The organism is Clavibacter sp. VKM Ac-2873, assembly GCF_015351075.1.
Taxonomy (GTDB): Bacteria; Actinomycetota; Actinomycetes; order Actinomycetales; family Microbacteriaceae; genus Clavibacter.
The window spans coordinates 55193-109727 of record NZ_JADKRS010000003.1; the positions used below are offsets into that span (position 1 = coordinate 55193).

The window sequence follows — 54535 nt, forward strand, 5'->3', positions numbered from 1 at the left end:
CGACCCGCGTGATCGCCTTGAACCCGCACTGGGCGTCGGAGAAGGAGACGTTCATCGTGGTGCGCAGCAGCAGGTTGTAGGAGCGGGAGATGAACTCGCGCTTGCCGCCGCGGACCACCCGCGCGGATCCCGCCAGCCGGCTGCCGATCGCGATGTCGGAGTGGCCGGAGAGCAGCGACGCCACGAGCGGCTCGAGCGCGGCGAGGTCGGTGGAGAGGTCCTCGTCGACGTACACGAGCACGCGCGCGGGCGACGCCGACCACACCGCCTTGAGGGCGCGCCCCCGGCCCCGCCGCGGCAGGTGCACGGCGGTGACGCCGTCGAGCCGGCCGGCGAGCTCGTCGGCGATGCGCGCGGTGCCGTCGGTCGACGCGTTGTCGGCGATCGTGATCCGCCAGGTGCGCCGCAGCGACGCGCGGCAGAAGTCGTGCAGCCGCTCCACGTTCGCGGCGAGGGTGGCCTCCTCGTCGCAGCAGGGCACCACGATCTCGAGGTCGAGGTCGCGCGCCGGCTCGCGGCCGGCGGTTGCCCCGGTCACCGCGCGCCCCCGAGGTCGTACACGTCCTGGCCGCCGACGGTCCGGGCGGTGAAGTTCGCGACGACCCAGTCGTGGATCGCCGACGACTCGGGGGCCTTCGCCGCGAAGCGCCCGGACTCCTGCCCCGTGTCCGCGGCGATGTAGTAGCCGATGTCGCCCGCGGCCACGTGCGCCTGGAACTGGGCGAGGGTCGGCGCCGGGTCGTGCGACCACCCGCCGATGGCCATCACGGACGTCCCCGTGTCGAGCTCGAGCTGCGCGGCGGACTGCGATCCGTCCACCGCGGCCGCCCACCTGCGGGATCCGGCCGCCTGCAGCAGCGCGTCGAGCTCCGGCGACCCGGCCACGTGGCTGCCGCCGGTGGGGCCCGCTGCTGGCCGGTCGTCGGATCCCCCGCCCTCCTCCGGCCCGCTCCCCTCGCGACCCGCGCCGCCGCCGGGCCGGTGCCCCGCGGTGCCCGCCGACGCCTCCGCCCCCACGTTCGGCGTGGATCCGGAATGCCCGACCGTCGTCGTGGCGAACGCGAACGCGCTCGTCCCGGCGAGCCCGAACAGCGCGCCCGCGAGCGCCCCCGCGGTCACGAGCCGACGGCGCGACGGGGCGCCCCCGACCAGCACCGCGAGCGCGGAGAGGAGGCCGCCGCCGAGCACCACCCAGCGGAGCCCGGGGAACGCCGCGCCCTGCTCCGACAGGAGGATGCACGTCCAGACCGCCGTGCCGCCGACCATGGCCGCGAGGCCGACCCGGGCGAGGAGGCGATGCCGTTCCCCGACGAGGAGCACGCCGCCCGTCGCGACGAGCCCGCCGATCGCCGGCGCGAGGGCGACGGTGTAGTACGGGTGGATCGTGCCGGACATGAACGAGAACGTCACGCCGGTCACCAGCAGCCAGCCGCCCCAGAGCATCAGCCCGGCCCGCGCGGGATCCGCCAGGGGGCGGCGCCGCAGGACCAGCAGGCCGACCGCGAGCGCCACGAGGGCCGCGGGCAGGAGCCACGAGATCTGCAGGGCGTTCTCGTCGGTGAAGAGCCGCTGCACGCCGGTCGCGCCGCCGAAGGAGCTGAAGCCGGGGAAGTCGCCTCCCGGCTCGGCGTGCGCGGCGCCCACGCCTCCCCCGCCGACGATCCGGCTGAGCCCGTTGTAGCCGAACGCGAGGTCGAGCACCGAGTCGTCGGTGGATCCGCCCACGTACGGCCGCGCGTCCGCCGGCCAGAGCGCGACCACGAGGACCCACCAGCCCGCGGAGACGACGACGGATCCGGTGGCGATCGCGAGACCGACCACGCGCTTCCGCCACGTGGCCCGCGCGGCCAGGAGGTAGACGAGGCCGAGCGCCGGCAGCACGAGGAAGCCCTGCAGCATCTTGGTGAGGAACGCGAAGCCGATCGCGACGCCCGCCAGCGCGATCCACCGCCAGCTGCCCCGGGGCAGCGCCCGGACCGTGCAGTAGGCGCCGGCGGTCATCAGCAGCACGAGCAGCGCGTCCGGGTTGTCGAAGCGGAACATGAGCGCGGCGGCCGGGGTCGCCGCGACGACGGCCCCGGCGACGAGGCCGCCCGCGTCGGCCGCCGTGCGCCCGAGACCCGCGAGCGTGCGGCGCACCGTCGCCCAGGTGAGCGCCACCGTGCCGACGCCCATGAGCGCCTGCGGCACCAGGAGGCTCGTGCTGGAGAACCCGAGGATCCGGGCGGAGAGCCCCATCACCCACAGCGAGGCGGGCGGCTTGTCGACCGTGATGAAGCCCTGCGGGTCGAGGGATCCGAAGAAGAGGGCCGTCCACGACTTCGTGCCCGACTGCACCGCGGCCGCATAGAACGCGTTCGCGTACCCGGAGACGCTGAGGTCGCGCAGGTAGAGCACGGCGGTCACCGCGAGCAGCGCCCACAGCGCGGGGCGGAGCCAGCGCGCGTCCTCCCGGTCTCCGAGGAACGTGCGGGCGAGGAGGCCGCGGTGGCGGGCATCGGCGGGTGGGATGGGGGTCGGCGGGCGGTCGCCCACCGGGGCGGGGGAGGTCGTCATGGCGAGGAGTCTGGGGACGGGCGCCTCGCGTCCGCTGGTGGGGATCGAAGAGATCCGTATGACCCGGCTGACGATCCGCCCGCGCACCGCGGGACGATGGTGAGGCACGCGCCGGGTCACGGGACGCGCGGGACCCGAGAACTCGCTCGACCGACCCGATGCGCGTGGGACCCTCGCTCCGTGCCCGCCGCCGAACGTCCCGCGCCCCTCCCCGTCCCCGTCGTCCACGCCGAGCTGGAGGGTCCGCACGAGATCGAGCTGGTCGTCGGGGTCGGCTGCCGCGACGAGCCGCCCCACCTCGCGGGCATCACGCACCTCGCCGAGCACCTGCTCATGGTCCTCTCGGGCCCGGATGCGACGGCGCGCAACGGCAGCACCCTCGACCGGAGCGTGGTCTTCTCGAGCGCGTCGGCCCGCGACGAGTGCGAGGACTCCATCCGGCGCATCTGCGATGCCATCACCCACGTCGACCGGCTCACGGAGGAGCAGGTGGCGCGCGAGCTCGCGATCATCGAGATGGAGGACCCCCTGCGCTACGAGGGGCTCGCGCCCGGGCTCGCCACGATCCGCTTCGGCTACGCCGGACCCGGGCTCGTCGGCGCCGGGACGCCGGCCCTCGCCAGCGTCACCCGGGACGAGGTCGTCGCCTGGGTGCGCGAGAGGTTCACGGCCGACCGCGCCGTGGTCCTCGTCACCGGCCCGTGGGCGGTCGCGCCCGCGCTCGAGCTCCCCGCGCCGTCCGCCGGGCGCGTGCACCGCGCGTCGACGGCTCGCGGGACGACCACGCCGGTGGCGGTCCCGACGGAGCTCCCCGGCGTGGCGGCGTCCGTGGTCGTGCCCGCGACGGTGTCGCTCGCCCTCGACCACGCCCTCTCCGTCGACTGCCATCAGCGCCTCCGCATGGAGGAGGGCCTGACCTACACGGTCGACGTCCACGCATCGCGCATCGACGACGACGCCGTGCAGCTCGACATCGTGGTCGGCGCCCCTCCGCAGCACGTGCGCGCGGCGACGGTCCAGACGGTCGCGCTCCTGCATTCGATCGCCGTGGAGGGGTTCTCGCCGCTCGGCATCGCCCGCGGTCGCTCGGACGCCCAGCTCCTCCTCGAGGCGCCGCGGCGCCTCATCCAGGCGCGCGCCTCGGAATCGGCGTCCGCCCTGCTCTTCGGCGACGACACGGTCGACGTCGAGGACCGGCTGCGGGCCGGTGCCGCCATGGACGGGGAGACGCTGCGCCGGGCCTGGGCGGAGGCGCTGCCCTCCCTCATCGTGATGTTCTCCGAGGAGGCGGACACGGGCGATCCCGAGGTCCTCGCGCGGGAGATCGGGATCCGGATCGACGACATGGCGCCCTCGCGCTCCCTCTCCCCCGAGGAGTTCGCGAGCGCCGTCCGCGGCCTGCGCACGTGGCGCAGCGGGATCGCCCCGTTCCCGGCGCGGAGCACGTTCGCCGTGGACGCCACGCGGCTCCTGATCCTCATGGACGGCCGGTCCTGGTCCATCGACCTGGAGCGCGTCGTCGTCGCGCTCGTCTCCGACGAGTCGGTGGTGCTGGTGTCGGAGGACGCGCGCCTGTTCCAGATCGGCACCCGCTCGCTCCGGCGCGCATCGGAGCTGGTCGAGGCCGTCGTCGACGCCGTGCGCGCGATCGCCCCCGAGCGCGTGCGCCGCCTCCCCTCGCGCTGACCCGCACCGTCACGACGGACGGCCACCGGTCCCCTGCGGGATCCGGTGGCCGTCGTCATGCGAGGAGGCGGGTCAGCGCTTCTTCAGCGCCCCCGTCGACCAGAGCGCCAGCGCGATGAGCACCGGCTGGAAGAACAGGCGGCGGAAGCGCTTGGCGTCGGTGTCGAGGCCGAACGCGTCGCGCTTGTGGACGTACTGCGCGATGTTGCCCGGGAAGATCGCCGTGAAGAACGCGGCGGCCGCCCAGCCCGCGAGGCCGCGGCGCGAGCGCGCGAACAGCAGGGCCGAGCCGAGCGTGATCTCCGCCACGCCGGATCCGATGACGGTCACGTCCTCGGGCACCGGCAGCGACTTCGGGACCTGCGCGCGGAACTCCTCGCGCGCCACCGTGAGGTGCGAGACCCCGGCGAACGCGAGGAACGAGCCCAGCACCACGCGGGCGGCGGTGCGCGGCAAGGACGTGCGGGTGACGCCGGCCATCAGTCGTCCGAGACCGTGACGGTGACCTCGATGTTGCCGCGGGTCGCGTTCGAGTAGGGGCAGACCTGGTGGGCCTGGTCGGCGAGCTCCTGCGCGAGGTCGTGCTCGACCCCGGGGATGACGACCTCGAGGTGCACGGCGAGCTGGTAGCCGCCCTGCCCGTTGGATCCGATGCTCACGCGGCTGCCCACGCTGGAGTCGGCGATCTTCACCTTGCGCGCGCGGGCGACGCCCTGCAGCGCGGAGTGGAAGCACGCGGCGTAGCCGGCGGCGAACAGCTGCTCGGGGTTCGCGCCCTCGCCCGATCCGCCCATCTCCTTGGGGATGGAGAGGTCGAGCGCGAGGTCGCTGTCGCTGACGGCGACGCGGCCGTCGCGGCCGGCTCCCGTGGCGAGGGCCTCGGCGGTGTAGAGGGCGTCCATGTGGTTCCTTCCGTTCGTGGCCGCTCGTGGCGGCCGGTTCGCCGCGGCGGATGCGCGGCCGGTGGGTGGTGCGGATCAGGGGGTGCGGGTGCGCGCCGACGCCTCGGCCGGCCGGGTCGCGGGGTGCGCGAGCGCCTCGGCCGTGGCGTCCTGCATGCCGGCGGTCAGCAGGTGCAGGGTGGCGAGGAGCTGGCGCGCGCGGTCGAGGTCGAGTCCCATGCCGCGGATGATCGCCGCGGGCACGTGCGCGAGCTCGGCCCGCACCGTGCGTCCGCGCTCGGCGAGCGACACCGTGACCACGCGCTGGTCGGCGGAGATCCGGCGGCGGGCGATGAAGCCGGCCTCCTCCATGCGCGCGAGCAGCGGCGACAGCGTGCCCGAGTCGAGGTCGAGCTGCTGCCCGAGCTCGGTGACCGTGCGGTCGTCGCCCGACCACAGCAGCACCAGCACGAGGTACTGCGGGTAGGTGATGCCCCACGGCGCGAGGAGCGCGCGGTAGGCCTGCGTGGTCGACCGCGACGCCGTGTAGAGCGAGAAGCAGACCAGCTCGTCGGCGATGCGCGCGGGCGGCGCCGTCTCGTCGGCGGGGGCGCAGGGCTCGCGATCGGTCATGGGTCGACCCTGCCATGGAACAAGGTTGTGCGCAATTCATCTCGGGCGATGCTCAGGCGGCCGGCACCGCCGCGTACCCTGGAGCGACATGATCACGAGACGAGAGGCCGCGCTGCGGCTGGGCATCCCGCTGGAGATGGCCACGCGCCACGGCATCCCGGGGCGCGTCCCCGAGTCCGAGATCGCGGCGATGGATGCGGATCCGCCCGCCTGGCTCGCGCAGTCCCGCGCCAACGCGACCGGCAAGCGGCCCGTCTGGGTGCAGCTCACGTGCGAGATCTGCGGCTTCACCGAGGCCGTGCGCCCGAAGAAGTGGTGGCCGGAGTTCTCCCACCTCTCCTGCGAGCGACACTCCCCCGACGAGCTCCCCGAGCCCGCGCTCGGCCTCGCCCGCCGCGAGGTCGACGGGATCGGCAGCCGCTTCGTGGGCGTGGTGGACGAGCGGCCGTAGCCGCACGGACGCGGAACCGACCGGCCGGGGGACATCACGGGACCCCTCGCCCGGCCCGCTCAGACCTCGCGGGCGAGGGAGGCGAGCACCTCGCCGGCGGGACGGTCATCCGCGAGCCGCCAACCGGTGCCGGCCCAGAGATGCACCGCGCTCGCGTCGCCGAGCGCGGCGGCCGCGGAACGGATCGGCCGGGTGAGGTGGTGGACGGCGGGGTACGCCGCCGGAGCGTCGGAGTCGTGATCCTCGACGAAGCGGTTGACCAGTGCGCGCGCGAGACGGCCCGTGAAGGCCCGCGTCAGGGCCGTGCGATCGAACACCGGATCGATCAGCGCGTCCTTGTGCACGCGTGACGCTCCGCTCTCCGGCGAGCGCAGCAGCACGGTGCCCACCGCGACCGCCGCCGCGCCCGCTCGGAGGGCCGGCGGGACCGCGCCCGGCGACGCCATGCCGCCCGCGCCGATCACGGGCAGCCCCGAGGATCGACGGACCTGCTCCACGAGATCCGGCAGGGACAGCGCGGACGGGGCTCCCCGCGGGTCGATCACCCCGGAGTGCCCTCCCGCGTCGGCGGCCTGCACGACGAGCACGTCGACGCCGAGGTCCTCCGCTGCGCGCGCCTCCCCCGCGGATGTGACGGTCTGCACCGTGAGGGAGCCGCGAGCACGGAGGCTGCGGATGAGGTCCGCGGACGGGAGACCGAACGTGAAGCTGACGAGCGGGACAGGGTCCGAGAGGAGGAGCTGGACCTTCTCCTCCCAGCGGTCGTCGTCCTCGTGGAGGTCGGGGAGCTCGAGCACCCCCAGCCGCTCGGCCGTCGGCCGCAGCGCCGCACGGTACCGATCGTGCTCGCGCACCGAGGCCCGGGAGGCGTGGGGCACGAACAGGTTCACGCCGAACACGGCCGTCCGCTCCCGGACCGCCTCGATCTGCGTCCTCAGCGCCTCGGGCGTGAGGTAGCCCGCGGCGAGCTGCCCGAAGTGCCCGGCCGTCGCGGCCGCGATCACGAGCTCGGGGGTCGAGGCCCCGCCCGCCATGGGCGCGGCGAAGACCGGCGCGCGGTCCGCGAGGAGGCGAGGCAGGGGCACGGTCGCGGTCACGGCCTCCTCCGCCCGATGAGGCGCGCCCCCCGCGTGTCGTGGACGCGCGGATCGGATCCGGCCGCGCCCCCGGTAGCCGGGCCGGTCACGCAGCCACGGTCGCGGTGCCCGCGTACGCCGGCCCGCCCTCGCGCAGCGCCGGGCAGTGCTCCGGCGTCGGGTGCAGGCAGACGTCGATGACCCGCTCGAGCTCCTCGCGCGCCCGCTCGAGCTCGGCGATGGCCGCGGTTATCCGGTCGCGCTCGGAGCGCAGCAGCGCGAGCGACTCGGGCGCCGCGACGCCGGTGTCGACGCTCGGGAGCAGCTGGCGGATCGTGCGGCTCGGGAGGCCCGCCGCGAACAGCTGCTGGATCAGCTGCACGCGCTCGACCGCGGCCTCCGGGTAGACGCGCTGGCCGCTCATCGTGCGCTCGGCCGGCAGCAGGCCCTGCTCCTCGTAGTACCGGAGCGCCCGCGTGCTCACGCCCGCGCGCCCCGCCACGTCGCCGATCCGCAGCATGCCGTCCTCGTCCCTCGTGGTGATGGTGGTGATCCTGTCGATCCGCCGGGCGGACTTGCCCTTCACGTCGACGTCAACTCCTAGCGTAGGCCGCGCCGCACCGCGCGAACGACGCGGGCGGCAGGAGGAAGAGCACGCATGGACATCCAGGATCAGGTCGCCCTCGTCACCGGCGCCAACCGCGGCATCGGCCGCACCTTCGTCGAGGAGCTGCTCGCGCGCGGCGCCCGCAAGGTCTACGCGACCGCGCGCCGCCCCGAGGCGATCGACATCCCCGGCGTCGAGGTGCTGCGCCTCGACCTCGCCGACCCGGCGTCGGTGGCCGCCGCGGCCGAGGCCGCGCAGGACGTGACGCTCGTGGTCAACAACGCGGGCATCTCCACGGGCGCGACGCTCGTCACGGGCGACATGGCGGAGATCCGCCGCGAGATGGACACCCACTTCTACGGCACGCTCGGCGTGATCCGCGCCTTCGCGCCCGTGCTCGCGGCCAACGGCGGCGGCGCGATCGTCAACATCCTCTCGGCGCTGTCGTGGTTCTCGACCCCCGCCAACGGCGGCTACGCGGCGGCGAAGGCGGCCGAGTGGAACATGACGAACGCGGTGCGGCTGGAGCTCGCCGGGCAGGGCACGTTCGTGCAGGGCGTGCACCTCGGGGCGGCCGACACCGACATCATGGCCGGCTACGACGGCCCGATGATCGACCCTCGCGACGTGCCGCGGGCGTCGCTCGACGGGCTGGTCGCCGGATCCTTCGAGGTCGTCGTCGACGAATGGAGCCGCATGGTGAAGGACTCGCTGGCCGGCGACCCCTCGCCCTTCTACGAGAAGATGCGCGCGATCCTCGGCTGATCCCCGCGGCCGGGCGCCGCGGCCCTCAGCCCGCCGTGACGCGCACGGATCCGCCCTCGAGCACGAACTCGAGCGCCGTGCCCTCGGGGAACTCGTCGCGGAGCTCGGCCGGCATGTCGCCCGTGACCGTGAGGACGCCGCGGGCCGGGAACGAGCCCGCCGCGCACCCGCCGACGGGGTTCGCCCCGCGGGCGAAGCGCGGGGCGACGACCGTGACGCACGCCTCGTCGTCCGCGGGGTTCTCGAGGCCGATGACCGTGAGGCCGTGGAACTCGCCGACGCCCGTGGCGACGTCCTGGTACCAGTCGTCCCAGCGGTCGGGGACGGGGCGGTCGGGATCCAGCGCGACGGTCCCGACGTCGCGGCCCGTCATCGACGTGAGTCCCGAGGTGAGCGCGACGGTCGCGCCGACCGCGACGAGGACGGACGCCGCCCAGAGGATCGCGGTGCGGCGGCGCCGCGGGGACGCCGGGCGGGCGGCGGCGGCCTCGGCCGGGCCCTCCTCGGCGGCGTCGCGGTCGTCCTCGGCGGCGTCGCGCTGGTCGGCGGACGGATCCGCGGGGGCAGCCGGGGGCGCAGCGAGGGGCGCGCGCGCCGGCGCGGAGGCCGAGGACCCGGCGCCCGACCGGCCCTGCTGCGACTCCAGCTCCCGCAGGCGGTCGAGCTCGGCCTCGTCGAGGTCGGGCCGCGGTCCGTACGCGCGACGGCGCAGCTCCCGGAGCTCGCTGCGCTGCGCCTCGTCCATGCGCCGATCCTGTCACCGTGCGGCCCGCGCGTCCCGGGTCGCGGCCGACCCTGTCCGCCGGGCGACCGCGCGCCTACGCTCACCCCATGCTCACCGAGACGGACCTGCGGCTCCCCGACGGCCGCACGCTGCACTGCTACGACACGGGACCGGGCGACGCCGCCGACCTCGTGGTCGTCTACCACCACGGCACCCCGAACGTCGGGCCGCCGCCCGCGCCGCTCGTCGAGGCGCCCGCGGGCCGCGGGATCCGGTGGGTGTCGTACGACCGGCCGGGGTACGGCGGATCCACCCGGCGCCCGGGCCGGACCGTCGCCGACGCGGCCGCCGACGACGCGGCCGTCGCCGACGCCCTCGGGATAGACCGCTTCGCCGTGCTCGGGCACTCGAGCGGCGCGGTGCTCGCCCTGGCCGCCGCGGCCGCGCTCCCGGGGCGCGTCCTCGGCGCGCTGTGCGGGGCCGCCCTCGCGCCCGTCGATGCGGAGGGCCTCGACTGGTTCGCCGGCATGCACGCGGGCGGCGAGCGGGAGCTGCGCGCGGCCCTCATGGGCGCGGAGGCGCTCGAGGCGGAGCTCGCCGCGTCCGAGTTCGACCCGGCGATGTTCACCGACGGCGACCTGCGCGCGCTCGAGGGCGACTGGGCGTGGCTGGACCGGGTCGCGGCGCACGGGCTGGATGCCGGGCCCGGCGGCATGGTCGACGACGACCTCGCGCTCGTCGCCGCCTGGGGCGTCGACCTCGCGGCCATCCGCGCGCCGGTGGTCCTCCTGCACGGCGACGCCGACCGCATCGCGCCCGTCGCCCACGCGCGCTGGCTCGCCGACCGCGTGCCGGGCGTCGAGCTCGTGATCCGCCCGGGCGACGGCCACATCGCGGTGCTGCACGGCGCAGCCGACGCGCTCGGGCGGCTGCGGGACCGGATCCGCGCGGCCGGCTAGGCGTCCGCGCCCGGGTCCATCCAGAACGGCGAGTAGTGGTAGCCGTCGAGGTCGTCGAACTGGCGCTGGTACATCGCGGGGTGCTCGTCGGTGTCGCCGATGCGGCCGCCGGCCGCGCGGGCCCGCTCGACGAGCGCGTCCACCGCCGCGCGGCTGTCGAGGTCGAACGAGACGTTCACCTTCGAGGGCGAGTCGGGGCCGCCGACCAGCTCCTCGACGCCCCCGACGCTCGCGTACATCTCGCGGCTGGCGAGCATGACGAACTGGTCGGGCGCGATCGCGAAGCACGCGTTCCGCGGACCGGACATGGCGTCGATCCGTGTCCAGCCGAGAGCGGCGTAGAAGGCGGCCGCGCGTGCGACGTCCGCGACGGGGCAGGTGAGGAAGAGGCTCATGCGGACGACCCTCGCGCGTGGGGAACCCGTTGTCGAGACCCGTGCGCGCGCCGGCCTGCCTGGCCTCGAGACGGCTCTCGCCGACCCGGACGGATCCGGATCGGCGAGAGGGAGGTGGAGCGGCGCGGGTCAGTGCCCGCGCGACACCCGCCGCGGCAGGGCGAACACGAGCGCGAAGGCGGCGACCGCGAAGATCGCGCTGACGCCCATCGCCTGGGCGGACGCGTCGGTGAACGCCTGCGGCACCATCTGCGGTCCGCGGATCCCGGCGCCCGCCACGCCCGCGAAGAGCACGCTGCCGATCACCGCGATGCCGACCGCCGAGCCGACGCGCTGCACGGTGCCGATGACGCCGGATGCCGCGCCCGCCTCCGCGGGGTCGACCGTCGCGACGATGAACTGCGCGTTCGGGGCGATGAAGAGGCCGTTGCCGATGCCCGCGAGCAGCAGCGGGACGAGCAGCATCCAGCTGTTCAGGTCCGCGGCCGCCGTGTTCAGCAGCACGAGCCACAGCCAGATGAGGCCGACGCTGACGAGCGCCGTGCCGATCACGAGCACGGTGCGGCCGAGGCGGTTCGTCAGGCGGTTGCTCTGCGAGGAGCCGACGATGCTGCCGATCGCGAACGGGATCGAGACGAGGCCCGACGCGAGCGCCGAGTTGCCGAGGCCCGACTGCCACAGGATCGAGATGGTGAAGAAGATGCTCGTGAAGGCCGCGAAGTAGACCATCGCGAGGATCACGCCGCCCGTGAACGCGGCGTGCGAGAACAGGTGCGGCGGCACGAGGACGCCCTTGGAGCGCTTCGTCTGCATGACCTCCCACGCGCCGAAGAGCGCGAGGAGCACGACGCCGCCGGCGAGCGAGAGGTAGGTCCAGAGCGGCCAGCCCTGGTCCTGGCCGTCGATCAGCGGCACGAGCAGGGCCACGAGGCCGGCGCTCACGAGGAGGATGCCGACGAGGTCGACGCCCGATGCCGCGGGGGCGGCGGCCTTCGTCGGGGCGCCACCGCCCTGCGCACCCGGGCGCTGCCCGGACTGCGCGCGCACGTCGCCCGCGACCTCCTCGGCCACCTTCCGGCTCGGGAGCAGGAAGATCGCCGCGATGACGGTCGCGAGGCCGACGGGCAGGTTCACGAAGAAGACCAGGCGCCAGCCCGACTCCTCCCCCGCCGCCTGGATGATGAGGCCTCCCACGATCGGGCCGAGGGCGGAGGAGACGCCGATGACGGCGCCCATGATGGCGAACGCCTTGCCGCGCGCCTGCGGCGGGAACAGCAGCTGGATGAAGGCGGTCACCGCGGGCACGAACAGTCCGCCGGCGAGCCCCTGCACCACGCGCGCGATCACGAGCTGGAGGTCGTCCTGGGCCACGCCGCACGCGAGGCTGGCGAGCGTGAAGAGCGCGATGCCCGTCACGAACACCCACTTGTGCCCGTAGCGGTCGCCGAGTCGGCCCGCGGGGATCAGCGCGAGGCCGAACGCGAGCGCGTAGCCGGAGATGATCCAGCTCAGCGTCGACTCGGAGGCCTCGAGGCTCGTGCGGATGGTGGGCAGCGCCACGTTCACGATCGTGGTGTCGAGCAGCGCGATGAACATGCCGGCCAGCAGCACGATGAGCGCCTGCCAGGCGCGGCGCGAGACGACGGGGGCGGCGGGCCGGGCGGCGCCGGGCGTCCCGGACGCGCCGGTGCCCCCGGCCGCCGGGCGGGCGGATGCGGTGGTGTCGGACATGGGGTCCTTTCGTGCCGGCGCGGGCGTCGGCGGTGGTGGTGCGAGCGGATCCGGCCGGCGAGCGCGCGAGCGGGCGACGAGGGCGCGGGACGGGAGGTCGGGCGCCTCTCGTGCGGGCGGACGGCGTGCACGGAGGAGGATCCGCGGCGGTGCGGGAGAGACGGCCGGGCGGATGCGCCCGTCGCGCCAGTCTGGCACCGGTTGACCCATGCGGCCTATCTCGATGTCCGGCCACAGCCTCCCGTCATCGGAGGGCGCCGCATCGCGCGTGTCCGCACCCGCGCCGCCGCCGCCGCGCCGCCGCGGGGGAGGGTGTCCGCGCCGGCGGACGACCGGCCCCTACCGTGGGCCCGCCGCGCCGGATCGGGCTCGCGCATCCCCTCGTCATCCACCCGGAGGCTCCGTGCCCGTCCCTCGCCGCCGGCTCCGCCGCGCCCTCGTCGCCGCGCTCGTGGCGGGCGCCGTCGCGGTCGCCCAGCTCCCCGCATCCGCAGCCCCGGCGGAGGCAGCCGGCGACCCCGGGGCCACGGCCGCTCCCTCGTCCGCATCCGCCACCGCGGCGTCGGGCACCGGCGCCCGCCAGATGGAGCGCCTCGACCGCGCGCCGGAGGCCACTGCGGTCCCGGGCGGCGTGCACCTCTCCTGGCGCATGCTCGGCACCGACCCCGACGCGATCGCGTTCGTCGTCGACCGCGACGGCTCGCGCATCACGCCGTCACCGCTCACCGACGCCACCGACCTGCTCGACCCCGACGGCGGGCCCGACGCGCACTACGTCGTCTCGAGCGTGCTCGACGGCGTCGAGGCGCCGGTCACCGGCTCGTTCGGCGTGCGCACCGGCCCGTACACGTCGGTGCCCCTCGACCGGCCCGCCGACGGCGTCACACCCACGGGCGAGTCGTACGGCTACAGCGCCAACGACACGAGCGTGGGCGACGCCGACGGCGACGGGCAGTACGAGCTGTTCGTCAAGTGGGACCCGAGCGACTCCAAGGACAACAGCCAGGCCGGGTACACGGGTCCCGTCCTCCTCGACGCGTACCGGCTCGACGGCACCCGCCTGTGGCGCATCGACCTCGGCCCGAACATCCGCGCCGGGGCCCACTACACGCAGTTCCAGGTCTACGACTACGACGGCGACGGCCGGGCCGAGGTCGCGATGAAGACGGCCGACGGCACGGTCGACGGCCAGGGGAACGTGCTCGGCGACGCGTCCGCCGATCACCGGAACCCCGCCGGACGCGTGCTGGAGGGTCCCGAGTCGCTCACGGTGTTCGACGGGCTCACGGGCGCCGTCATCGACAGCGTGCCGTACGACCCGCCGCGCGGCGCCATCGCGTCGTGGGGCGACACCTACGGCAACCGGGTCGACCGCTTCCTCGCCGCCACCGCCTACCTCGACGGCGAGCGCCCCAGCCTCATCGTGAGCCGCGGCTACTACGCGCGCACGGCCATCGCCGCCTACGACCTGCGCGACGGGCATCTGGTGGAGCGGTGGATCCTCGACAGCGCCACCCCGGGCAACGCGGCGGCCGCCGGCGAAGGCGACCACGCCATGGAGGTCGCGGACGTCGACGGCGACGGGCGCGACGAGATCGTGTTCGGCTCGATGACGGTCGACGACGACGGGACGCTCCTCTACTCCACCGGCCTCGGGCACGGCGACGCCCTGCACGTGGCCGACCTCGTGCCGGACGACCCGGGCTACGAGGTGTTCGCGGTGCACGAGATCATGTCCCGCTCGGGCGATCGGGCGGCGACCATGCGCGACGCCCGCACCGGCCGCATCCTCTGGAGCATCCCCGGCGACCACGACACGGGGCGCGGATCCGCGGCCGACGTCGATCCCCGCCACCCCGGCGCGGAGGCGTGGGCGTCGGGGCTCGGGCCCGACGGGAAGGACCACCCGCAGCTCCGCTCGGCGGACGGCGACCTCATCGCGAACCGCATGCCGGGCACGGTCTTCACGGCGTGGTGGGACGGGGATCCGCTCCGCGAGATCGTGGACGACGACTACGACGCCTCGATCGGCGCCGGCACGCCCCTCATCGCGAAGTGGGACTGGGCCACCGCGACCCAGCGCACGGTCCTCCGGGCCGACGGCGCCCTGAGCGACAACGGCACCAAGGGCGACCCGATGCTCCAGGCCGACCTGATGGGCGACTGGCGCGAGGAGCTCGTGTGGCGCAGCGCCGACTCGAGCGAGCTGCGCATCTACTCCACCACCGACCAGTCGGACATGCGGCTGCGCACGCTCATGCAGGACCCCGTCTACCGGCTGGCGGTCGCGTGGCAGAACACGGGCTACGACCAGCCGCCCGAGGCGAGCTACTTCATCGGCGCGGGGATGGGCACGCCGCCCGTGCCGCGCATCCGACTCGCGGGGCCGGACGGTGGGCCTGCGGACGCGCCTGCCGACGCGGCCGGATAGCGTGCCCGTTCCGTCATCCGGCGGATGCGCCCGCGGCGGCCGCGTCGATACCGTGGGCGGATGAGCGCCGCACCCGCACCCGACAGCGTCGACCGGTTCTGGGTGCGCCCGCGGCCCGACCGCGCCGGGCTGCGCTTCGACGTGCTCCTCGCGCTGGTGATGCTCGTGCTCACCACCGGGAGCTGCATCATCTCCTACGCGGTGGGCATCTTCCCGTCGCGGCCGCCGATGTGGGTCATCGTCGCGTGGATCCTCGTGATGAGCCTGCCGCTCGCCCTCCGCCGCCTCCAGCCGGAGGCGCTCACGCTCCTGGTGAGCGCGGTGTACATCGTCGGCGTCTACCAGCGGGTGCCCGAGACGATGTTCGCCAACATCGCCATCTTCATCGCGTTCTACTCTCTCGGCGCGTGGGGCCGGAACCGGGTGCGCGCCCGCATCGTGCGCGGGGTCATAGTGCTGGGGATGTTCGCGTGGCTCTTCGCGACCCTGCTGCAGGCCTCCGGCTTCCTCGCCATCAGGGGATCGCGGTTCGACAACGCCCCCGCCGACGCCTGGGTGTCCGCCCCCGTCGCCGCTGGCCTCATCTCCATCATCACGAACCTCCTCTACTTCGGCGGCGCCTGGTACTTCGGCGACCGGGAATGGGCGTCGGCGCGCGACCGCTGCGCCCTCGAGACGCGCACGGCCGAGCTCGCGACCGAGCGCGAGCGGGTCGCGGAGCAGGCCGTCACGCTCGAGCGGGTGCGCATCGCCCGCGAGCTGCACGACGTCGTCGCGCATCACGTCTCCGTGATGGGCGTGCACGCGGGCGCGGCCAGGCGCGTCCTCGCGCGCGACGCCGAGAAGGCGGCGGCATCGCTCGGCATCGTGGAGGACAACGCGCGCAGCGCCATCGAGGAGCTACACCGCATGCTCATCGCGCTCCGGCAGGAGGACGACGGCGCGGGATCCGATGGCGCCGCCGACTCCGATCCGACCCGAACCGCATCCACCCGCGGCGTCGACCAGCTGCACGAGCTCGTGGCGGATGCGCGCGGAGCCGGCCTCGCCGTCGCCTTCGACGTCATCGGCACGCCGCGGCCGCTCACGCCCACGGTCGACCTCATCGTCTACCGGGTGGCGCAGGAGTCGCTCACGAACGTGCGGAAGCACGCGGGCACGGGCGCCCGCGTCGACCTCCGCCTCCGGTACCTGGCCGACCGCGTCGAGGTGGAGGTGAGCGACGGCGGTCCCGCGGGCGCGGCGGCGTCGGCGGCCGCGGGTGGCGTGCGGAACGGGCCCGGCGGCCTCGGCCAGCGCGGCATGCGGGAGCGCGTGGCGGCGGTGGGCGGATCCATCGAGATCGGCCCGAAGGCCCGCGGCGGCTACCTCGTGCGCGCCTCGGTGCCGACCGGGCCGACGCCGGTCGTGCCGCCCGTGCCGCTGCCCGTCCCGGTCGACGTGACCATCCCCGAGGAGACCCGCGCATGACCGCCGACCCGACCTCCCCCGCGCCCGGCTCCCCCGCGCCCGGCTCCCCCGCATCCATCCGCGTCCTGCTCGTCGACGACCAGGCGCTCGTGCGCGCCGGGATCCGGGTGATCCTCGAGAGCGAGGACGGCATCGAGGTGGTCGGCGAGGCCGCCGACGGCGAGGAGGGCGTGCGCCTGGCCGCCGCGCTCGCGCCCGACGTGATCTGCATGGACGTGCAGATGCCCCGCGTCGACGGCCTCGAGGCCACGCGGCGCATCGTCGCCGACCCCGCGATCCGCGCGGGCGTCCTCATGCTCACGACGTTCGACCGCGAGGACTACCTCTTCACCGCGCTGGATGCGGGCGCGAGCGGCTTCGTGCTGAAGAGCGCATCGCCCGAGTCGCTCGTGGAGGCCGTGCACGTGATCGCGCGCGGCGACGCGCTGCTCTCGCCCGACGTCACGCGCCGCGTCATCGAGCGCTTCGGCCGCGGATCCGCCGACGCCGCCTCCCCCGCGCCGATCCCGACGATCCCGACGGACCCGCGCGTGCAGACCCTCACCGACCGCGAGCTCGAGGTGCTGCGGCTCCTCGCCGAGGGGCTCGCGAACGCGGAGATCGCCGAGCGCCTCTACCTCGGCGAGGCCACCGTGAAGACGCACGTCTCGCGCCTGCTGCTGAAGCTCGGCGTGCGCGACCGCGTGCAGGCGGTCGTGTTCGCGTACGAGCGCGGGATCGTGGTGCCGGGGGCGAGCTGACGGCGGCGGATCCCCGCGGCCCTGTCCACGGGCGTCGGGCCGCACCTAGGGTGGCGCCATGGATTCCCCGCCGTTCCTCGTCGGCTACGCCGTGTTCCTCGTGCTGGTCCTCGTCGCCGGGCTGACGGGCTTCGGGACATCGCGGGATCGGCGCGGGCCGCGGACCCGCCGAGGGAGCACGCGGAACGACGGCGGCGGCATGTACGTCCCGACCGACGCGTGGAGCGGGCACATGGCCGACGGGCACGGCGGAGGCCACGGTGACGGCGGGCACGGCGGGCACGGCGGGCACGGCGGCGACGGCGGTGGCCATGGCGGCGGAGGCGACGGCGGAGGCGGAGACGGTGGAGGCGGCGGCGGCGACTGACGTCCACCGCCCCTGGCAGGTCGGGCCGGGCTAGAACCCGCCGCGCTGCGACATCGGGGACAGCACCAGCTCGTCGATCCGCACGTGCGGCGGCGAGGCGAGCACGAACATCGCGGCGCGCGCCACGTCCTCGGGCGCGAGCATCGCGGCGCGCTCGGCGGCGTCGGGCACGGTCGGCCGGAGCGCGAGGAAGTCGCTGTCGATGGTGCCCGGGCAGAGGTGCGTGGCGCGGATCCCGGCGCCCGCCTCCTGCGCGTTGAGGTCGCGCACGAGCGTCGAGAGCGCCGTCTTCGAGGCGCTGTAGGCGACACCGGCTCCGGGCGAATGGGTCCACGCCGCGTACGAGGAGACGAGCACGACCGTGCCGCCGGAGGCCCGCAGCAGCGGGAGCGCGGCGGCCACCTGGTGCGCGGGTCCGGTGAGGTTGGTCGCGACGATGCGGTCGAAGTCGGCGAGGTCCTGATCGGCCCAGGAGCGGCGCGGGGCGTTGAGGCCGGCCGCGACCACCACGCCGTCGAGCCGGTCGAGGCCCGCGACCACGGCGGCGAGCGCGGCGTCGTCGGTCACGTCGAGCGGGGCGACGACCGCGGTGGATCCGAGGTCGTCCACCAGCGCGCGCGTCTCCTCGAGCGCCTCCCGGCGGCGGCCCGAGAGCACGAGGTGCCAGCCGTCACGGGCCGCGGCGACGGCGGTCGCGCGGCCGACGCCGGATCCCGCGCCGCTGATCCACAGGGTCCGCAGGCTCGCCGCTCCCTCCCCCGGCGCGTCGCGTTCGTGGTCGTCGTGCTGGTCGTGCGTCCGTGCTCCGGACATGGCGGTCTCCCCTACGTTGAGGGAAACGCTATTAGGACTGTGGGGAACACGCATGCTCATCGACCTCAACGACAGGCTCGTCGTCGTCTCCGGTGCCGCGCAGGGCATCGGCCGCGCCATCGCCGAGCGCTTCCGGGAGGAGGGCTGCCGGGTCTTCGGGCTCGACCTCCGCTTCCGCGACGCGCTGCCGGACGGGATCACCGCGATCGTCGCCGACGTCACCGACCAGGCCTCCGTGCAGGCGGCGATCGCGCAGGTGGTCGAGGAGGCCGGCCGCGTCGACGTGCTGGTGAACAACGCGGGGATCAACGTCGAGGGGTCGGTCGAGACGCTCGAGCCCGCGCGCTTCCAGGCGGCGTTCGACGTGAACGTGGGCGGCGTGTTCCTGCTCTCGCAGGCCGTCATCCCCACGATGAAGGCGGCGGGAGGCGGGCGCATCATCAACGCGGCGTCGTTCGCGGCCGTCATCCCGAGCGTCGGCGCGGCCGCCTACGGGGCCTCGAAGGCCGCGGTCGTGCAGTTCACGCGCGTGCTCGCAAGCGAGCTCGGGCCGTGGGGCATCACCGTCAACGCCTACGCACCCGGCATGATCCCCACCGCCATGAACGGCTTCGCCGAGATGCCGGAGCCGGCGCAGGACCGCCTGCTGGACACCCTCAGCATCCGCCGCTGGGAGCGGCCCGACGACGTGGCCGACCTCCTCGTCTTCCTCGCGAGCGACCGCGCCGGCTACATCACGGGCACGCTCGTCGACGTGAGCGGCGGCAAGCTCGCGACGCAGATGCCGCAGCGCGCCTACGAGGGCGCGGGCGCGCCGGAGCGCGGGCCGCGGGACGGCATCTCGGCGGATCCTCGATGAGCGTCGCCGTCTGGGACGCCGTGCCGCTCGACGCCGTCCGCGCCGAGCACGCCGAGGCGCCGCTCTGGGACACCGAGCGCGGCACCCTCCTCTGGGCCGACCAGTACGTCGGCATCGTGCGCGAGGCCGCGTTCGATCCCGTGACGTTCGCGGTCGGGCCGGTCCGCGAGACGCACGTCGGCGGACCGGTCGGCGCGGTCGTCCGCCACGCGGAGGGCGGCCACGTGCTCGCCGCGCGCGACGGCTTCGTCCGCCTCACGGCCGAGGGCGAGCTGATCCCGATGGTCGACGTGCTGCCGGCCGACGGCATCCGGCGCCGCATGAACGACGGCGAGGTGGATCCGCAGGGCCGGCTCTGGGCGGGATCCATGGCCTTCGACAAGACGCCCGGCGCCGGCGCCCTCTACCTCCTCGACCGAGGACGCGCGACGACCGTGCTCGAGGGCGTCACCATCTCCAACGGCACCGCGTTCTCCGCCGACGGCGCCGAGATGCTCTACATCGACACGACCACGCAGCAGGTGCGCCGCTTCCGGGTCACCGACGACGACGGCAGCGGCCGGCCGGGGGTGGCGGATCCCGAGGTGGTGGTCGAGATCGACCCCGCAGACGGCCACCCCGACGGCATGTGCCTCGACGACGAGGGGTTCCTCTGGATCGCGCTGTGGGGCGGCAGCGAGGTGCGGCGCTACTCCCCGACCGGCGAGCACGTCGGCTCGGTGCGGGTGGATGCGCCCCAGGTGTCCAGCTGCGCGTTCGTCGGCCCGGATCGCGACGTGCTCGTGATCACGACCTCGCAGGAGGGCTACACGCCCGAGGACTCGGCCCGGCATCCGCGCGCGGGCATGCTGTTCGCGGTGCGGCCGGGCGTCGCGGGGCCAGGACCATCGGCCTACCGGGACTGAGAGGGACTGAGCCGCCCCCCCCCCCGTCCCCCACCGGGTTCCCCCTCACGGCGGACGCCCCCGCGCGCCCCCGCACCTAGCGTGAGCAGCACGGATCACCCATGCCCACCGAGGAGGCCATTCGTGCTCGAAGTCCAGAACGTCACGCGATCGTTCGGGGACCGCCGCGTCCTCGACGACGTGTCCTTCGCCGTGCGGCCGGGGAGGCTGACCGGATTCGTCGGCGGCAACGGCGCCGGCAAGACCACCACCATGCGGATCATGCTCGGCGTGCTCACCGCCGACTCCGGCACCGTGTCGCTCAACGGGAGCGACCTCGGCACCTCGAGCCGCCGCACCTTCGGCTACATGCCCGAGGAGCGCGGCCTCTACCCGAAGATGAAGCTGCAGGAGCAGATCGTCTACCTCGGTCGCCTGCACGGCATGAGCGCCGCCGACGCGACCACGAGCACCGAGCTCCTGCTCGAGCGACTCAGCCTCGGCGAGCGCCGTGACGACCCCATCGAGTCGCTGTCGCTCGGCAACCAGCAGCGGGCGCAGATCGCCGCGAGCCTCGTGCACGACCCCGAGGTGCTCGTGCTCGACGAGCCGTTCTCCGGGCTCGACCCGATCGCCGTCGAGACCGTGCTCGGCGTCCTCACCGAGCGGGCCGCGCAGGGCGTGCCCGTGCTCTTCTCCTCGCACCAGCTCGACATCGTGGAGCGCCTCTGCGACGACGTGGTCGTCATCGCCGAGGGCCGGATCCGCGCATCCGGCGACCGCGAGGAGCTGCGCGACCAGCACAGCCGCCCCCTCACGGAGCTGCAGATCGCGGGCGACGGCGGCTGGGTGCGCGACGTGCCCGGCGTCGAGGTCGTGGAGTTCGACGGCGGCTACGTGCTCTTCGAGGCCGACGAGGAGGCGCGGCAGCGCGTGCTCGCCGAGGCCGTCTCCCGCGGATCCGTCACGGGGTTCACCCGCCGCCGCCCCACCCTCAGCGAGATCTTCCAGGAGGTCGTCCAGTGAGCACCACCAGCGCCACCCGACGGGGCGCCGCCCCGACGTTCGCCCAGTCCACGATGCTCGTGACGGGCCGCGAGGTGCGCATGCGCCTGCGCAGCAAGTCGTTCCTCATCAGCACGGGGATCCTGCTCGTCGGGGTCCTCGCCTCCATCATCGTGAGCGGCTTCCTCACCGCGAACGGCGGCCCCGGCGGCGGCAGCGAGACCACGCGCGTGGCCGTCGTCGGCTCCGCCGCGCAGGCCGTGTCCGGCGCGCCGTCGCTCGAGGGCGTGCCCGCGAACAGCGTCGAGGACGCGCGGTCGATGGTGCGCGACGGCGACGTGGAGGCCGCGGTCGTGCCCGACACCCAGGCCGGCGCCGACGGCGCCGTGCTCGTGATCGGCGACACCTCCGCCCCCGACGGCGTCGTGAGCGCCCTCACCGACACCCCCCGCGTCGAGCTCCTCGACGAGCCGACCACGAATCCCGCCATCGCCTACATCGTGGCGCTCGCGTTCGGCATCGTGTTCTTCATCTCGGCGCTGACGTTCGGGCAGATCATCGCCCAGAGCGTCGTCGAGGAGAAGCAGACCCGCGTGGTCGAGCTGCTCATGTCGACCATCCCCGTGCGCGCGCTGCTCGCCGGCAAGGTGCTCGGCAACAGCATCCTGGCGTTCACGCAGATCGCGCTCATCGCCCTGATGTCCGGCGTCGGCCTCCTCGTGACCGGCCAGACCGCGCTGCTCGCGATCGTCGGCCCCGCGGTGATCTGGTTCGTCGTGTTCTTCCTGTTCGGGTTCGTGCTGCTCGCATCGCTCTTCGCGGCCGCGGCCTCGCTCGTGTCCCGCCAGGAGGACGTGGGCGCCGTCACGGCGCCGGTCACGTACCTCGTGATGATCCCGTACTTCGCGGTCATCTTCTTCAACGACAACCCCGTGGTGATGACGGTCATGTCGTACATCCCGTTCTCGGCCCCGGTCGGGATGCCGATGCGCCTGTTCCTCGGATCCGCGCAGTGGTGGGAGCCGCTCGTCTCGCTCGCCGTGCTCATCGCGACGACGGCGGTCGTCGTGGCCCTCGGGTCGCGGATCTACAGCAACTCGCTGCTCCGCACCGGATCCCGCGTGAAGCTGAAGGACGCGCTGAGGGGCTGACCCGCCCGCGCGACCGCCGCGCGCCCTCGACGGCCCGGCCGCATCCGCTCCCCCTGCGGGTGCGGCCGGGCGCCGCGCTCCCCCGGACGATCGTCCACGCGATCACGACCGCGGGCCGTGCCCGCCCGACGTCTTTCGTGTCGCCCGACGCCGGCCCGGCACGGCGCGTGAACTCGCGCGGCTCGCCCGCGCGCGACGCTACGGTGAGCCCGACCCGCTCCCCGAACCCGAGGACCCCCATGGCCGTCGCCGCCCGCCGCATCCTGCCCACCGCGTTCGCGGCCGTCCTCCTCACCGCGATGCTGAGCGGGTGCTCCCTGCAGCAGCTGGCCGACCTCGTGCCGCACGCCGAGACGCGCGACGACGACGGATCCATCACCGCCGGCGGCACCACCGACGTCTTCACGCTGCGCCAGGGCGACTGCCTCGACGACGCCGCATTGGCCGCCGTCAACGCGCAGGACCCGGACGATGCGCTTCCCGCGGGCGACACCGACGCGCGGGACCGCAGCGAGGTGAGCGACGTGAGCACGGTGCCGTGCTCCGCGCCGCACGACTTCGAGGTCTACGCGGCCCTCACGATCCCGGGCGGCGCGTTCCCGGGCGATGACGCGGTGTCCACGCAGGCCGACGACCTGTGCGGCGGGGCGTTCGGGCCCTTCGTCGGCTTCGACTACCAGGACTCGATCTACGACTACCAGGGCTACCAGCCCACGAGCGACAGCTGGAGCACCGGCGACCGCGCCGTGACCTGCGTCATCGGGGATCCCGCGGGGAAGACCGTGGGCTCGCTCGCCGGCATCGGGCGATAGCGACGCGGGCGGGCCGACGGCTCGCTAGACGCGGCCGGCCTCCTCGCCGCCGCGGGTAGCGCCGTCGACCTCCACGCGGTCGCCCTGCACCTCGACCGTCGCGGGGCCGTCCACCTCGACGCGCGTGGCGCCCTCGCCGTCCCCCTCGACGATCACGGTGACCTCGGGGCCGGATCCGGCGTGCTCCGCGTAGGTGTCGAACTCGGCGTCGGCGTCGTGGCGCTCCTGGGCCTTCTCCTGCGTCTCCTCGACGTCCGCCTTCGCGGAGTCGGCGAGGACGGCGCCGGCGGCCTTCGCGCGGTCGGCCACCTCGGAGCCGACCTCCCGGGCCGTGTCCGCGGCGCGCGCCCCCGCGGCCTGCGCGCGGGCGGCGGCGTCGGCGGACGCGTCCTGGATGCGGTCACCGGCCTCGCGGGCGCGATCCGCGACCTCGGATCCCGCCGCCTTCGCCTTCTCCAGCCCCTCGGACCCCGCCGCCTTCGCCTTCTCGAGCCCCTCGGACCCGGCCGCCTTCGCCTTCTCCACGGCGTCCGCCCCGGCGTCCTTCGCCTTCTCGAGCGCGGCGCCCGCGGGCGATTGCTCGTCGTCGAACGGACCGTGCACGTCGGTCACGCGGATGTTCACGCGCACGTCGCCGGCGGCAATCTGCCGGGCTGCGCGGGCGACCTGCTCCCGCGTCTCGTCGACGACGTCCTGCACGGGCGTCGGGTACTCGACCACGAGGTCGATGTCGATCACGGTGCCGCCGGCCTCCTCGGAGACCGTGACGCCGGGTCCCGTGCTCGTGCCGCGGATCGCCCGCGACGCGGCGTCGAGCGCGCGCGCGGCCGTGCCGCCGAGGTGGTGCACGCCCGAGACGCCCGCGGCGGTCTCGGCCGCGGCGACGCCCACGCGATGCGCGGCCGTCTCCCCCTCCGGGTGCGCGGCGTCGATGCCGGTCAGGTCGATGGGACGGATGGCGGGTGCGGCGTCGTTCACGGCGGTGCTCCTTCGGTGGTGCGGATGCGGATCGGTGGGTGCGCGGGTGGGTGCGGGGCGGCGGGAACGCGCGCGGCTCAGGCGGGGACGTCGGCGGCGCGGGTCAGCGCGCGGTGCGCGAGGCCCGCGATCGCGGCGCCGACCAGGGGCGCGACGATGAACGCCCACACCTGCCCGAGCGCGACGGGTCCGCCGTAGATCGCGGCCGCGATGGAGCGGGCCGGGTTCACGGACGTGTTGCTGACCGGGATGCTGATGAGGTGGATGAGGGTGAGCGTCAGCCCGATGACGATCGGCGCGACGGACGCGTACGCCTTCTGGCCGGTGACGGCGAGGATCACGGTCACGAACACGGCGGTGAGGATCACCTCGACGAGCAGCACGGCCCCGAGGCCGAAGCCGCCGGGCGATGCGGCGCCGTAGCCGTTCGACGCGAAGCCCGCGTCCTGCGCCGACGCGAGGTAGCCGGCGGGGCCGTCAGCGGCGATGAGCGCGAGGGCGCTGGACGCGAGGATCCCGCCGACGAGCTCGGCGATCACGTAGCCGGGCACCTCGCGCCAGCCGATGCGGCCCGCGAACGCGAGGCCGACGCTGACGGCCGGGTTGAAGTGGCCGCCGGAGATCCCGCCGACCGCGGCGACGCCCGCCATGACCGTGAGGCCGAACGCGAGCGCGACGCCGAGGAAGCCGACGCCGGTGGCGTTGCCGTCGTCCGGGAACGCGGACGCGTAGAGCGCGGTGCCGACGCCGCCGAAGACGAGGAGGAACGTGCCGAACGCCTCGGCGCCCCAGCGCGCGGCGGCGGACGGGCGGTTCCCGACGGATGCCGCCTTCTGCCCGCGGCCCTGGGCCGGGGTGTCGCGGGGGGCGTTCGTGGCGGTGGTCGACGTGCTCATCGGTTCGTGTCCTCAGTGGTGCGGATGCTGGTGATGCGGTTGCGGGTGGCTCGGGTCGCGCGGGACGGGATGCCCCGCGCACGGCGACGGGACCGGGCGCGCCCGGTCCCGTCCGCGCGGGCGGTGCTACTGGACGCGGCTCTTCTGGTCGTCGTCGTCCTTGTCGTCCGACGGGATGTGCACGTCGGAGACGGTGACGTTGACCTCGGTCACGTCCATGCCGACGACCTGCGAGATGGCGTCGGTGACGGACTCGCGGATCCGGTCGGCGAGGTCCTGCAGCGCGACGGGGTACTCGGCGACGACGACGATGTCCGCGGCGACCTGCTTCTCGCCGACCTCGACGGAGATGCCCTGGCCGCGGTCCTGCTGGCCGATGACGTTGCGGATCGCGCCGACGGCACGCGCGGCGCCGTTGCCCAGGTCGTGGACGCCGGGGACCTGGCGGGCCGCGATGCCGGCGACCTTCTCGACGACGCCGTCGGCGATGGTGTTCTTGCCGGCGGCGGAGTCGGCGGGCGTGTGCTTCGCGGCGGCGCGGCTGGAGGCGGTGGCGGGGGTGACGTCGGTCATGTGGTGCTCCTGATGCTCGGTGGCGCGATCCCGGATGCGGGTCGCGGTGCCAGCTCGATGACCGGCACGTCAAGGAGACGGGCAGGGCGCCCGGACCGTCCCGGACGTCCAGCGTTCCCTCAGGAGCGAGGCGCCGCCGTTCGCTCCGTGGCCACCGGGCAGCCTCCGGCGTGCGCTTTCCGGCCAGGAACGCGGGCGCGGCCGGATGCGCCGCCGACCGGTCCTCCGCCGCCGGTCCGGATGTCGCCGGGCAGGCCTAGGTTGAGGCCATGACCGACGCCGACGGCACGATCCCGCACCACGACGTCCTCGTCATCGGCGGGGGGAACGCGGGCCTCTCGGTCGCCGGACGGCTCCGGCGGTACGGCGTCGACGACGTCGCGGTCGTCGAGCCGCGCGACACGCACTACTACCAGCCGATGTTCTCGCACGTGGCGGGCGGCACCGCGCGGGCGTCGCAGGCCACCCGGCCGCAGGGATCCGTCACGCCGAAGGGCGTCACGTGGCTCCAGGACCGCGTCGCCGGCATCGACCCGGTCCAGAAGACGGTCGCGCTCACCTCCGGCGGGCGCCTCTCCTACGGCGACCTCATCGTGTGCCCCGGAATCCAGAAGGACTGGGACCGCGTGCCCGGCCTCGCGGAGGCGATGGACTCGCCCGTCGGCATCTCCAACTACGAGCACCGCTACGCCGCGAAGGCCTCGCGCGTGCTGCGCGACGTGCGCTCGGGCACGGTCGTCTTCACGCAGCCCGGCGGACCGGGCACCTGCTCGGGCGCGGCGCAGAAGCCCATGTACCTCGCGTGCGACCACTGGCGCGCGGTCGGCGTGCTCGACGACATCCGCGTGGTGCTCGTGGTGCCGACGCCCACCCTGTTCGGCATGCCGCTCGTCGACGCCGAGCTGGAGCGCAAGGTCGCCGAGTACGGCATCGAGGTGCGGTACGGGCGCGAGCTCGTGGGCGTGGATCCGGTCGCCCGCACCGTGGAGATCGCCGGCGATGCCCGCGCCCGCGCGCTCCTCGGGCCGGATCACGCGGCGCATGCCGACGACGCGGGCGTCGCCGAGCGCGAGACCATCGCCTACGACGTGCTCCATGCGGTCCCGCCGCAGTCCGCGCCCGACTGGCTCGCGGGCACCGGCCTCGCGGCGCCCGGCGATGCGGGCGGCTTCGTCGAGGTGGATCCGCTCACCCTCCGCCACCCGCGCTTCCCCGACGTGTGGGCGCTCGGCGACGCGGCGGCCACCACGAACTCGAAGTCCGGCGGCGCCCTCCGCAACCAGACCACCGCGGTCGCGAAGAACCTCGTCGCCGCCCGGCAGGGGAAGCCGCTGCCGCAGGTCTACGACGGGTACTCCGTGTGCCCGTTCGTCGTCTCGCGCTCGACCGTGGTGTTCGCGGAGTTCGACGACCGCTACCGCCCGAAGCCCACGATCCCGGGCTGGACGGGCCTCGCGAAGGAGCGCCGCATCACGTTCCTCGCCGACCGGTACGTGCTGCCGTGGGTCTACTGGAACCTGATCCTGCAGGGGCGCGCCTGATCGCCCACGCCTGATCGCTGTGCCGATCCGCCGTCCGGCGGACGCGCCGCCGCGACCCCGGCCGCCACGATGGATCCATGACGCGCCCCGGTGAGACCGTGCCCGACACCCGGGGCCGCACCGGCCTCCACCTCCGCGGGACGGACCTCGACCGCAACCCCGACGTGGCCGTGAAGCGCGTCGAGGTCACCTCCGACGGCTGGCACGTGCTCCGCCGGACGACGCTCGACCTGCGGCTGCGCGACGGATCCTGGCAGGAGCAGCAGCGCGAGACCTACGACCGGGGGGACGGCGCCACCGTCCTGCTCTACGCGGCCGACACCCACCGGATCCTCCTCACCCGCCAGTTCCGCTACCCCGCGTACGTCAACGGCCACCCCGACGGCATGCTGATCGAGGCAGCGGCCGGCCTCCTCGACGAGGACTCCCCCGAGGACGCGATCCGCCGCGAGGCCCGCGAGGAGCTGGGCGTCGAGGTCGTCGCGCTCACGCACCTGTTCGACCTCTTCATGAGCCCCGGATCCGTCACCGAGCGCGTGCACCACTACCTCGCGGCGTACACGCCGGCCGACGTCGTGGGCGTGGGCGGCGGCGTGGCCGAGGAGGGCGAGGACATCGAGCGGATCGAGGTCACGCTCGAGGAGGCGCTCGCGATGGTCGCCGACGGCCGCATCGCCGACGGCAAGACGGTGATCCTGCTCCAGCACGTGGCGCTGCACGGGTTCCCGGCGTAGGTTCGCATTCCCTCGACGGGAATGCTCAGAGCACAGGTGCCGGACCCGAACCGCGGACCTGGATCCGCGCCTCCTCCTCCCAGTCCCGCGCCATGTCGCGATAGCGCTTCCTCTGCGCCTTGTTGAAGCCCGCACGATCTGCGAGCAGGGCGAATGCCCGCGCCACCTGGTCGGGTATCGCGGCAGGATCTCCTGCGGTCGCCTCCAGGAGGATGCGGATCACCGTTGCCGGATCTCCGCCGAACTCGATGAGCCTCACGAGCTCGCGAGCGTCCTTGGCGCCTTTCTCCGAATCAGGTCGGTCGAGCAACGCCGCCATCTTCGTGGTGATGTGCGCTTCGATGGTGAGGAGGGACCAACCGCGCAGCTTCTGATCGTCGACGTATCGCGCGAGTACCTCCACCTTCAGCAGCAGGTGGTCCCCGAGCTGGGACTCGTAGGGGAAGTAAGCGTCTATGTGGATGCCATCCGCTGTGCCTCGAGCCTTCTTTGCCCCTCCGCTGTGCCGAGAGCTCTCGCTGTAGTCCTCCAATCGATCCCGCAGGGTGACCCGTCGAGACGGGTCCTGGACGATGAGGTCGATGTCCTGGCTGATATCACCACCGACCCTCAGGTAGGTCGCCCACCCTCCGATCAGGATCGACGGGTCGAGCTCGTATCCGAGGGAGTCGACGAGGAGGTGTAGCTGCGCGGACTCGTCGGCGGAGATGTCAGGTGGCATCGGGAGCCTGGTCCCACTCGCGTTCCCGGAGGAACTTGTCACGGATCGCGTATCGGTATTCGGACGCAGCCCACCCTGGAGTCGCGAAGAGGTCGGCATAGGTCTGGGCTGGCGAGCTGTACCCGCCCCACGTCCGTGCTGCACGCTTGTCCATGGCGACGATCCGGACCTCCCCGCCAGGCGGCAGCTTCGTCGCCGCGGCCACATGAGGCACGTAGAGCAGATGCTCGACGAAGTCAGCGACATGGACACCACCGAGGTGCACGTTCGCCGCGTCCGGACCGCCGAGCGCATAGGGACCAGCCGAGCTGTCCATGAGCGGTCTGGCCCCCTCGACCGTGGTCATGGCGAGGGTGTCTTGGATGAGGTTCCTCCGCGCACACAACAAGGTGAGCACCTTGTCCAGGCTCGTCACCGAGAAGCCACCGCGGGGATACTTGAGGATCGCGCCAATGAGGCTCAGGCGATCAAGGGCCAGGTTCGTCGTCGAGGCAGGCACCCCCGAGGCGAAGGCGAGATCCTCGACGCTCTTCCACCTGCGCTCCTGCAGGAGTGCAGCGTCAGCGAGAGTGCGCCAAACCAGTTCGTTGCCCTTCATGGCACACCCCTCGCTCTTTGGAATTCCTGAGTATCAATCTACAGGTAAACCTGCGACCAAAGCCAGAGCAACCTCGTCGGGTAGGCGAGGATGGACAGGTGACCGACGCCACCTCCCCCGTCTCCCCCCTCCGCCTCCACGACACCGCCGCCCGCGGGTTCGCCTCCGACAACTACTCCGGGATCCACCCCGAGGTGCTCGAGGCCATCGCGGCCGCGAACGGCGGGCACCAGGTCGCGTACGGCGGCGACGCGTACACGGCCCGGCTCCAGGAGGTCGTGGGCGAGCACTTCGGCCGCGGCGCCGAGGCGTTCCCCGTGTTCAACGGCACGGGCGCGAACGTCACCGGCCTCCTCTCGATGCTGCCGCGCTGGGGCGCCGTGATCTGCGCGACCACCGCGCACATCAACACCGACGAGGGCGGCGCCCCCGAGCGCGTCGGCGGCATCAAGCTCCTGCAAGTGCCCACCGAGGACGGCAAGCTCACGCCCGAGCTCATCGACCGCGAGGCATGGGGCTGGGGCGACGAGCACCGCGCGCAGCCGCTGGCCGTGAGCATCACGCAGACCACCGAGCTCGGCACGGTCTACACGCCGGCCGAGGTGCGGGCGATCGCCGACCACGCGCACGAGCGCGGCATGCGCCTGCACATGGATGGCGCGCGCCTCTCCAACGCCGCCGCCACGCTGGACGCCCCGTTCCGCGCCTTCACCTCGGATGCGGGCGTCGACGTCGTGAGCTTCGGCGGCACGAAGAACGGCCTGCTCTACGGCGAGGCGATCGTGGTGCTCGATCCCGAGGCGTCCGAGGGCCTCACCTACCTCCGCAAGCTCAACATGCAGCTCGCCTCGAAGATGCGGTTCGTGAGCGCGCAGCTGCTGGCGCTCCTCGGATCCGAGGTCGACGGCGTGCCGCTCTACCTCCGCTCCGCCCGCCACGCGAACGGCATGGCCGCGCGCCTCCGGTCCGCGCTCGACGGCGTGGACGGCGTCGAGTTCACGCAGGAGACGCAGGCGAACGGCCTGTTCGCGATCCTGCCCGACGGCGTCGCCGACCGCCTCCGCTCCGAGTTCCGCTTCTACGACTGGGACCCGGCCCGCCGCGAGGTGCGCTGGATGTGCTCCTTCGACACCACCGAGGACGACATCGACCGCTTCGCCGCGGCGATCCGCCGGGAGGTCGGGGCGGCGTAGCTCCCTCCGCATCCTCGAGGCCGGAGGACGGCGCTCGGGAGCCGTGCCGCCGCTCCGCCCAGGGTCAGGTTCAGGTGCGGGAAGCGCGCAGCGGCATGTGGAGGTCTCCTGACCGTCGATGAAGGCGTTGCCCCGTTCACTGGCGCCTGCCCGGGGAGAGCCGCACGGGCGCGTGGCCCGATCGGCGTCGAGGCTCCGTCCGGCGCGGGTCGGCCACCCGGCCCACCGCGCGCGTCATCCCCGCGGGGCGGGCAGCGCGCCGATCTGACCGAGCAGGGCGAGGAGGTCCGGCTGCCCGGTCTCGTCGATGATCCTGCCGTCTGCGAAGCGGTAGAAGTTGCTCGCGGCGACGGCGATGGGCTTCCCCGTCGCCGGGACGCCGAGGAACTCGCCACCGTGCGTCCCGCGGAGCTCGAAGCGGGCGGCGACATGGTCGCCTTCGACGACCAGCTGCTCGAGGGTCCACTGCACGTCCGGGATCGCGCCCCGCATGACTCCGAGGATCTGGAGGTAGCCGTCGAGTCCGTGCAGGGGCTCGGGGGAGAACGGCGTCATGAACGCCGCATCCGGGTGGATCACCTCGCGGCCGATCGCCTCGTCTCCGCTGTTGATGAACTCGAGGAACCGCTGCATCGTGGCACGCAGGTCGTGGCTCATGTCTCTCCGATCTCGTCGAGGCGCCCGAGCGGCACCCGCGGCGGATACTTTACATAGCAAGCACATCCGCTAGCCTGGCGGTGCCGGCTCCTTCCACCGGCGACGGAGGAGGTGCGCGGATGAGCGCCCAGGAGTACTTCGCCGCCGTGGTGCGGCACGAGACCGACCTCTGGAACGCCGTGGAGAGGCGGATGCGCGGCGATGGTGTCGTGAGCCTGGCGCGCCTCGAGGTGCTGCGGGTCATCGCGGCGGCGCCCGACGGAGCCCGCGTGCAGGACGTCGCGACCGGCGTCGGCGGCTCCATCGCCGCGGCCAGCCGGCTCCTGGACCGCCTCGACGCCGGCGGGCTCCTCGTGCGCGCGCCCGATCCCACCGACCGGCGGAGCGTCCGCAGCCGCCTCTCCCCCGCCGGCGAGGCCGCGTTGACGGCAGCGCACGACCGGTTCGTCGAGGCGCTGGACGCCGTGCTGGGCCATGCGGACGCCGCGGCGATCTCGGCCGGCCTCGCCGCGCTGGAGCGCGTGCAGCAGGCGCTGGAGTCGAGCCGCTGAACCGAGCGATGGACACGGGGGACGGCGTACGCCCCGGCCAGCTCGGCGTCATCAGCCGCCGGGGGGGGCGTGCCGCACCGGGCGTCCCGGCGCGACGACCACGGAACCGCGAACCCCGTCATGACGGGGAGGCACCTGCCACCCACGACGACGGGGACGCGACGCTCGGGCCCTCGGCGCCTTCCCCTACTGTGTGCGGCGCCGGATCCGGCGCTCTCGGCGGGGATTGCAAGTCCCGCTGGAGAGCATCCGCAGCACACGACAGAACGGGACAGCCATGATGAGCAGCACCTCCCGCGTCACGACGACGCGATCCCTTCTCCTCCTCGGCGCGATGAGCGCCGCCATGATCCTCACCCCCATGTCCGCCCAGGCCTCGACCCCGAGGCTGGAGAGCACCAGCCTCCGCTACCACCACCAGGTCCGCCCCGACCCGTGCTACTCCGGGACCCCGACCTTCGAGTGGCCCCCGAGCGTCCACTGCGGACCCGACAACTAGGCACGCCCCACGGCGCCGTCTTCAGCTACGTGAAGGCGGCGCCGTGGTGCGGTGGCGACGAACGTGCCGCTCCTGGAGAGCAGCAATGCGCACCAGCATCACGTCTCGCGCGGTGGAGTCTGAACCGAAATCCCGTGACGTAGCCAGTCTGCGTGAGGCGCGTCAGGGGCTCATCCGACCGTCACGTGAACTCGTGCCACCTATCGCACGATCGTCGCTGCGCCTGCGATCCGGAGCGGGCGCTTCCGCCCTACCTCGCCAGGCGCGGGAACAGCGCCTCGGCGGCGGAGCGGTCCACCTCTCCGAGCCGCTCCGCCCCGGGGCCGTCATAGACGTCCAGCTCGTGGTCGAAGCGCGCGCTCCATTCCGGGTCGGCGTAGGGGAAGTCGCTCCCGTAGAGGATGTGACCCGGCTCCGCGAACGCGAGGAGCGACGGCAGGGACGTGGGCGACGCGGACAACGCGGTGTCGAAGTAGAACTTGCGCAGTCCCGCCTGGATGCCCTCCGGCGTGGTGCCGGGGTTGAACATCGCGGCGGCGCTGAAGCGGCTGGCCGCGTAGGGCAGGAACCCGCCCGCGTGCGAGAGGATCACGCGCAGGTCCGGGTGCCGGTCGAACACGCCGTGGGCGACGAGGTCCACGGCGGTGCGCGTCGTGTCGAACGGGAAGTCCAGCAGCGCCGTCGGCATCCCCGGCAGCTGCGCGATCGGCGGCGACGTGGGGTGCACGAAGACCACGGCCGAGCGCGCCGCGAGCTCCACCCACAGCGGCTCGTACGCGGGATCACCGAGGTAGCGCCCGTTCGCGTTCGACAGCAGGAGCACCCCGTCGGCGTGGAGCTCGTCGAGCGCCCGGACGGCCTCGGCGACCGCGCCGTCGAAGTCCGGCAGCGGCAGCACGGCGAAGTGCCCGAACCGGTCCGGCCGCGACCGGACCAGCTCGGCCTGGTAGTCGTTCAGGTCGCGCGCGAGCACCCGGGCCGCGGCATCGTCACCGAAGTGGACGCCGGGTGCGCTCATCGACAGGATCCCGGTCTGGATGCCGGCCTCGTCCATCATCGCGATGGCCGCTTCGGGGTCCCATTCCGGCATCTGCCAGCCGCCGATCGTGCGCGGACCCCGTCGCGGTCCCGTGTCGCCGTTCGGCGCCCACGGATTCCACTGCGCGGATCCGCCCGATACGGCCGGGGCGCCCCCGGCCGACCCGGCCCCGCTCCCCATCGCCCGCTCTCCTGCCGCCTTCAGCGCCTCGAAGTAGAGGGGCGGGAGCAGGTGCTGGTGGACGTCGATCTTTCCTGGCATGTCAAGAACCTCCGATGGCGTTGATGGATGTCACGTGCGTGTGGTGCGGGTCATCGTCGTGATGGCCGCCGGTCAGGTGGAGCCGTGCTGCTGATCGCGTCGCGGTCAGGGTGACGGCGTGAGCGGAAGGTATTCCGAGCTGGTGGTGACGGCGGCGTGCGAGGCGTGGGCGGGCGAGGGCGCGGCCGACGCGCGGGTCCCCGGCTCGGGACGCCGTGCCTCCATCGCGCGGGCCGCGGCTTCCCGACGGGCGCGGATGAGCATGGCCGTCAGGGTCAGCAGGATGCCCGCGACCGCCCAGATCCCCAGCCGGATGATCGGAGCGGTCACGGCCGCGCCGTCGAAGTACTGGACCGACCGCAGGAGGTCGAGCGCGTCCCCCTGGGGGAAGACGTAGTAGAGCGTCTGGAAGAAGTCGTCGAGGACGTGGATCCCGAGCGGCCCACCGGAGGACGTGTTGCCCAAGATCACCAGGGCGAGCGTCATGGCCAGCGCGGCGATGGTGCCGCCGAGGGCCGCGACTCCCGTCACCGCTCCTCCGATCGCGACACCCGTCAGCCAGAGGACCCCGAACACGCCCCAGGGGCCGACGGTCACGGCATCCAGCGCGGAGTCGATCCAGAGCGTGATCAGGCCGGCGAGCAGGCCGGAGTAGATGACGAGGACGACGCTGCGCTCGACGAACTTCGGCGCCGTGTCGACCGTGCCGAGGATGCGCCCGAACACCGTCGCGCCGAGAGCCGCGCCCAACCCCGCGAAGAGGATCGCGTAGAACTCGATCGATCCGACCGGGTCGTTCTCCGGCAGAGGGGCGAGGTCGGTGGTCTGGTTCGTGGACTGCGCCTTCGCCGCGATCGAGGCGCCGATGCCGGAGACCGCCTGGGCGACGGCGCGGCCCCCGCCGCTGGCGGTGTAGGTGGAGACCGTGCCGCCGGTACCCGGCGCGGGCAGGACGACAGCGCCGTCCACGTCCCGGTCGAGCACGGCGGCCTGGGCCTCCTCGGGGGAGGGCACCACGGTGAGCTCCAGCGACCCCTGCTGCTCGAGCGCGACGATCGTGTCGGCGTCGCCGGTCACCGCGAGGTGGATGTGGTTCGGCGTCGGGTCGCCGAACGCGGTCGAGTAGCTGACGAGCATCGCCATGGCGAGGAGCAGGATCGCGACCCCGCCGAGGATCAGGTTCCGGTAGCGATGGATGGAACCCGGCCCCTCCGACGTCAGCGCGCCTCCCGCGACCGCCGCCTCGAAGTCGGGGTGCTGCGGGGAGTCTCCGCGGCGATGTGCCGTCTCGGTCACGTGGGTCATCATGTCCTTTACAGTTGTCCAATAGATGACGACTGTACACACGGTCGGGGCCTCTGACAAGATGGATGCATGACGCAGGGAACGAGCGCATTGCCGGACGGCGCGTCCCGGGTCGACCCGCGGGTCGCCCGCACCCGCTCCGCCCTGATCCAGGCGCTCACGGCGCTGGTGTCCGAGGCCCCGAAGGGCACGGCGATCTCCATGAGCGCGGTGGCGCAGCGGGCGGGCTTCAGCCGGCAGGCGCTGCACAACCACTACGACAGCGTCGGCGACCTCGCGACGGATGCGTGGATCAGTCGGCTCCTCCAGGACTGCCCACCCGCCGCCGACGGCCCGGCGAACCTCGCACAGGCGCTCACCGACGCGGTCCGGGAGCACGGGGTCGAACCACTGCTGGCCGCCGGGCGCGCGGACCGCGAGTTCTTCGACAAGCTCCGGGCCATCCCGCGCGGGGAGCGCGTCGCCGAGGTCATCGCGGCGGTGGTGAGCACCTGGTTGATGGAGTCGCACCATGACGACGCCTCGCCGGGGATCGCCCTCACCGCTGACGCACGGACCTTCGCGATCGGCGGGATGGTCGCGCTCGTGTCGACCTGGCAGATGGCGGACGCGCCGCCGAGCACGGCCCAGCAGGTCGCGACGCTCCGCGCGTTCGCCGCCGCGACCGCGGCCGCCACCGCGACCGCGACCGCGTCCGACTAGACGGCGGGGACGTCAGGGCCCCTGAGCCGCACGCCGACCCGCCCGAGCCGCGGAGCCCGGGCGGGACGTGCGTCAGGCGTCGTAGGCGACGTAGTGCAGCTCGGCGTCCCGTCGCTCGTCGTGGAGCGTGACGTACGCCTGCGCGATGACGTCGGGCTCGGCATCCGGGCGACCGCCGCCGATCAGCGCGGTGATGGCGACGAACGCGACGTAGACCCCGCGCTCCGCGAGGGCGGCGTGGAGGTTCAGCGTCCAGTTCCGCAGTCCCGCCGCGGCGATGTTGATGTTGCCGCGGGCCGGCGTGGGCGCGAGCGAGCCACCGCCCGTGGTCACGATGACCGTCCCGGAACCCGCGGCGATCATGTCCGGCAGCACGGCGCCGATGGCCGCCACGGCACCGCCCAGGTAGAAGTCGATCTGCGGCTGCAGGTTCTCCATCGTCACGTCCAGCGCGTCGACCGACTCCAGAGCGCGATCCGCCGGGGAGAACTCGAGCACGTCGATCGGACCGAGCTCGTCGCGGATCGAACGGAGCGCGTCCCTGACCGTGTCGGGCTGGGTGATGTCGGCCGTGAAGCCCCGGGCGGTGATGCCATCGGCACCGAGCGTGCGCTCCAGGCCGTCCAGCTTGGACCGGTCGCGCGCCACGAGTGCGACGTCGAAGCCCTTCCGCCCGAAGGCCCGCGCGATCTCGAGGCCGAGTCCCGGCCCCGCTCCGATGATGGTGATGAGGGGCATGATGCGTCCTTCCCGTGGCGCGCTGCCGAGCCACGTGTCCTGATGCGATAAGTTGAGTAGGTCCTCAAGTGCGCTCGAGCCTATGTTGAGGATGCCCTCAAGATCAAGTGGAGCCCCCATGAGTCCTGCACCCGGCCTGCGCCGAGACGCTCAGGCGAACGTCGAGAAGCTGCGCGCTGCCGCCGTGGCGGTGTTCACCGCACGAGGGCTGTCCGCTCCGCTGGAGGACATCGCCCGAGAAGCCGGCGTGAGCATCGGGACGCTCTACAACCGCATCGGCTCCCGGGACCAGCTCATCGACGCCGTCGTGCCGGACATCGCCGGCGCGAAGCTCGCGTCGCTCCGGGACCGGACCTTGGCCGAGGGCTCCCCGCGCGCGCGGCTGGAGACCTTCATCGCGGAGATGATCGATCTGCAGCGCAGCGATCCCGCCATGAACGACGCGATGCTCCGCCGCTATCCCGACGCGGTGCTCCTCATCAGCGCGTGCGAACGGTCCATGGCCCTCGGGGCGAAGCTCGTCGACGACGCCCACGACGCCGGCGTGCTCTCGCCCGATTTCACGACGGATGACCTCATGAGCGTGCTGTGGATGGCCGGGATGGCCAGCCACGACCCCACCGCGCCGGACGGATGGCGTCGCGTCGTCGACCGCAGCATCGCTGCGGCCTGGATCGCCGGGAGCTGACACCGGCCTCCGCGAGCACCCGCCCAGCCGGGCGATGCGTTCGCCCAGGATGCGCGCTCGCGGACGACCACGGGGCGTCGTCCCCTCGTACCCTTCATCCATGCCCGTCTTCCTCGACCTCGACAACACCCTCGTCGACCGGGATGACGCCTTCGCCTCGTGGGTCGGGGGCGCGGTTCGCACGTGGGGTGGCGACGAGAGCGACGCTCGGTGGCTCATCGACGCCGACAGGAGCGGCTACACCCCCCGGCGAGAACTGGCGCGGATGATCCAGGAGAGGCTCACCCCGCCCCTGTCGACCGATGCCATCGTCGACCAGCTCCTCTACGAGCACGTCGCTCTGATCGCGTGCTACCCGGGGGTGGTCGATGAGCTGGAACGACTGACCCGCGCCGGCGTCGCGCTCGTCGTCGTCACGAACGGCGAGTCCACGCAGCAGAGGATGAAGCTGCGGCTCACCGGGCTCGACCGCCTGGTGATGGACAGCGTCATCTCCGGAGAGCTCGGAGCCAATAAGCCCGATCGGCCGATGTTCGACGCCGCTCGAGCCGCCGTGCCCGACGACGGCTTCGCGTGGATGGTCGGTGACCATGTCACGGCTGACATCGCCGGCGCCCGCGCCGCGGGTTGCTCGACCGCATGGGTGAGCCACGGTAGGCCGTGGCCGGAGACGTGGACACCCGACCTCATGGCGAGCCAGCCCGGCGATGTCCTGAGCCGTGTACGCGACCGCCTGCTTCGGCGTAGCGTCACGCGCTGAGCTCCCCTCCGACGGCAGGGCCATGGGACGGACGGCTCCCCTCATGGGAGGCGTCCGGCAGGGGCCGGCCACCGGACGCCGGAGGTGGCCGACGCACGACCGTGCCGTCCGGAGCGCCGCCCGTCTCGATGGACCGGTCCGGTGGAGGGTCCGCTGAAGGGGGTGGGATGCGGCACCCTCCGCGGCCTCCCCGGGCACCATCCCCTGACACGGAACGGCGGCGGGCGGCCCCCTCGGGAGCCGGCCGCCGCCGTGTCTCGTGCGGGCGCGGATCAGCCCGTGTTCTGCAGGCCCGCCGCGATGCCGTTGACGGTGAGGAGCAGGAGCCGGTGGTCCGGATCCGTCGGGTCGGCCTGGCCGGGCGCGCCCTGGCCCGCCGCATCGGAGGCCGGCCTGCGCAGCGCGCGGAGGGCGCGGAGCTGGAGCAGCGAGAGCGCGTCGACGTACGGGCTGCGCAGGCGCACCGCGCGGCGCAGCACCGGTCGCCCCTCGAGGATCTCGTCGCGGCCGGTCGCCTTCCGCACCCACTCGCGCGTCAGCTCCATCTCCTCCGTGACGAGCGCCGCGAGATCCGGCCGGTCGCCGAGCGCGAGGTAGCGCTCCGCGAGGCGGCCGTCGGTCTTGGCGAGCGACATCTCGACGTTGTCGATCATCGACGTGAACAGCGGCCACTCCTCGTACGCCTTCCGGAGCACCGCCTCGTCCCCGACGGCGGCCAGCGCGGATCCGAGGCCGAACCAGCCCGTGAGGTTGATGCGCGCCTGCGTCCACGCGAACACCCACGGGATCGCCCGCAGGTCCTCGAGCGACTCGACCGAGAGGCCGCGGCGGGCGGGCCGCGAGCCGAGCGCGAGCAGCCCGATCTCCTCCATGGGCGTGACCTGCGCGAACCACGGCGCGAAGCCGGGCGCCTTCACGAGCTCGAAGAAGCGGGCACGCGAGGCCTCGTCCATCGTGCGGACCATCTCGGCGGACCCCTGCGCGGCGACCGCGTTGCGCTCCTCGTTCGAGGGCGCGGACGCGAGCAGCGTGGCCGCGGCCATCTGCTCGATGTGGCGGGCGGCGATGCGCTTGTCGCCGTAGTGGGCGAAGATCACCTCGCCCTGCTCGGTGAGCTTGAAGCGGCCGTCGACGGATCCCGGCGGCTGGGCCCGCACGGCGCGGTCGGCCGGTCCGCCGCCCCGGCCGAGGGCGCCGCCGCGGCCGTGGAAGAGCGTGAGCTCGATGTCGTTCTCGCGCGCCCAGGCGGCGATGCGGGCCTGCGCGTCGAACAGCGCGAAGGTGGCGGACACCGGCCCGACGTCCTTCGAGGAGTCGGAGTAGCCGAGCATGACCTCGAGCTTCCGGCCGGTGGCGGCGAGACGCGCCGCGACCTGGGGCAGCCGGATCATGCCGTCGAGGATCTCGGTGCTCGCGTTCAGGTCCGCGAACGTCTCGAACAGCGGGATGACGTCGAGCACGGGCGCCTCCTCCGCGGAGCCGAGCGCCAGCGCGGCCAGCTCGTGCACCGTGCGGATGTCGTCGGCCGACTGCGTGAACGAGACGATGAAGCGGGAGAACGGCGGGACGCCGTGGCGCTCCTGGAGGCGGGCGAGCGTGCGGAACACGTCGAGCACCTCGACCGTCATGGGCGCGAGCTCGGGGGCCTGATCGCCGGAGGCGTCGGCCGAGGCCACGGCGAGCACCTCGCGGAGCGCCTCGCGGTGCACCTGCGAGTGCTGCCGCACCTCCATCTCGGCGAGGTGGAAGCCGAAGGTCTCGGCCTGCCAGACGAGGCCCTGCAGCTCGCCGCCCGCGATGCGGTGCGCACCCGCGCTGCGGAGCGAGGCCTGCAGCACCCGGAGGTCGGCGAGCAGCTCGGCGGCGGACGGATAGGCGATGGGGTCGTCGTGGCGCTCGCGCGTGGCGGCGAGGCGGCCGGCGATGACGAGGAGCACGCGGCGGTGCAGCTCGGCCGGGGCGCGCGTGCCGATGCGGGCGGTGAGGTGCGGCGCGAGCGCGTCCTGCGCGGCGGCGAGCTCCCGCAGCTCGGCGCTCGGCGGGGTGTCCGCGTCGCCGAGCGTGAGCGAGCGGCCGACGCGGAGGGCGACGCGCTCGAGCCCGAGCAGGATGTGCTCGCTGGCGATGCCCGCGGCCTCCTCGGTGACCGCCGCGGTGACGTACGGGTTGCCGTCGCGATCCGCCGCGATCCAGTTGCCGAGCCGGAAGAAGGCGGGCGCCACGGCGTCGCGCACGCCGGCCTCGTCGCCGAGCAGCCAGTCGTCGAGCAGGCGGTAGACGCGCGGGACGACCTCGAACAGCGTCTGGTCGAAGACGCCCATCGCGGTGCGGACCTCGTCGAGCGGGGTGGGCCGCGTGGTGCGCAGCGGCGACGTGCGCCACAGGCCGTCGATCTCCTCGAGCAGCCGCCGGTCGACGTCCTGGCCCGTGAGGGTGCCCGCCATGGCGCCGTCGCGTTCGGTGAGCAGGTCGCCGATGCGGCGGATCCCCGTGGCCACCGCCCGGCGCCGGGCCTCGGTGGGGTGCGCCGTGAGCACCGGGTGGAAGCGCATCGCGCCGAGGCGGCGCATGGCCTCCTCGCGGCCGAGCTCCGCGGTGAGCGTGCCGACCGCGTCCGGGATGGAGTCGGGCACGAAGCCCGAAGCCGCCTCGCGCTCGCGGAGGACGCGCACGCGGTGGTGCTCCTCGGCGAGGTTCGCGAGGTGGAAGTAGCAGGTGAACGCGCGGGCGACCTGCTCGGCGCGCTCGGGCGTGAACGTGGCGACGAGCCGCTCGGCGTCGTCGATGGAGGCGTCGCGCGCGCTCTCGTACGCGTCGATGACGAGCTCGCGGAGCCGCTCCACGTCGTCCAGCAGGTCCTGGCCGCCGGACTCGCGGAGCACCTGGCCGAGCAGCCCTCCGAGGTGGCTGACGTCGGAGCGGAGCGCCGGCTCGACGGCGTCGCGCGTGCCGTCGCGGGTGGAGTCGTGCTCGAGGGGAAGCGGCTTCTTCGGGGGAGTCGTCACGGTGTCGAGGATACGGAAGCCGCGCGGCGGATCCTGCGCATGACGTCCGGGGACGCGTCCTCCGGCCGCGGATCCGGCCGTGGCGGGGACCCGCGGGGGACGGATCAGGCGGCGACGGGCGCGGCGGTCCGCTCCTCGCGCGGCATCCGCAGCGCCGCGTACGCGGAGGCGGCGAGCAGCAGCACCGCGCCCGTCGCGAAGGCGACCGGGAACGACACCGCGTCCGCGAGGTACCCGGCGACGAGCGGGCCGACGATGGCGCCGAGGTCCGAGACCATCGAGAACACGGCGACGGGTCGGCCGCTGCGGCCGCCCGCGGCGTCGCCCACCGCGGCGCCCGGCGCCGTGCCCATGAAGGACGCGGCGGCGCCGAACAGGCAGAGCAGCACCGTGAGCACGATCACGTTCGGCGCGAACGGGATCGCGACCATCAGCACGCCCGCGACGGCGAATGAGCCGACGATCGCCGGCCGGCGCCCGACCTGATCGACGAAGCGGGCGGCGGGCGCGAGGGCGAGGGCCTGGACGACGGCGGCGCACGCGAACGCGATGCCGGTGGAGGCGGCGGGCGCGCGGATCACCTCGACGACGAGCAGCGGGATCAGCGAGCTGCGGACGCCCATCGACGCCCACCCGTTACCGAGGTTCGCGAGCAGCGCGGCGCGGTAGCGGGTGTCGCGGAGCACCTCGCCGAAGGGGCGCGACGGCTCCGCGGGGCCGGTCGCCTCGGCCTGGCCCGTCCGCTTCGACAGCAGCAGGAGCCCGATGACGCTCGCGACCGCGAGGGTCGCCGCGTAGAAGAAGAAGGGAGCGGTGAGCGAGACGGTCGCGAGCACGGCGCCGAGCGCGGGGCCGGCCATGCCGCCGATGAGGAAGCCGCCCTGGTAGAAGCCGATCGCGCGGGCGCGGCGGGTGGGATCCGTCGAGCCGAGCAGCAGCGTCATGGCGGCCACCGAGAACATCGCCGACCCGATGCCGCCCGCGCCGCGGAGCAGGAGGAGCTGCACGTAGTCCTGCGCGAGGCCCGCGAGCCCGGAGGAGAGGGCGACGATCGCGAGGCCGATCGCGAGCACGGTGCGCTCGCCCGTCGCGTCCATGATCCGCGCGACGAACGGGCTCATCACGAGCCGCATCAGCGCGAAGGCCGAGATGACCGCGCCGATCTCGAAGCTGCCGACCCCGAAGCCGCGCGCGTAGACGGGCAGCACGGGCACGACCACGCCGAAGCCGACCATGACGAAGAAGGCGATGATCCCGAGGACGAGCACGTCGCGCGGCAGCGTCGCGCGCGGGGCGCGGACGGGGCCGCGGGTGTCCGGCATGCCGCCGTCGCCGGGCTCGGGGGTGCTCGCGGATCCGCCACGACGGAAACCGCGCATGCGTTCAGGTTACGCGGTGCGCGGCGCCCGTTCCGCCGCTCAGGGCGTGGCCCGTGCCGCCCGTGACGACCTAGCTGCGACCGGGATCAGCCGCCCGCGCCAGCGCGGCGCTCGGATCGGAGGCCACCTCGGCGGTCCCGTCGTACACCGACCGGTCGATCTCGCCGTCCGGCGCCGCGACGAGCATCGCCACGAACGTGTCGCCGTTCACGTTGAGGAAGGTGCGGAGGATCCCGGTGAACCAGTCGACCGCGATGAGCAGCCCGACCGCCTGCACCGGCAGCCCGAGCGTCGACGCGAGGAACAGCGCGACGACCGGGAAGCCGCCGGGCACCGTGATCGTGCCCATGTTCAGGAGGATCGCGAGCCCCATCCCGAGCAGCACCTGCGGGGGCGAGAGCGCGAGGTCGCCGGACTGGGCGAGGAAGAGCACGACGATCGTGTAGTTGAGGACGGCGCCGTATGACCCCATGGTCAGGCCGATGGAGAGCGTGAAGGCCGCCACCCGCTCGCTCACGCCGACCTTCTCGACGGTGTTCCGCAGCACCGTCGGGTAGGTGACCGCGCTCGAGGTCGTCGTGACGGCGATGAGGGTCTGCTCCGCGAGCTTCCGCGGCAGACGGCGCGGGTCGAGGCGCGTGCGCACGGCGACGACCGCGACGAACACGACCGTGAGGATGAGCACGCCGAGCGCCGTCGTGCCGAGGTAGGCGAGCGCGCTCGTGATGACCGCGAGCCCGACGTCGGCGGTGAGGCCCGCGAGCAGCGCGAAGACGCCGAGCGGGGCGATGCGCATCACGAGGCGGATGAGGCGGAGCAGCACCTGCTGCAGCTGCTCGAGGAGCTGGAGCACGAGCGTGTTCCCCGTGGTGGCGACGTAGCCGTTGAGCGCGACGCCGAACAGGAGCGAGAAGACGATGATCGGCACCATCGACGCGGTCGACATCGATGCGACGACGTTGGTGGAGAAGAATCCGAGGACGGTGTCCTGCCACGTGGCGGCCTCCGGCGCGGAGTCGGCGAGCGCGGGGTCGACGTCACCCGTGAAGGTCGCGCCCGCGCCCGGCTGCAGGAGGGTGCCGAGCCCCACGGCCACGACGGCGGCGAGGACGGAGAAGCCGATCATCCACGCGAACGTGCGGAGCGCCATGCGGCCGGTGCCCGCCCCGCCGACGGACCCGGTCGCGACGATCACCGAGGCCATGACGAGCGGCACGATGGCCATCTGGATGAGACGGATGAAGACCTGTCCGAGCACGGCGACGTCGGACGCGAGCCCTCCCGCCACCAGTCCGAACGCGATGCCGACGACGGCGGCGAGGCCGATCTGCACGGCGGGGTTCCTCAGCGCGGTGCGCGTCATCAGCGGCTCCTGGGTCGGCCCGGGCGGCCCGCTGCCGGCCCGGCGCATGCTGACCATTCAGCCGGAGCGCTGTTGCGCCCCCGTTTCGACGGTGTTGCCGTCGGGTCACGACGCGCAGGCCGCGCTCAGCCCGCCGGCTAGGCCCGGCCGTGCTCCACGTCGAGCTCCACGCGGTCGGCGGCGAACCGCGTCACGTTGAGGAGGAGCGGCGTGCCGTCGGGCAGCGTGTTGAGCGCGCGGACCACGAGCACGACCGCGCCCGACGGCAGCTGCAGCTCCACGGACTCGGCGGCCGTCGCGAGGCGCCCGGTGACGGTGGTCACCGCCCGCAGGTAGTCGTCGACCCCGACCGCGCGGAGGGCCGTGGTCATCGAGCCGTCCGGGCGGTAGCGGTCGACGATCCCCGGCACGAGCTCGTCGACCAGCCACGAGGTGGCGCGGACGACGGGCCGGCCGTCGACCAGGCGCAGCGTCTCGAGGCGGAGCGCGGGCCGGCCGGCCAGGGCGAGGCGCTCGGCCACGTCGGCGGGCGGATCCTCGATCGCCCACTCGAGCAGCTCGCCGGACGCCCGCGCCCCGCGACCGGCGAGGCTGTCGGTGAGGCGCGTGCGCAGGCCGATGCGGTGGACGATCACGTCGTGGCGGGTGACGAACGTGCCGCTCCCCCGGCGGGAGACCACGAGCCCGTCGGCGGCGAGCGCCGCGACGGCCTGGCGCACCGTGTGCCGGTGGACCTCGAAGCGCTCGGCGAGCTCGCTCTCCGACGGCAGCTTCGCGTCGGCCGGGACCGTGCCCTGCAGGATCTCGGCGCGCAGCTCCTCCGCGATGAGCCGCCATGCGGAGTACCCGCTCGTGGATCTGCTCTGCGTCGCCATGTCCCGTCGATGCTATCGGCCGGCCGTGGCGCCGGATCCGCGCGCGGTCGTGGTCACGTTCCCCATGTGTTCACCTGCTCGCGACCGGCTCGACGCGCGCGGGCGGGTTGCCGCGCCCCGGCCGCCGCTAGCTTCGACTTATCTAGATCAGCAGACAACTCGGAAGGGGCGCGGCCATGACGACGACCACGACCAGCACGACCGGGCGGGAGGACGTCGCGGCCCGCCAGCGCTGGATGCGCGTCCTCGCCGCCGCCGACGTGGGCGCGCTCGACGCCGCATGGGCCGCGTGGGAGCCCAAGCCCGACGTGCAGCACATCCGGGGTCCGGAGGCCGGGCTCGTCATGGTCCGCGGCCGCGTCGACGCCGGCGGCGCCCGCTTCAACCTGGGCGAGGCCACCGTGACGCGCGCCACCCTGCGGCTGCACGGACCCGCCATGGCGGCGGACGCGCTCGGCAGCTCCTACGTCCTCGGATCCGACCTCGAGCACGCCCGCCTCGCGGCCCTGTTCGACGGGATGCTCCTCGACGCCGGCCTGCACGACCGCGTGCTCGCCGAGGTGGTCGCGCCGCTCGAGCGCGAGCGCGCGCAGGCGGACGCGCGACGCGCCGCCGAGGCCCGCAGCACGCTCGTCGACTTCTTCACGGTCGCCCGGGAGCACGCGTGAGCGCCGCGACGGGCCGCGCCCCCGGCATCCCCGCGCCCGGCTTCCCCGACGCGACCCGCGGCGCGCAGGCCGCCTTCCGTGCCCTCCTCGACGCGCTCGCGCACCCGACGCGCGTGCACCCGCTCACCGGCCCGGCCGAGGCGCCCGCCGGCCTCGGCGCGGGTCTCGGCGCCGTCGCGCTCACCGTCCTCGACGAGGAGTCCGCGCTCTGGCTGGATCCCCGCCGCGCGGCCGACGCGGAGGTCGTCTCCTGGCTGACGTTCCACACGGGCGTCCGGATCGTCGCCGACGCCGCCGACGCCGCCTTCGTCCTCGCCGACCCGGCGTCGCTCCCCCCGCTCGCGTCGCTGTCCGCCGGCACCGACGAGGAGCCGCACCGCTCCGCGACCGTCCTCGTCGACGTGCGCGACACCGCGGGCCCCCTGCGCCTGCGCGCCGAGGGCCCGGGGATCGACGGGCACGCGATCGCCGACGCCCCCTGGGCCGACGACGCGTTCCTCGACGCCTGGCAGGCGAACGGCCAGCGCTTCCCGCGCGGCGTCGACCTGCTCCTCGTCGACGCCGGATCCGTCGCCGGGCTCCCCCGCACCACCCGCCTCCGGGCGGCCGACCCCCGATCGGAGGCCTGACATGTACGTCGCCGTCAAGGGCGGGGAGAAGGCGATCGCCGCCGCGCACGCCCTGCTCGCCGCCGAGGGCCGTGGCGCCCCCGGATCCGCGTCGATCGAGGCCGGGCAGATCGCCGGCCAGCTCGGCGTCCTCGTGTCCCGCGTGATGACGGAGGGATCGCTGCACGACCCGGAGCTCGCCGCGCGTGCCCTCATCCAGGCGCAGGGCGACGTGCTGGAGGCCGTGACGCTGCTCCGCTCCTACCGCACGACGCTGCCGCGCTTCGGGTACACGCTGCCGGTCGACACCGCGGGGCTCCCGCCGCAGCGCCGCGTCTCCGCGACGTTCAAGGACCTGCCGGGCGGCCAGCAGCTCGGCGCGACCTTCGACTACACGCACCGCCTCTTCACCGACGCCGAGGCGGCCCCGGTGACGTCGCGCGCGGCCGAGGCGGGCGCCACCATGCCGCGCGTGGCCGACCTCCTCGGCGCGAGCGCGCTCATCGAGCCCGACTCCCACCCCGGCCAGGACGACGAGGAGCCCGCGGACATCACGCGGGAGCCCACGGTGTACCCGATGTCGCGCCCCGAGCGCCTCCAGGCCCTGGCCCGCGGCGACGAGGGGTTCCTCCTCGGCCTCGGCTACTCCACGCAGCGCGGCTTCGGCACGACGCACCCGTTCGCGGGCGAGATCCGCGTCGGCGAGGTCGAGGTGGAGCTCGACGCGCCGGAGCTCGGCTTCGCGGTGCCGCTCGGGCGGATCGAGGTCACCGAGTGCCAGATGGTCAACCAGTTCACGGGCAGCGCCGACCGGCCGGCCCAGTTCACGCGCGGCTACGGCCTCGCCTTCGGACGCGGCGAGCGCAAGGCGATGTCGATGGCGCTCGTCGACCGGGCGCTCCGGGCCGACGAGCTCGGCGAGCGCGTGACCGCCCCCGCGCAGGACGAGGAGTTCGTGATCAGCCACTGCGACAACGTGCAGGCGACGGGCTTCGTCGAGCACCTCAAGCTCCCCCACTACGTGGACTTCCAGGCCGAGCTCGTGCTCGTCCGTCGGCTGGCCCGCGAGTGGCGCGAGCGGCAGGAGGCGCCGGATGCCGCGCCGGAGGGGCCGCCCGACACGGCGCCCGTCGACGCGCCCGCCGACGCATCCGCCGACGTCCTGGCCGGAGCGGGGGCCCGCGCATGAGCACCTCCCTCATCGGCTACAACCTCGGCTACCTCGACGAGCAGACCAAGCGCATGATCCGCCGCGCGCTCCTCAAGGCCGTCGCCATCCCCGGCTTCCAGGTGCCGTTCGCGAGCCGCGAGGTGCCCATGCCGCGCGGCTGGGGCACGGGCGGCGTGCAGATCACGGCGGCGATCGTGGGCGAGGACGACGTCCTCAAGGTCATCGACCAGGGGGCGGACGACACGACGAACGCCGTCTCCATCCGCGCGTTCTTCGCCTCCGTCGCCGGGGTCGCGACGACCACGCGCACCGACGAGGCCACCGTGATCCAGACGCGGCACCGCATCCCGGAGACGCCGCTCGCCGCCGGCCAGGTCATCGTCTACCAGGTGCCCATGCCGGAGCCGCTGCGCTTCCTCGAGCCGCGCGAGACGGAGACCCGGCGCCTCCACGCGCTCGAGGAGTACGGGCTGATGTACGTGAAGCTCTACGAGGACATCGCGCGCTTCGGGCACGTCGCCAAGACGTACGACTACCCCGTGATGGTCGGCGGCCGCTACCTCATGGCGCCGTCGCCGGTCCCGAGCTTCGACAACCCGAAGATGCACATGAGCCCGGCGCTGCAGCTGTTCGGCGCCGGCCGCGAGAAGCGGATCTACGCGGTGCCGCCGTTCACGAGCGTCGAGAGCCTCGGGTTCGACGACCACCCGTTCGAGCCGCAGGCCTTCGAGGACCCGTGCGCGATCTGCGGGTCGACGGGCGTCTACCTCGACGAGGTCATCACCGACGACCGGGGCGGGGCCATGCACGTCTGCTCCGACACCGACCACTGCGAGCGCACGGCGGCTTCCGCCGCCGACGCCGCTCGCACCCACGACGAGGAGGCGCTCGCGTGAGCGACGACCGACCGCTGCTCGAGGTCCGCGGGGCCGCCCACCGCTACGGCGACCGCTACGGCTGCCGCGGCGTCGACCTCGACCTGCACCCGGGCGAGGTGCTCGCCGTGGTGGGCGAGTCGGGATCCGGGAAGTCGACCCTGCTCGGCACCCTGTCCCAGCGGCTCGCGCTCAGCGAGGGGAGCATCCGCTACCGGCTGGCCGACGGCGAGACCGTGGAGCTGGCGGACCTGTCCGAGAGCGCGGTGCGGAAGCTCTGGCGGAGCGAGTGGGGCTTCGTGCACCAGGATCCCGCCGACGGCCTGCGCATGCACGTGAGCGCGGGCGGCAACGTCGGCGAGCCGCTCATGGCGAACGGGTGGCGGCACTACGGGCGGATCCGCGAGACCGCGGCCGAGTGGCTGCAGCACGTGGAGATCCCCGTCGACCGCATCGACGACCACCCGACGACGTTCTCCGGCGGCATGCGGCAGCGGCTGCAGATCGCCCGGAACCTCGTCGTCTCGCCGCGGCTCGTCTTCATGGACGAGCCCACGAGCGGCCTCGACGTCTCCGTGCAGGCGCGCCTGCTCGACCTCATCCGCGGCCTCGTGGCGGAGCTCGGCCTGGCGGTCGTGATCGTCACCCACGACCTCGCCGTGGCCCGCCTCATCTCGCACCGCACGCTCGTGATGAAGGACGGCCGCGTCATCGAGTCCGGCCTCACGGACCGGGTGCTCGACGACCCGCAGGCCGCGTACACCCAGCTGCTCGTCTCCTCGATCCTGCAAGGATGATCCGCCCCATGACCGGACATGCGCCCGCACGGGCCCCGATGCTCACCGTCGACCGGGTCGGCAAGACCTTCACCATGCACCTGCAGGGCGGCCAGCGGCTCGCCGTGCTCGACGACCTCTCGTTCGCCGTCGGCCGCGGGGAGGCCGTCGTCCTCGGCGGCGCCTCCGGGGCCGGGAAGTCCACGGTCCTCAAGCTCGTCTACGGCAACTACCTCGCCGACCGCGGCCGCATCGTGGTGCACGCGCCGGGCGGCGAGGTCGACATGGCCACGGCGACGCCGCGCGCGGTGCTCGCCGCCCGCCGCGACGCGGTCGGCTACGTGAGCCAGTTCCTCCGCTGCGTCCCGCGCGTCGGCACGCTCGACGTGGTGGCCGAGCCGCTCGTCGAGCGGGGCGTCGACGCGGAGGAGGCCCGCGATCGCGCGGCGCGGATGCTCACGCGGCTGTCCATCCCGGAGCGGCTGTGGTCGCTGCCGCCCGCCACCTTCTCGGGCGGCGAGCAGCAGCGCGTGAACGTGGCGCGCGGGTTCCTGCCGGAGCTGCCCCTGCTGCTCCTCGACGAGCCGACCGCCTCCCTCGACGCACGGAACCGCGACGTCGTGGTGGAGCTGATCGGCGAGAAGCGCGAGGCCGGCGTCGGCATGCTCGGGATCTTCCACGACGCGGAGGTGCGCGCCGCGGTCGCCGACCGGATCGTGGACGTCGAGGCCTTCGTGCCCGCGCTCGCGGCGGCCGCGCGGTGACCCGCCACGCCGTCTACGCGCTCCCCGGGATCGGCTCCGACGACGCCACCGGACTGCTGCTGCGGGAGCGCGCCGAGGCGTGGCTCGGGCGGTCCGTCGCCGGCGGATCCCCGGCCCCCGCCCCCGCAGCTCCCGCCGGCTGGACCCGGGCCGAGGTCGACGCGATCACGGTCGACGCGCGCCGCTACGGCTTCCACGGCACCCTCAAGGCGCCCTTCCACCTGGCCGACGGGCGCGACGCCGCCGAGCTCGACGCCGCGGTCGCGGGCCTCGCGGGCGCCCGGGCCCCTGTCGCGCTGCCCGGCCTCCGGGTCGCGGCACTCGGCGGCTTCCTCGCGCTCGTGCCGACCGCGCCCTCCCCGGGTCTGGACGCGCTCGCCGCGGACGTCGTGACGGGCCTCGACGCGTTCCGCGCGCCCCCGACGGAGGCGGAGACGGCCCGCCGGGATCCGGCCTCGCTCAGCCCCCGGCAGCGCGAGCTCCTCGCCGCCTGGGGCTACCCGTACGTGCTCGACGCGTTCCGCTTCCACCTGACCCTCACCGACCGGATCCCGGCCGCCGCCCTGCCGCGCGCCGAGGCCGACCTCGCCGCGTGGTTCGCCGACGCGACGGACCGGCCGGTCGCCGTCGACGCGCTCGCCCTCGTGGTCGAGGACGCGCCCGGCGCCCCGTTCCGCCTCCGCTCCGTCCACCCGCTGCGCGCCGACCCCGACGGCCCCGCGCAGGACCCCCGCCCCGCGCACGACCCCCGCGCCGACCCGGCGCTCGACCCCGAAGGAACCCGATGACCCGCGAGACCGTCCTGCGCAACGCCCGAATCGTCCTCGAGGACGAGGTGCTGCACGGATCCGTCCTGATCCGCGACGGCCTCGTCGCGGACATCTCCCCCGGCACGCCCGGCGAGGTCGGCGGCGTCGGCGAGGACCTCGACGGCGACCTCCTGATCCCCGGCCTCGTCGAGCTGCACACCGACCACCTCGAGTCCCACGCGCAGCCCCGCCCGGGCACGCGCTGGGATCCGGTCCCCGCGGTGCTCGCGCACGACGCCCAGCTGAGCGGCGCCGGCGTCACCACGGTCTTCGACGCGATCCGCATCGGCACTCTCGAGGGCCGCGACGACGCCACCACGCTGTCCCTCTCGCTCGCCGAGGCCATCGAGCACGCCGGCGCGGAGGGGCTGCTGCGCGCCGACCACCTCATCCACCTGCGCTGCGAGGTCGCGGCGCCGGGCACCGTGGAGGAGTTCCGCGAGTTCGACCACATCGCCTCCGTCCGCCTGGCCTCGCTCATGGACCACACCCCCGGGCAGCGCCAGTACGCGGACGTCGAGGCGTTCACGCGCTACATGGTGGGCCGCGGTCGCGTGGCCGCGAGCGGCATCGGCGCCCTCATGGAGGAGCTGCGGTCCGTCGCCGAGGAGCACTCGGCACCCAACGGCGCGGCCATCGCGGCGCTCGCCACGGCCCGCGGGGTGACGCTCGCCGCCCACGACGACGCCACCGCGGTGCACGTGGCGGAGTCCGCGGCGCTCGGGGTGCGCATCTCCGAGTTCCCGACCACCGTGGTCGCCGCCCGCGCCGCGCGCGCACACGGCCAGCTCATCGTGATGGGCGCGCCGAACATCGTGCGCGGCGGCAGCCAGTCGGGCAACGTGGCGGCGACCGAGGTGCTCGCGCTCGGCCTCCTCGACATCCTCTCCTCCGACTACGTGCCCGCGAGCCCGCTGCAGGCGATCGTGCAGCTCGACGCGGACGGGATCCTGCCCCTCACCGCGGGCGCGAAGCTCGTCAGCGGCAACCCCGCCCGGGCTGTGGGGTTCGACGACCGCGGCGCGATCCGGGTGGGCGCGCGCGCCGACCTGGTGCGCGTGCACCGCCACCGCATGGCCCCGAGCGAGCGGCACCCGGGCGGCCGGACCGTGCCCGTGGTCCGCGCGGTCCTGCGTCGCGGAGCGCGGGTGTCGTGACGGACCCGCGCCATCCCGGACCCCGCGACCCCGCGCCCATCGGCCCCGGCCCCTTCGTCGCCGTCGTCGGCGCCAGCGGCGTCGGCAAGGACGCCCTCCTCGCCGCCGCCCGCGCGGCGAGCGGCCCGGAGGCGGAGTTCCCGCGCCGTGCCATCACCCGCCCGCCCGGGCCGGGCGAGGACTTCGACGCCGTCGGCGAGGAGGAGTTCGCCGCGGCGGAGGCGCGCGGCGCGTTCGCCGTCACCTGGCGCGCGCACGACCTGCGCTACGGGATCCCCGCCGCGGCCGACGACGCCGTGCGCCGCGGCGCCGCCGTGGTCGCCAACGTGTCCCGCGGCATGCTCGACGTCCTCGACGCGCGCTACGCCCGGCTCGTGGTGGTGCGGATCACGGTGTCCGACGAGGTGCGCGCCCACCGCCTGCGCGCCCGCGGCCGCGAGCCCGCCGACGACATCGCCCGCCGGCTCGCGCGCGCGGATCCCGCGCCCGGCCGCGTCGCCGACCACGAGGTCCGGAACCACGGCACGGTCCAGGAGGGCGGCGACGCCCTGCTCCGCGTGATCACGGCGGCCCTCGCGGCCCCGTCCGCCGCGTCGGGCGCGCCGTGCCTCCGCCCCGCGGCCGACGCCACCACCACCCACCCCCTCGACCCCGCGCCCCGCGGACGGACGGAGACCCCATGACCGCGAAGCTCACCGAGGAGCCCGTGATCGGCCCCGACGTCGCCATGACCGGCAGCGAGCTCGGCCGCTGGACCCAGATCGGCGCCGCCACGCGCCTGCTTGACACCGTGATCGGCGACTACAGCTACTGCGACCGGCTGTGCGACTTCGCGCACGTCGACGTGGGCCGCTTCTCCAACATCGCGAGCGCGGTGCGGATCGGCGCCACCGACCACCCGCTCGACCGGGCGACCCTGCACCACTTCATGTACCGCAGCACCATGTACTGGGACGACGCGGAGGACGACGCCGAGTTCTTCGCGCACCGCCGCTCCCGCCGCACGAGCATCGGCCACGACACGTGGATCGGGCACGGCGCCATGATCAAGCCGGGCGTGCGCGTCGGGGACGGCGCGGTCGTCGCGGCCGGCGCCGTCGTCACGCGCGACGTGCCGGACTACGCCATCGTCGCGGGCGTGCCCGCCACCGTGATCCGCTTCCGCCAGCCGCCGGAGATCGCCGCGCGCCTGCAGCGCCTCGCCTGGTGGGACTGGGACCACCAGACCCTCCGCGACAGGCTCCCCGACTTCCGGGCCCTGCCGACGGAGGCGTTCCTGGAGCGGTACGAGGGCTGACGCGCCGCGACGGGCTCAGCCGGGCCCGTCGCTGGCGGCGGCCAGCAGCGGCACGAGGATCCCGCCGATCGGCATCGGCAGGCCGAGCGCCCGGCCCCGGCGGAGGATCACGCCGTTGCGCGCCGCCCACTCCAGCGGCCGGCCGGCCACCCGGTCGGCGAGGATCGAGGTGCCCTGGTCGGCGGGGGCCGCGCGGAAGTCGTCGACGATCCGGTCGGCCACGCCGTCGTCGAGCACGGCGCCCTCGGCGCGCGCCACCTCGAGGCACTCCCGCGCGTAGGCCCGGGCGAGGTCCGCGACGTCGTCCCGCCGGAACACGCCGGCCCGGCGGCCGGTGGCGGCCATGATCCCCGCGACCGCGTTCTGCACGAGCTTCCGCCAGGCGGCCGTCGTGAAGTCGGCCGCGAGCTCGACCCGGCACCGGCCGCCGGCGAGCGCGTCCACGGCGACGCGGGACGCCGGCACGTCCGGCAGCGTGAGGCGCGGGGTGCCGCGGAGCAGCACGGATCCGTCGGCCAGCGCCTCCGCCGGGAACCACACCACCGCGGGCACGACCGCGCAGCCCGGGACGTGCGGCGCGACGTCCTCCACCTGCTCGATCCCGTTCTGCAGCACGACGACCACCGTGCCCGCGTGGCACAGGGCCCGGAGCCACGGCGCCGCCGCCTCGACCTGCGTGGCCTTCACCGCGAGCAGCACGAGGTCGACGGGCGCGGTGATGCCGGCCGGATCCGTGCGCACGGGCCCGGGGACCGCGATGGTCGTCCCGTCCTCCGTGCGCAGCGCGAGCCGCTCGCGCGCGGTGCGCCCGCAGAGGAGCAGCGGCACCCCCGCCTCGTGCAGCGCGGCGGCGACGGACGTGCCGATCGCGCCCGGGCCGACGACGGCGACGGCCGGCCGGCCCGCCGTCACCGGTAGACGCGCCGCAGCCAGGCGGCGAGGCCCTCCACGGCGAGCACGCTCACGAACACCATGGCGACGAGGGTCGTCACCTGCCCGTGCAGGGTCATCACCGAGGACGCGTTCGTGAGGTGGAACCCGATCCCGCTGCCGCCGACGATGCCGAGGATCGTGGCCGCCCGGATGTTCGTGTCGACCAGGTAGAGCGAGTTCCCGACGAGCGACGGCAGGCCCTGCGGCCAGGTCGCCGCGAGGAAGCGCTGCCCGCGCGTCGCGCCGACCGCGGTGAGGGCCCGCTCGGGACCCGCGCCCACCTCCTCGAAGGAGTCCGCGATGAGCTTGCCGAGGAGCCCGACGCCGCCGAACGCGAGCGCGACCACCCCAGCCTGGTTGCCGAGGCCCGTGATCATGATGAGGAGGATCGCGAGCACCAGCTCCGGCACGCCGCGGAAGATGACGAGCACGACGCGCGAGGCGTTCCGCACGGCGGGGGTCGGGGCGACGTTCCGCGCGGCCAGGGATCCCACGACCAGCGCGAGCACCACGGACAGCAGCGCCGCGGCGAACGCCACCTGGATCGTGACGAGCAGCGCGTCGGCGAACTCGCCGAACGTGTGCGTGCCGGTGCTCGGCGGCCAGAAGCTCTGGAAGGTCGGCCCCACGTACTCCCACGTGATCTGGCTGAGGTCGACGTCCGCCATGAGGTACCCGCCGACGATGACGACCACCGCGAGCGCCGACCACGCGACGGTGCGCACCCGGTCGGGCGTCCACGGGCGCCGCTGCATCGACTCGATTGTGACCGCGCGCGCCGGCGCGGCGCTCCGCGAGCCCGCGGCGTCGGCGCGGTCCCGCGTGAGGCGCCGCACGATCCGGTCGCCGAGCCCGCGGCCGGAGGGCCGCACGCCGAGCGCGCTGCGGCGGATGGAAGACGACACGACCTCGAGCAGCACGCACAGCGCGAAGATGATGATGGCGATGCCGATCCCGCGGCCGTAGCCCTCCGGGAACTGGCCGAACGCGACCTTCATCGCGTAGCCGAGGCCGCCCACGCCGGCGTAGCCGAGGATCGCGGATCCGCGGAGGTTGATGTCGAAGCGGTGCAGCACCGTGGCGATCCACGAGGGCAGCACCTGCGGGAACACGCCGGACCAGAACTCCTGGGCGCGCGTGCCGCCCGTGGTGCGGATCGCGCGCTGCGGGCCCTCGTCGACCTGCTCGATGGCGTCGGCGAAGAGCTTCGAGATCATGCCGATCGAGTGGATCCCGATGGCGAGGATGCCCGGCAGCGGGCTGCCGAGCGTGAAGGCGAGGGCGAACGCCAGGGCGAGCACCACGTCGGGCACCGCGCGCGTGACCACGCCGATCGTGCGGCCGAGGCCGCGCAGCCACGGCGCCGGCGCGGTGTTCCGCGCCGACGCGTAGGCGACCGGGACGGAGACGAGCGCGGCGGCGAGC

Annotated in this window: 57 protein-coding genes (2 of these 57 cut by a window edge); 31 read left to right on the plus strand and 26 right to left on the minus strand. The window is 74.2% G+C overall.

What is annotated here, in order from left to right; genetic code table 11:
* Nucleotides 1–538: the 5' end (the start) of a bifunctional glycosyltransferase family 2/GtrA family protein gene (locus tag ITJ44_RS10170; protein WP_194635158.1), read on the minus strand. 767 nt of this gene lie to the left of the window's left edge; only the first 538 of its 1305 coding nucleotides appear in the window; it begins with the start codon at nt 536–538; the stop codon falls past the left edge of the window.
* Nucleotides 535–2556 carry a glycosyltransferase family 39 protein gene (locus ITJ44_RS10175; RefSeq protein ID WP_194635160.1) on the minus strand — a complete coding sequence of 674 codons (2022 nt, stop codon included), beginning with the start codon at nt 2554–2556 and terminating at the stop codon, nt 535–537. The genes ITJ44_RS10170 and ITJ44_RS10175 overlap by 4 nt, the downstream gene beginning before the upstream one ends.
* Before the next feature lie 180 nt (nt 2557–2736).
* Between ITJ44_RS10175 and ITJ44_RS10180 the strand changes: the two genes are divergently transcribed.
* The gene (locus ITJ44_RS10180) at nt 2737–4242 is read left to right on the plus strand and encodes an insulinase family protein (protein ID WP_194635162.1); all 1506 of its coding nucleotides are present in this window, start codon (nt 2737–2739) and stop codon (nt 4240–4242) included.
* A gap of 72 nt (nt 4243–4314) precedes the next feature.
* On the opposite strand, the gene ITJ44_RS10185 is transcribed toward ITJ44_RS10180, so the two are convergent.
* From ITJ44_RS10185 to ITJ44_RS10195, 3 genes are all read right to left on the minus strand, one after another.
* Nucleotides 4315–4722 carry a hypothetical protein gene (locus ITJ44_RS10185; RefSeq protein WP_194635164.1) on the minus strand — a complete coding sequence of 136 codons (408 nt, stop codon included), beginning with the start codon at nt 4720–4722 and terminating at the stop codon, nt 4315–4317.
* Entirely contained in the window at nt 4722–5144 is a 423-nt protein-coding gene (locus ITJ44_RS10190) for an organic hydroperoxide resistance protein (protein WP_119372287.1), read from the minus strand. The genes ITJ44_RS10185 and ITJ44_RS10190 overlap by 1 nt, the downstream gene beginning before the upstream one ends.
* A gap of 75 nt (nt 5145–5219) precedes the next feature.
* Nucleotides 5220–5756 carry a MarR family winged helix-turn-helix transcriptional regulator gene (locus tag ITJ44_RS10195; protein WP_194635166.1) on the minus strand — a complete coding sequence of 179 codons (537 nt, stop codon included), beginning with the start codon at nt 5754–5756 and terminating at the stop codon, nt 5220–5222.
* An 88-nt stretch (nt 5757–5844) separates the two neighbouring features.
* On the opposite strand from ITJ44_RS10195, the gene ITJ44_RS10200 reads away from it, so the two are divergent.
* Nucleotides 5845–6207, plus strand: a complete 363-nt coding sequence (locus ITJ44_RS10200) for a hypothetical protein (protein WP_194635168.1) — start codon at nt 5845–5847, stop codon at nt 6205–6207.
* A gap of 59 nt (nt 6208–6266) precedes the next feature.
* Here ITJ44_RS10200 and ITJ44_RS10205 read toward each other — a convergent pair whose 3' ends face one another.
* The gene (locus tag ITJ44_RS10205) at nt 6267–7304 is read right to left on the minus strand and encodes an NAD(P)H-dependent flavin oxidoreductase (protein WP_370551671.1); all 1038 of its coding nucleotides are present in this window, start codon (nt 7302–7304) and stop codon (nt 6267–6269) included.
* A gap of 85 nt (nt 7305–7389) precedes the next feature.
* Nucleotides 7390–7869 (minus strand): MerR family transcriptional regulator, encoded by a 480-nt coding sequence (locus ITJ44_RS10210; RefSeq protein ID WP_370551672.1) that lies wholly within the window; start codon nt 7867–7869, stop codon nt 7390–7392.
* A 72-nt stretch (nt 7870–7941) separates the two neighbouring features.
* On the opposite strand from ITJ44_RS10210, the gene ITJ44_RS10215 reads away from it, so the two are divergent.
* Nucleotides 7942–8655 (plus strand): SDR family oxidoreductase, encoded by a 714-nt coding sequence (locus ITJ44_RS10215; protein ID WP_194635170.1) that lies wholly within the window; start codon nt 7942–7944, stop codon nt 8653–8655.
* Between the two features lie 25 nt (nt 8656–8680).
* On the opposite strand, the gene ITJ44_RS10220 is transcribed toward ITJ44_RS10215, so the two are convergent.
* Nucleotides 8681–9400 (minus strand): hypothetical protein, encoded by a 720-nt coding sequence (locus tag ITJ44_RS10220; protein WP_194635172.1) that lies wholly within the window; start codon nt 9398–9400, stop codon nt 8681–8683.
* An 86-nt stretch (nt 9401–9486) separates the two neighbouring features.
* Between ITJ44_RS10220 and ITJ44_RS10225 the strand changes: the two genes are divergently transcribed.
* Nucleotides 9487–10338 (plus strand): alpha/beta fold hydrolase, encoded by an 852-nt coding sequence (locus ITJ44_RS10225; protein WP_194635174.1) that lies wholly within the window; start codon nt 9487–9489, stop codon nt 10336–10338.
* Here ITJ44_RS10225 and ITJ44_RS10230 read toward each other — a convergent pair.
* Complete coding sequence (locus ITJ44_RS10230; protein ID WP_194635176.1) at nt 10335–10733, minus strand: VOC family protein; 399 nt, start codon at nt 10731–10733, stop codon at nt 10335–10337. The two genes, ITJ44_RS10225 and ITJ44_RS10230, sit on opposite strands and share 4 nt — an antisense overlap.
* A 129-nt stretch (nt 10734–10862) precedes the next feature.
* Nucleotides 10863–12464: an MFS transporter gene (locus ITJ44_RS10235; RefSeq protein ID WP_194635178.1), complete on the minus strand. Its 1602-nt coding sequence runs from the start codon at nt 12462–12464 to the stop codon at nt 10863–10865.
* A gap of 403 nt (nt 12465–12867) precedes the next feature.
* Between ITJ44_RS10235 and ITJ44_RS10240 the strand changes: the two genes are divergently transcribed.
* Genes ITJ44_RS10240 through ITJ44_RS10255 form a run of 4 tightly spaced genes read left to right on the plus strand, consistent with a single transcriptional unit; the run spans nt 12868 to nt 17472 of the window.
* The gene (locus ITJ44_RS10240) at nt 12868–14895 is read left to right on the plus strand and encodes a rhamnogalacturonan lyase (protein ID WP_370551673.1); all 2028 of its coding nucleotides are present in this window, start codon (nt 12868–12870) and stop codon (nt 14893–14895) included.
* A 60-nt stretch (nt 14896–14955) separates the two neighbouring features.
* Nucleotides 14956–16365, plus strand: a complete 1410-nt coding sequence (locus ITJ44_RS10245) for a sensor histidine kinase (protein ID WP_194635182.1) — start codon at nt 14956–14958, stop codon at nt 16363–16365.
* Nucleotides 16362–17105, plus strand: a complete 744-nt coding sequence (locus tag ITJ44_RS10250; RefSeq protein WP_194635184.1) for a response regulator transcription factor — start codon at nt 16362–16364, stop codon at nt 17103–17105. The genes ITJ44_RS10245 and ITJ44_RS10250 overlap by 4 nt, the downstream gene beginning before the upstream one ends.
* A gap of 58 nt (nt 17106–17163) precedes the next feature.
* Nucleotides 17164–17472 carry a hypothetical protein gene (locus ITJ44_RS10255; RefSeq protein WP_194635754.1) on the plus strand — a complete coding sequence of 103 codons (309 nt, stop codon included), beginning with the start codon at nt 17164–17166 and terminating at the stop codon, nt 17470–17472.
* Nucleotides 17473–17502: 30 nt separating this feature from the next.
* Here ITJ44_RS10255 and ITJ44_RS10260 read toward each other — a convergent pair whose 3' ends face one another.
* The gene (locus tag ITJ44_RS10260) at nt 17503–18285 is read right to left on the minus strand and encodes an SDR family oxidoreductase (RefSeq protein WP_194635186.1); all 783 of its coding nucleotides are present in this window, start codon (nt 18283–18285) and stop codon (nt 17503–17505) included.
* 52 nt (nt 18286–18337) lie between these two features.
* Between ITJ44_RS10260 and ITJ44_RS10265 the strand changes: the two genes are divergently transcribed.
* From ITJ44_RS10265 to ITJ44_RS10285, 5 genes are all read left to right on the plus strand, one after another.
* Nucleotides 18338–19144, plus strand: coding sequence for an SDR family NAD(P)-dependent oxidoreductase (locus ITJ44_RS10265; protein ID WP_194635188.1), 807 nt, complete (start codon nt 18338–18340; stop codon nt 19142–19144).
* The gene (locus ITJ44_RS10270; protein ID WP_194635190.1) at nt 19141–20049 is read left to right on the plus strand and encodes an SMP-30/gluconolactonase/LRE family protein; all 909 of its coding nucleotides are present in this window, start codon (nt 19141–19143) and stop codon (nt 20047–20049) included. Before ITJ44_RS10265 ends, ITJ44_RS10270 begins: the two co-directional genes overlap by 4 nt.
* Nucleotides 20050–20172: 123 nt before the next feature.
* Complete coding sequence (locus tag ITJ44_RS10275; RefSeq protein ID WP_194635192.1) at nt 20173–21054, plus strand: ATP-binding cassette domain-containing protein; 882 nt, start codon at nt 20173–20175, stop codon at nt 21052–21054.
* On the plus strand, nt 21051–22184 hold the full coding sequence (locus tag ITJ44_RS10280; protein ID WP_194635194.1) for an ABC transporter permease: 1134 nt from the start codon (nt 21051–21053) through the stop codon (nt 22182–22184). The genes ITJ44_RS10275 and ITJ44_RS10280 overlap by 4 nt, the downstream gene beginning before the upstream one ends.
* A gap of 239 nt (nt 22185–22423) precedes the next feature.
* The gene (locus tag ITJ44_RS10285) at nt 22424–22996 is read left to right on the plus strand and encodes a septum formation family protein (protein WP_194635196.1); all 573 of its coding nucleotides are present in this window, start codon (nt 22424–22426) and stop codon (nt 22994–22996) included.
* A gap of 24 nt (nt 22997–23020) precedes the next feature.
* On the opposite strand, the gene ITJ44_RS10290 is transcribed toward ITJ44_RS10285, so the two are convergent.
* From ITJ44_RS10290 to ITJ44_RS10300, 3 genes are all read right to left on the minus strand, one after another.
* Complete coding sequence (locus ITJ44_RS10290) at nt 23021–23974, minus strand: Asp23/Gls24 family envelope stress response protein (protein ID WP_194635198.1); 954 nt, start codon at nt 23972–23974, stop codon at nt 23021–23023.
* Between the two features lie 77 nt (nt 23975–24051).
* Entirely contained in the window at nt 24052–24870 is an 819-nt protein-coding gene (gene aqpZ, locus ITJ44_RS10295) for an aquaporin Z (RefSeq protein WP_194635200.1), read from the minus strand.
* 126 nt (nt 24871–24996) lie between these two features.
* Nucleotides 24997–25443, minus strand: a complete 447-nt coding sequence (locus tag ITJ44_RS10300) for an Asp23/Gls24 family envelope stress response protein (protein ID WP_194635202.1) — start codon at nt 25441–25443, stop codon at nt 24997–24999.
* 269 nt (nt 25444–25712) lie between these two features.
* Here ITJ44_RS10300 and ITJ44_RS10305 point away from each other — a divergent pair, with 269 nt between their 5' ends.
* Together ITJ44_RS10305 and ITJ44_RS10310 are read left to right on the plus strand one after the other, a co-directional pair.
* Nucleotides 25713–26984 carry an NAD(P)/FAD-dependent oxidoreductase gene (locus ITJ44_RS10305; RefSeq protein WP_194635204.1) on the plus strand — a complete coding sequence of 424 codons (1272 nt, stop codon included), beginning with the start codon at nt 25713–25715 and terminating at the stop codon, nt 26982–26984.
* Nucleotides 26985–27061: 77 nt separating this feature from the next.
* On the plus strand, nt 27062–27718 hold the full coding sequence (locus tag ITJ44_RS10310; RefSeq protein ID WP_194635206.1) for an NUDIX domain-containing protein: 657 nt from the start codon (nt 27062–27064) through the stop codon (nt 27716–27718).
* Between the two features lie 25 nt (nt 27719–27743).
* Here the strand turns inward: ITJ44_RS10310 and ITJ44_RS10315 are convergent, their stop codons facing one another.
* Both ITJ44_RS10315 and ITJ44_RS10320 read right to left on the minus strand, forming a co-directional pair.
* Entirely contained in the window at nt 27744–28439 is a 696-nt protein-coding gene (locus ITJ44_RS10315) for a nucleotidyl transferase AbiEii/AbiGii toxin family protein (protein ID WP_194635208.1), read from the minus strand.
* Entirely contained in the window at nt 28429–29037 is a 609-nt protein-coding gene (locus ITJ44_RS10320) for a hypothetical protein (RefSeq protein WP_228494970.1), read from the minus strand. Before ITJ44_RS10320 ends, ITJ44_RS10315 begins: the two co-directional genes overlap by 11 nt.
* A 98-nt stretch (nt 29038–29135) precedes the next feature.
* Between ITJ44_RS10320 and ITJ44_RS10325 the strand changes: the two genes are divergently transcribed.
* Complete coding sequence (locus tag ITJ44_RS10325) at nt 29136–30230, plus strand: low specificity L-threonine aldolase (RefSeq protein ID WP_194635210.1); 1095 nt, start codon at nt 29136–29138, stop codon at nt 30228–30230.
* A 234-nt stretch (nt 30231–30464) separates the two neighbouring features.
* Here ITJ44_RS10325 and ITJ44_RS10330 read toward each other — a convergent pair whose 3' ends face one another.
* On the minus strand, nt 30465–30887 hold the full coding sequence (locus ITJ44_RS10330) for an ester cyclase (RefSeq protein ID WP_194635212.1): 423 nt from the start codon (nt 30885–30887) through the stop codon (nt 30465–30467).
* Nucleotides 30888–31006: 119 nt separating this feature from the next.
* Here ITJ44_RS10330 and ITJ44_RS10335 point away from each other — a divergent pair, with 119 nt between their 5' ends.
* The gene (locus ITJ44_RS10335; RefSeq protein ID WP_194635214.1) at nt 31007–31438 is read left to right on the plus strand and encodes a MarR family winged helix-turn-helix transcriptional regulator; all 432 of its coding nucleotides are present in this window, start codon (nt 31007–31009) and stop codon (nt 31436–31438) included.
* A 277-nt stretch (nt 31439–31715) separates the two neighbouring features.
* A complete protein-coding gene (locus ITJ44_RS10340; RefSeq protein ID WP_194635216.1) occupies nt 31716–31937 on the plus strand; it encodes a hypothetical protein in 222 nt (73 codons plus the stop codon).
* A 250-nt stretch (nt 31938–32187) separates the two neighbouring features.
* Here ITJ44_RS10340 and ITJ44_RS10345 read toward each other — a convergent pair whose 3' ends face one another.
* Both ITJ44_RS10345 and ITJ44_RS10350 read right to left on the minus strand, forming a co-directional pair.
* On the minus strand, nt 32188–33237 hold the full coding sequence (locus ITJ44_RS10345; protein WP_194635218.1) for an amidohydrolase family protein: 1050 nt from the start codon (nt 33235–33237) through the stop codon (nt 32188–32190).
* Between the two features lie 105 nt (nt 33238–33342).
* Nucleotides 33343–34533 (minus strand): hypothetical protein, encoded by a 1191-nt coding sequence (locus tag ITJ44_RS10350; RefSeq protein ID WP_194635220.1) that lies wholly within the window; start codon nt 34531–34533, stop codon nt 33343–33345.
* 78 nt (nt 34534–34611) lie between these two features.
* Between ITJ44_RS10350 and ITJ44_RS10355 the strand changes: the two genes are divergently transcribed.
* The gene (locus ITJ44_RS10355) at nt 34612–35244 is read left to right on the plus strand and encodes a TetR/AcrR family transcriptional regulator (RefSeq protein ID WP_194635222.1); all 633 of its coding nucleotides are present in this window, start codon (nt 34612–34614) and stop codon (nt 35242–35244) included.
* Nucleotides 35245–35316: 72 nt separating this feature from the next.
* On the opposite strand, the gene ITJ44_RS10360 is transcribed toward ITJ44_RS10355, so the two are convergent.
* The gene (locus ITJ44_RS10360) at nt 35317–35982 is read right to left on the minus strand and encodes an SDR family oxidoreductase (protein ID WP_194635224.1); all 666 of its coding nucleotides are present in this window, start codon (nt 35980–35982) and stop codon (nt 35317–35319) included.
* Between the two features lie 118 nt (nt 35983–36100).
* Between ITJ44_RS10360 and ITJ44_RS10365 the strand changes: the two genes are divergently transcribed.
* The gene (locus ITJ44_RS10365; protein WP_194635226.1) at nt 36101–36670 is read left to right on the plus strand and encodes a TetR/AcrR family transcriptional regulator; all 570 of its coding nucleotides are present in this window, start codon (nt 36101–36103) and stop codon (nt 36668–36670) included.
* Nucleotides 36671–36770: 100 nt separating this feature from the next.
* Nucleotides 36771–37430, plus strand: coding sequence for an HAD family hydrolase (locus ITJ44_RS10370; protein WP_194635228.1), 660 nt, complete (start codon nt 36771–36773; stop codon nt 37428–37430).
* 272 nt (nt 37431–37702) lie between these two features.
* On the opposite strand, the gene ITJ44_RS10375 is transcribed toward ITJ44_RS10370, so the two are convergent.
* The 4 genes from ITJ44_RS10375 to phnF form a co-directional block, all read right to left on the minus strand.
* Nucleotides 37703–40435, minus strand: a complete 2733-nt coding sequence (locus ITJ44_RS10375; RefSeq protein WP_194635230.1) for a phosphoenolpyruvate carboxylase — start codon at nt 40433–40435, stop codon at nt 37703–37705.
* A 104-nt stretch (nt 40436–40539) separates the two neighbouring features.
* On the minus strand, nt 40540–41814 hold the full coding sequence (locus tag ITJ44_RS10380; protein ID WP_228494971.1) for an MFS transporter: 1275 nt from the start codon (nt 41812–41814) through the stop codon (nt 40540–40542).
* Between the two features lie 70 nt (nt 41815–41884).
* Nucleotides 41885–43177: a dicarboxylate/amino acid:cation symporter gene (locus tag ITJ44_RS10385; RefSeq protein ID WP_194635232.1), complete on the minus strand. Its 1293-nt coding sequence runs from the start codon at nt 43175–43177 to the stop codon at nt 41885–41887.
* A 137-nt stretch (nt 43178–43314) separates the two neighbouring features.
* Nucleotides 43315–44052 carry a phosphonate metabolism transcriptional regulator PhnF gene (phnF, locus tag ITJ44_RS10390; RefSeq protein ID WP_194635234.1) on the minus strand — a complete coding sequence of 246 codons (738 nt, stop codon included), beginning with the start codon at nt 44050–44052 and terminating at the stop codon, nt 43315–43317.
* Between the two features lie 176 nt (nt 44053–44228).
* On the opposite strand from phnF, the gene phnG reads away from it, so the two are divergent.
* Genes phnG through ITJ44_RS10440 form a run of 10 tightly spaced genes read left to right on the plus strand, consistent with a single transcriptional unit; the run spans nt 44229 to nt 52177 of the window.
* The gene (gene phnG, locus ITJ44_RS10395; protein ID WP_194635236.1) at nt 44229–44720 is read left to right on the plus strand and encodes a phosphonate C-P lyase system protein PhnG; all 492 of its coding nucleotides are present in this window, start codon (nt 44229–44231) and stop codon (nt 44718–44720) included.
* Nucleotides 44717–45349, plus strand: a complete 633-nt coding sequence (gene phnH / locus ITJ44_RS10400) for a phosphonate C-P lyase system protein PhnH (protein WP_194635238.1) — start codon at nt 44717–44719, stop codon at nt 45347–45349. The genes phnG and phnH overlap by 4 nt, the downstream gene beginning before the upstream one ends.
* Nucleotide 45350: 1 nt before the next feature.
* Nucleotides 45351–46517, plus strand: a complete 1167-nt coding sequence (locus ITJ44_RS10405; protein WP_228494972.1) for a carbon-phosphorus lyase complex subunit PhnI — start codon at nt 45351–45353, stop codon at nt 46515–46517.
* Nucleotides 46514–47395, plus strand: coding sequence for an alpha-D-ribose 1-methylphosphonate 5-phosphate C-P-lyase PhnJ (locus tag ITJ44_RS10410; protein ID WP_194635240.1), 882 nt, complete (start codon nt 46514–46516; stop codon nt 47393–47395). The genes ITJ44_RS10405 and ITJ44_RS10410 overlap by 4 nt, the downstream gene beginning before the upstream one ends.
* Nucleotides 47392–48171, plus strand: a complete 780-nt coding sequence (gene phnK, locus ITJ44_RS10415) for a phosphonate C-P lyase system protein PhnK (RefSeq protein WP_194635242.1) — start codon at nt 47392–47394, stop codon at nt 48169–48171. Before ITJ44_RS10410 ends, phnK begins: the two co-directional genes overlap by 4 nt.
* Before the next feature lie 8 nt (nt 48172–48179).
* A complete protein-coding gene (phnL, locus tag ITJ44_RS10420) occupies nt 48180–48914 on the plus strand; it encodes a phosphonate C-P lyase system protein PhnL (protein WP_228494973.1) in 735 nt (244 codons plus the stop codon).
* On the plus strand, nt 48911–49702 hold the full coding sequence (locus tag ITJ44_RS10425; protein WP_194635246.1) for a DUF1045 domain-containing protein: 792 nt from the start codon (nt 48911–48913) through the stop codon (nt 49700–49702). Before phnL ends, ITJ44_RS10425 begins: the two co-directional genes overlap by 4 nt.
* Complete coding sequence (locus ITJ44_RS10430) at nt 49699–50880, plus strand: alpha-D-ribose 1-methylphosphonate 5-triphosphate diphosphatase (RefSeq protein ID WP_194635248.1); 1182 nt, start codon at nt 49699–49701, stop codon at nt 50878–50880. Before ITJ44_RS10425 ends, ITJ44_RS10430 begins: the two co-directional genes overlap by 4 nt.
* Nucleotides 50877–51563, plus strand: a complete 687-nt coding sequence (phnN, locus tag ITJ44_RS10435; protein WP_194635250.1) for a phosphonate metabolism protein/1,5-bisphosphokinase (PRPP-forming) PhnN — start codon at nt 50877–50879, stop codon at nt 51561–51563. Before ITJ44_RS10430 ends, phnN begins: the two co-directional genes overlap by 4 nt.
* Complete coding sequence (locus ITJ44_RS10440) at nt 51560–52177, plus strand: DapH/DapD/GlmU-related protein (protein ID WP_194635252.1); 618 nt, start codon at nt 51560–51562, stop codon at nt 52175–52177. The genes phnN and ITJ44_RS10440 overlap by 4 nt, the downstream gene beginning before the upstream one ends.
* 15 nt (nt 52178–52192) lie before the next feature.
* Here ITJ44_RS10440 and ITJ44_RS10445 read toward each other — a convergent pair whose 3' ends face one another.
* The gene (locus ITJ44_RS10445) at nt 52193–53089 is read right to left on the minus strand and encodes an oxidoreductase (RefSeq protein WP_194635254.1); all 897 of its coding nucleotides are present in this window, start codon (nt 53087–53089) and stop codon (nt 52193–52195) included.
* Nucleotides 53086–54535, minus strand: partial view of an ABC transporter permease subunit gene (locus ITJ44_RS10450; protein WP_194635256.1) — the 3' portion only. The gene runs 299 nt beyond the window's last position; 1450 of the gene's 1749 nt are visible here — the last part of the coding sequence; the start codon falls outside the window, past its right edge — the gene reads right to left on this strand; it ends in the stop codon at nt 53086–53088. Before ITJ44_RS10450 ends, ITJ44_RS10445 begins: the two co-directional genes overlap by 4 nt.

What these genes read in the sequence shown, in the direction of transcription:
- ITJ44_RS10360 (WP_194635224.1), bottom strand. Translation starts at nt 35,982, where the DNA reads ATGCCCCTCATCACCATCATCGGAGCGGGGCCGGGACTCGGCCTCGAG.
- ITJ44_RS10370 (WP_194635228.1), top strand. Translation starts at nt 36,771, where the DNA reads ATGCCCGTCTTCCTCGACCTCGACAACACCCTCGTCGACCGGGATGAC.
- ITJ44_RS10255 (WP_194635754.1), top strand. Translation starts at nt 17,164, where the DNA reads ATGGATTCCCCGCCGTTCCTCGTCGGCTACGCCGTGTTCCTCGTGCTG.
- ITJ44_RS10355 (WP_194635222.1), top strand. Translation starts at nt 34,612, where the DNA reads ATGACGCAGGGAACGAGCGCATTGCCGGACGGCGCGTCCCGGGTCGAC.
- ITJ44_RS10215 (WP_194635170.1), top strand. Translation starts at nt 7,942, where the DNA reads ATGGACATCCAGGATCAGGTCGCCCTCGTCACCGGCGCCAACCGCGGC.
- ITJ44_RS10185 (WP_194635164.1), bottom strand. Translation starts at nt 4,722, where the DNA reads ATGGCCGGCGTCACCCGCACGTCCTTGCCGCGCACCGCCGCCCGCGTG.
- ITJ44_RS10235 (WP_194635178.1), bottom strand. Translation starts at nt 12,464, where the DNA reads ATGTCCGACACCACCGCATCCGCCCGCCCGGCGGCCGGGGGCACCGGC.
- ITJ44_RS10175 (WP_194635160.1), bottom strand. Translation starts at nt 2,556, where the DNA reads ATGACGACCTCCCCCGCCCCGGTGGGCGACCGCCCGCCGACCCCCATC.
- phnG (WP_194635236.1), top strand. Translation starts at nt 44,229, where the DNA reads ATGACGACGACCACGACCAGCACGACCGGGCGGGAGGACGTCGCGGCC.
- ITJ44_RS10335 (WP_194635214.1), top strand. Translation starts at nt 31,007, where the DNA reads ATGAGCGCCCAGGAGTACTTCGCCGCCGTGGTGCGGCACGAGACCGAC.
- phnF (WP_194635234.1), bottom strand. Translation starts at nt 44,052, where the DNA reads ATGGCGACGCAGAGCAGATCCACGAGCGGGTACTCCGCATGGCGGCTC.
- ITJ44_RS10270 (WP_194635190.1), top strand. Translation starts at nt 19,141, where the DNA reads ATGAGCGTCGCCGTCTGGGACGCCGTGCCGCTCGACGCCGTCCGCGCC.
- ITJ44_RS10410 (WP_194635240.1), top strand. Translation starts at nt 46,514, where the DNA reads ATGAGCACCTCCCTCATCGGCTACAACCTCGGCTACCTCGACGAGCAG.
- ITJ44_RS10315 (WP_194635208.1), bottom strand. Translation starts at nt 28,439, where the DNA reads ATGCCACCTGACATCTCCGCCGACGAGTCCGCGCAGCTACACCTCCTC.
- aqpZ (WP_194635200.1), bottom strand. Translation starts at nt 24,870, where the DNA reads ATGAGCACGTCGACCACCGCCACGAACGCCCCCCGCGACACCCCGGCC.
- ITJ44_RS10225 (WP_194635174.1), top strand. Translation starts at nt 9,487, where the DNA reads ATGCTCACCGAGACGGACCTGCGGCTCCCCGACGGCCGCACGCTGCAC.
- ITJ44_RS10320 (WP_228494970.1), bottom strand. Translation starts at nt 29,037, where the DNA reads ATGAAGGGCAACGAACTGGTTTGGCGCACTCTCGCTGACGCTGCACTC.
- ITJ44_RS10345 (WP_194635218.1), bottom strand. Translation starts at nt 33,237, where the DNA reads ATGCCAGGAAAGATCGACGTCCACCAGCACCTGCTCCCGCCCCTCTAC.
- ITJ44_RS10265 (WP_194635188.1), top strand. Translation starts at nt 18,338, where the DNA reads ATGCTCATCGACCTCAACGACAGGCTCGTCGTCGTCTCCGGTGCCGCG.
- ITJ44_RS10300 (WP_194635202.1), bottom strand. Translation starts at nt 25,443, where the DNA reads ATGACCGACGTCACCCCCGCCACCGCCTCCAGCCGCGCCGCCGCGAAG.
- ITJ44_RS10430 (WP_194635248.1), top strand. Translation starts at nt 49,699, where the DNA reads ATGACCCGCGAGACCGTCCTGCGCAACGCCCGAATCGTCCTCGAGGAC.
- ITJ44_RS10385 (WP_194635232.1), bottom strand. Translation starts at nt 43,177, where the DNA reads ATGACGCGCACCGCGCTGAGGAACCCCGCCGTGCAGATCGGCCTCGCC.
- ITJ44_RS10250 (WP_194635184.1), top strand. Translation starts at nt 16,362, where the DNA reads ATGACCGCCGACCCGACCTCCCCCGCGCCCGGCTCCCCCGCGCCCGGC.
- ITJ44_RS10190 (WP_119372287.1), bottom strand. Translation starts at nt 5,144, where the DNA reads ATGGACGCCCTCTACACCGCCGAGGCCCTCGCCACGGGAGCCGGCCGC.
- ITJ44_RS10195 (WP_194635166.1), bottom strand. Translation starts at nt 5,756, where the DNA reads ATGACCGATCGCGAGCCCTGCGCCCCCGCCGACGAGACGGCGCCGCCC.
- ITJ44_RS10365 (WP_194635226.1), top strand. Translation starts at nt 36,101, where the DNA reads ATGAGTCCTGCACCCGGCCTGCGCCGAGACGCTCAGGCGAACGTCGAG.
- ITJ44_RS10305 (WP_194635204.1), top strand. Translation starts at nt 25,713, where the DNA reads ATGACCGACGCCGACGGCACGATCCCGCACCACGACGTCCTCGTCATC.
- ITJ44_RS10440 (WP_194635252.1), top strand. Translation starts at nt 51,560, where the DNA reads ATGACCGCGAAGCTCACCGAGGAGCCCGTGATCGGCCCCGACGTCGCC.
- ITJ44_RS10405 (WP_228494972.1), top strand. Translation starts at nt 45,351, where the DNA reads ATGTACGTCGCCGTCAAGGGCGGGGAGAAGGCGATCGCCGCCGCGCAC.
- ITJ44_RS10260 (WP_194635186.1), bottom strand. Translation starts at nt 18,285, where the DNA reads ATGTCCGGAGCACGGACGCACGACCAGCACGACGACCACGAACGCGAC.
- phnL (WP_228494973.1), top strand. Translation starts at nt 48,180, where the DNA reads ATGACCGGACATGCGCCCGCACGGGCCCCGATGCTCACCGTCGACCGG.
- ITJ44_RS10380 (WP_228494971.1), bottom strand. Translation starts at nt 41,814, where the DNA reads ATGCGCGGTTTCCGTCGTGGCGGATCCGCGAGCACCCCCGAGCCCGGC.
- ITJ44_RS10330 (WP_194635212.1), bottom strand. Translation starts at nt 30,887, where the DNA reads ATGAGCCACGACCTGCGTGCCACGATGCAGCGGTTCCTCGAGTTCATC.
- ITJ44_RS10340 (WP_194635216.1), top strand. Translation starts at nt 31,716, where the DNA reads ATGATGAGCAGCACCTCCCGCGTCACGACGACGCGATCCCTTCTCCTC.
- ITJ44_RS10245 (WP_194635182.1), top strand. Translation starts at nt 14,956, where the DNA reads ATGAGCGCCGCACCCGCACCCGACAGCGTCGACCGGTTCTGGGTGCGC.
- ITJ44_RS10220 (WP_194635172.1), bottom strand. Translation starts at nt 9,400, where the DNA reads ATGGACGAGGCGCAGCGCAGCGAGCTCCGGGAGCTGCGCCGTCGCGCG.
- ITJ44_RS10200 (WP_194635168.1), top strand. Translation starts at nt 5,845, where the DNA reads ATGATCACGAGACGAGAGGCCGCGCTGCGGCTGGGCATCCCGCTGGAG.
- ITJ44_RS10230 (WP_194635176.1), bottom strand. Translation starts at nt 10,733, where the DNA reads ATGAGCCTCTTCCTCACCTGCCCCGTCGCGGACGTCGCACGCGCGGCC.
- ITJ44_RS10310 (WP_194635206.1), top strand. Translation starts at nt 27,062, where the DNA reads ATGACGCGCCCCGGTGAGACCGTGCCCGACACCCGGGGCCGCACCGGC.
- ITJ44_RS10285 (WP_194635196.1), top strand. Translation starts at nt 22,424, where the DNA reads ATGGCCGTCGCCGCCCGCCGCATCCTGCCCACCGCGTTCGCGGCCGTC.